The organism is Faecalibacter rhinopitheci (assembly GCF_015234135.1).
In the GTDB taxonomy this organism is placed as follows: Bacteria; Bacteroidota; Bacteroidia; order Flavobacteriales; family Weeksellaceae; genus Empedobacter; species Empedobacter rhinopitheci.
Genome location: NZ_JADGIK010000001.1, coordinates 288,357 through 346,027, shown reverse-complemented (window position 1 = coordinate 346,027; position 57,671 = coordinate 288,357). Strand labels below are relative to the sequence as shown.

The 57,671-nt window shown below is 29.9% G+C and carries 49 protein-coding genes and 6 tRNA genes (2 of these 55 cut by a window edge); 16 read left to right on the top strand and 39 right to left on the bottom strand.

Annotation, left to right across the window (positions count from 1 at the left end; genetic code table 11):
* From IM532_RS01635 to IM532_RS01620, 4 genes are all read left to right on the top strand, one after another.
* Positions 1 to 1,322, top strand: the 3' portion of a protein-coding gene (locus tag IM532_RS01635) for an MFS transporter (RefSeq protein WP_194181701.1). Its footprint begins 241 nt before the window's first position; only the last 1,322 of its 1,563 coding nucleotides appear in the window; its start codon lies off the left edge, out of view; it ends in the stop codon at positions 1,320 to 1,322.
* Positions 1,323 to 1,649: 327 nt separating this feature from the next.
* Positions 1,650 to 2,981, top strand: coding sequence for a TolC family protein (locus IM532_RS01630; protein ID WP_194181700.1), 1,332 nt, complete (start codon positions 1,650 to 1,652; stop codon positions 2,979 to 2,981).
* A gap of 4 nt (positions 2,982 to 2,985) precedes the next feature.
* Positions 2,986 to 4,032: an HlyD family secretion protein gene (locus IM532_RS01625; RefSeq protein ID WP_194181699.1), complete on the top strand. Its 1,047-nt coding sequence runs from the start codon at positions 2,986 to 2,988 to the stop codon at positions 4,030 to 4,032.
* Between the two features lie 95 nt (positions 4,033 to 4,127).
* Entirely contained in the window at positions 4,128 to 5,615 is a 1,488-nt protein-coding gene (locus IM532_RS01620) for an MFS transporter (protein WP_194181698.1), read from the top strand.
* A 99-nt stretch (positions 5,616 to 5,714) separates the two neighbouring features.
* Here the strand turns inward: IM532_RS01620 and IM532_RS01615 are convergent, their stop codons facing one another.
* The 8 genes from IM532_RS01615 to IM532_RS01580 form a co-directional block, all read right to left on the bottom strand.
* Positions 5,715 to 6,419, bottom strand: coding sequence for a formyltransferase family protein (locus IM532_RS01615; RefSeq protein ID WP_194181697.1), 705 nt, complete (start codon positions 6,417 to 6,419; stop codon positions 5,715 to 5,717).
* A gap of 10 nt (positions 6,420 to 6,429) precedes the next feature.
* Positions 6,430 to 7,287 (bottom strand): BadF/BadG/BcrA/BcrD ATPase family protein, encoded by an 858-nt coding sequence (locus IM532_RS01610; protein ID WP_194181696.1) that lies wholly within the window; start codon positions 7,285 to 7,287, stop codon positions 6,430 to 6,432.
* Positions 7,288 to 7,384: 97 nt separating this feature from the next.
* Positions 7,385 to 7,840: a DUF4625 domain-containing protein gene (locus tag IM532_RS01605; RefSeq protein ID WP_194181695.1), complete on the bottom strand. Its 456-nt coding sequence runs from the start codon at positions 7,838 to 7,840 to the stop codon at positions 7,385 to 7,387.
* Positions 7,841 to 7,861: 21 nt separating this feature from the next.
* On the bottom strand, positions 7,862 to 8,221 hold the full coding sequence (locus IM532_RS01600) for a hypothetical protein (RefSeq protein WP_194181694.1): 360 nt from the start codon (positions 8,219 to 8,221) through the stop codon (positions 7,862 to 7,864).
* Positions 8,211 to 10,595 (bottom strand): TonB-dependent receptor, encoded by a 2,385-nt coding sequence (locus IM532_RS01595; RefSeq protein WP_194181693.1) that lies wholly within the window; start codon positions 10,593 to 10,595, stop codon positions 8,211 to 8,213. The genes IM532_RS01600 and IM532_RS01595 overlap by 11 nt, the downstream gene beginning before the upstream one ends.
* Before the next feature lie 41 nt (positions 10,596 to 10,636).
* A complete protein-coding gene (locus IM532_RS01590) occupies positions 10,637 to 10,915 on the bottom strand; it encodes a hypothetical protein (protein WP_194181692.1) in 279 nt (92 codons plus the stop codon).
* Between the two features lie 52 nt (positions 10,916 to 10,967).
* Positions 10,968 to 11,600 (bottom strand): hypothetical protein, encoded by a 633-nt coding sequence (locus tag IM532_RS01585; RefSeq protein ID WP_194181691.1) that lies wholly within the window; start codon positions 11,598 to 11,600, stop codon positions 10,968 to 10,970.
* Positions 11,600 to 12,100: an RNA polymerase sigma factor gene (locus IM532_RS01580; RefSeq protein ID WP_228063629.1), complete on the bottom strand. Its 501-nt coding sequence runs from the start codon at positions 12,098 to 12,100 to the stop codon at positions 11,600 to 11,602. The genes IM532_RS01585 and IM532_RS01580 overlap by 1 nt, the downstream gene beginning before the upstream one ends.
* Positions 12,101 to 12,424: 324 nt before the next feature.
* Here IM532_RS01580 and IM532_RS01575 point away from each other — a divergent pair, with 324 nt between their 5' ends.
* From IM532_RS01575 to IM532_RS01565, 3 genes are all read left to right on the top strand, one after another.
* Positions 12,425 to 13,105: a succinate dehydrogenase cytochrome b subunit gene (locus IM532_RS01575; protein ID WP_194181689.1), complete on the top strand. Its 681-nt coding sequence runs from the start codon at positions 12,425 to 12,427 to the stop codon at positions 13,103 to 13,105.
* 11 nt (positions 13,106 to 13,116) lie between these two features.
* Entirely contained in the window at positions 13,117 to 15,129 is a 2,013-nt protein-coding gene (locus tag IM532_RS01570; RefSeq protein ID WP_194181688.1) for a fumarate reductase/succinate dehydrogenase flavoprotein subunit, read from the top strand.
* Between the two features lie 62 nt (positions 15,130 to 15,191).
* Positions 15,192 to 15,968, top strand: coding sequence for a succinate dehydrogenase/fumarate reductase iron-sulfur subunit (locus tag IM532_RS01565; protein ID WP_194181687.1), 777 nt, complete (start codon positions 15,192 to 15,194; stop codon positions 15,966 to 15,968).
* Between the two features lie 813 nt (positions 15,969 to 16,781).
* Here IM532_RS01565 and htpG read toward each other — a convergent pair.
* Positions 16,782 to 18,659, bottom strand: a complete 1,878-nt coding sequence (htpG, locus tag IM532_RS01560; protein WP_194181686.1) for a molecular chaperone HtpG — start codon at positions 18,657 to 18,659, stop codon at positions 16,782 to 16,784.
* Positions 18,660 to 18,785: 126 nt separating this feature from the next.
* Here htpG and IM532_RS01555 point away from each other — a divergent pair, with 126 nt between their 5' ends.
* The 3 genes from IM532_RS01555 (at position 18,786) to IM532_RS01545 (ending at position 21,974) form a co-directional block, all read left to right on the top strand.
* Positions 18,786 to 19,664, top strand: coding sequence for a DUF72 domain-containing protein (locus IM532_RS01555; RefSeq protein ID WP_194181685.1), 879 nt, complete (start codon positions 18,786 to 18,788; stop codon positions 19,662 to 19,664).
* An 87-nt stretch (positions 19,665 to 19,751) separates the two neighbouring features.
* Positions 19,752 to 20,723, top strand: coding sequence for an N-acetylornithine carbamoyltransferase (locus IM532_RS01550; protein ID WP_194181684.1), 972 nt, complete (start codon positions 19,752 to 19,754; stop codon positions 20,721 to 20,723).
* A 456-nt stretch (positions 20,724 to 21,179) separates the two neighbouring features.
* Complete coding sequence (locus IM532_RS01545) at positions 21,180 to 21,974, top strand: alpha/beta fold hydrolase (protein WP_194181683.1); 795 nt, start codon at positions 21,180 to 21,182, stop codon at positions 21,972 to 21,974.
* 31 nt (positions 21,975 to 22,005) lie between these two features.
* Here the strand turns inward: IM532_RS01545 and IM532_RS01540 are convergent, their stop codons facing one another.
* From IM532_RS01540 to IM532_RS01520, 5 genes are all read right to left on the bottom strand, one after another.
* Positions 22,006 to 22,977, bottom strand: coding sequence for an EamA family transporter (locus IM532_RS01540; RefSeq protein WP_194181682.1), 972 nt, complete (start codon positions 22,975 to 22,977; stop codon positions 22,006 to 22,008).
* A 75-nt stretch (positions 22,978 to 23,052) separates the two neighbouring features.
* On the bottom strand, positions 23,053 to 23,667 hold the full coding sequence (locus IM532_RS01535; RefSeq protein WP_194181681.1) for a deoxynucleoside kinase: 615 nt from the start codon (positions 23,665 to 23,667) through the stop codon (positions 23,053 to 23,055).
* Between the two features lie 5 nt (positions 23,668 to 23,672).
* On the bottom strand, positions 23,673 to 24,467 hold the full coding sequence (locus IM532_RS01530) for a hypothetical protein (protein WP_194181680.1): 795 nt from the start codon (positions 24,465 to 24,467) through the stop codon (positions 23,673 to 23,675).
* Positions 24,448 to 25,215: a sulfite exporter TauE/SafE family protein gene (locus IM532_RS01525; protein WP_194181679.1), complete on the bottom strand. Its 768-nt coding sequence runs from the start codon at positions 25,213 to 25,215 to the stop codon at positions 24,448 to 24,450. The genes IM532_RS01530 and IM532_RS01525 overlap by 20 nt, the downstream gene beginning before the upstream one ends.
* An 83-nt stretch (positions 25,216 to 25,298) precedes the next feature.
* The gene (locus IM532_RS01520) at positions 25,299 to 26,174 is read right to left on the bottom strand and encodes a YCF48-related protein (protein ID WP_194181678.1); all 876 of its coding nucleotides are present in this window, start codon (positions 26,172 to 26,174) and stop codon (positions 25,299 to 25,301) included.
* 31 nt (positions 26,175 to 26,205) lie between these two features.
* On the opposite strand from IM532_RS01520, the gene IM532_RS01515 reads away from it, so the two are divergent.
* Positions 26,206 to 26,349 (top strand): hypothetical protein, encoded by a 144-nt coding sequence (locus IM532_RS01515; protein WP_194181677.1) that lies wholly within the window; start codon positions 26,206 to 26,208, stop codon positions 26,347 to 26,349.
* 86 nt (positions 26,350 to 26,435) lie between these two features.
* Here the strand turns inward: IM532_RS01515 and IM532_RS01510 are convergent, their stop codons facing one another.
* Both IM532_RS01510 and IM532_RS01505 read right to left on the bottom strand, forming a co-directional pair.
* Complete coding sequence (locus IM532_RS01510) at positions 26,436 to 26,621, bottom strand: hypothetical protein (RefSeq protein ID WP_194181676.1); 186 nt, start codon at positions 26,619 to 26,621, stop codon at positions 26,436 to 26,438.
* Positions 26,622 to 26,684: 63 nt separating this feature from the next.
* Positions 26,685 to 26,756 (bottom strand) — tRNA-Arg (locus IM532_RS01505).
* 267 nt (positions 26,757 to 27,023) lie between these two features.
* Here IM532_RS01505 and IM532_RS01500 point away from each other — a divergent pair.
* Complete coding sequence (locus IM532_RS01500) at positions 27,024 to 27,974, top strand: DUF3667 domain-containing protein (protein ID WP_194181675.1); 951 nt, start codon at positions 27,024 to 27,026, stop codon at positions 27,972 to 27,974.
* Positions 27,975 to 28,004: 30 nt separating this feature from the next.
* Here the strand turns inward: IM532_RS01500 and IM532_RS01495 are convergent, their stop codons facing one another.
* Entirely contained in the window at positions 28,005 to 28,460 is a 456-nt protein-coding gene (locus IM532_RS01495; protein ID WP_194181674.1) for a hypothetical protein, read from the bottom strand.
* Positions 28,461 to 28,954: 494 nt separating this feature from the next.
* Between IM532_RS01495 and IM532_RS01490 the strand changes: the two genes are divergently transcribed.
* Positions 28,955 to 29,596, top strand: a complete 642-nt coding sequence (locus tag IM532_RS01490) for a 2OG-Fe(II) oxygenase (RefSeq protein WP_194181673.1) — start codon at positions 28,955 to 28,957, stop codon at positions 29,594 to 29,596.
* Between the two features lie 115 nt (positions 29,597 to 29,711).
* Here IM532_RS01490 and IM532_RS01485 read toward each other — a convergent pair whose 3' ends face one another.
* Positions 29,712 to 30,077, bottom strand: a complete 366-nt coding sequence (locus IM532_RS01485; protein ID WP_194181672.1) for a winged helix-turn-helix transcriptional regulator — start codon at positions 30,075 to 30,077, stop codon at positions 29,712 to 29,714.
* Between the two features lie 97 nt (positions 30,078 to 30,174).
* Here IM532_RS01485 and IM532_RS01480 point away from each other — a divergent pair, with 97 nt between their 5' ends.
* From IM532_RS01480 to IM532_RS01470, 3 genes are all read left to right on the top strand, one after another.
* Positions 30,175 to 31,032, top strand: coding sequence for a DUF1731 domain-containing protein (locus tag IM532_RS01480; protein WP_194181671.1), 858 nt, complete (start codon positions 30,175 to 30,177; stop codon positions 31,030 to 31,032).
* A 100-nt stretch (positions 31,033 to 31,132) separates the two neighbouring features.
* A complete protein-coding gene (locus IM532_RS01475) occupies positions 31,133 to 32,005 on the top strand; it encodes a pirin family protein (RefSeq protein ID WP_194181670.1) in 873 nt (290 codons plus the stop codon).
* Between the two features lie 81 nt (positions 32,006 to 32,086).
* The gene (locus IM532_RS01470; RefSeq protein WP_194181669.1) at positions 32,087 to 32,611 is read left to right on the top strand and encodes a GNAT family N-acetyltransferase; all 525 of its coding nucleotides are present in this window, start codon (positions 32,087 to 32,089) and stop codon (positions 32,609 to 32,611) included.
* A gap of 10 nt (positions 32,612 to 32,621) precedes the next feature.
* Here IM532_RS01470 and IM532_RS01465 read toward each other — a convergent pair whose 3' ends face one another.
* From IM532_RS01465 to ccsA, 21 genes are all read right to left on the bottom strand, one after another.
* Positions 32,622 to 33,587, bottom strand: coding sequence for an alkaline phosphatase family protein (locus IM532_RS01465; protein WP_194181668.1), 966 nt, complete (start codon positions 33,585 to 33,587; stop codon positions 32,622 to 32,624).
* A 255-nt stretch (positions 33,588 to 33,842) separates the two neighbouring features.
* Positions 33,843 to 35,486 carry a dipeptidyl-peptidase 3 family protein gene (locus IM532_RS01460; protein ID WP_194181667.1) on the bottom strand — a complete coding sequence of 548 codons (1,644 nt, stop codon included), beginning with the start codon at positions 35,484 to 35,486 and terminating at the stop codon, positions 33,843 to 33,845.
* Between the two features lie 26 nt (positions 35,487 to 35,512).
* Positions 35,513 to 36,163, bottom strand: a complete 651-nt coding sequence (pdeM, locus tag IM532_RS01455; RefSeq protein ID WP_194181666.1) for a ligase-associated DNA damage response endonuclease PdeM — start codon at positions 36,161 to 36,163, stop codon at positions 35,513 to 35,515.
* Positions 36,156 to 38,588, bottom strand: a complete 2,433-nt coding sequence (locus tag IM532_RS01450) for a ligase-associated DNA damage response DEXH box helicase (RefSeq protein ID WP_194181665.1) — start codon at positions 38,586 to 38,588, stop codon at positions 36,156 to 36,158. The genes pdeM and IM532_RS01450 overlap by 8 nt, the downstream gene beginning before the upstream one ends.
* Positions 38,588 to 40,183 (bottom strand): ATP-dependent DNA ligase, encoded by a 1,596-nt coding sequence (locus IM532_RS01445; RefSeq protein WP_194181664.1) that lies wholly within the window; start codon positions 40,181 to 40,183, stop codon positions 38,588 to 38,590. Before IM532_RS01445 ends, IM532_RS01450 begins: the two co-directional genes overlap by 1 nt.
* Positions 40,180 to 41,175 carry a ligase-associated DNA damage response exonuclease gene (locus IM532_RS01440; protein WP_194181663.1) on the bottom strand — a complete coding sequence of 332 codons (996 nt, stop codon included), beginning with the start codon at positions 41,173 to 41,175 and terminating at the stop codon, positions 40,180 to 40,182. Before IM532_RS01440 ends, IM532_RS01445 begins: the two co-directional genes overlap by 4 nt.
* Positions 41,176 to 41,415: 240 nt before the next feature.
* The gene (gene tamL / locus IM532_RS01435; protein ID WP_194181662.1) at positions 41,416 to 43,764 is read right to left on the bottom strand and encodes a translocation and assembly module lipoprotein TamL; all 2,349 of its coding nucleotides are present in this window, start codon (positions 43,762 to 43,764) and stop codon (positions 41,416 to 41,418) included.
* Entirely contained in the window at positions 43,761 to 48,974 is a 5,214-nt protein-coding gene (locus tag IM532_RS01430; RefSeq protein WP_449533544.1) for a translocation/assembly module TamB domain-containing protein, read from the bottom strand. The genes tamL and IM532_RS01430 overlap by 4 nt, the downstream gene beginning before the upstream one ends.
* Before the next feature lie 170 nt (positions 48,975 to 49,144).
* Positions 49,145 to 49,221: transfer RNA gene (locus tag IM532_RS01425), tRNA-His, on the bottom strand.
* A 46-nt stretch (positions 49,222 to 49,267) separates the two neighbouring features.
* A tRNA-His gene (locus IM532_RS01420) sits at positions 49,268 to 49,343 on the bottom strand.
* Positions 49,344 to 49,391: 48 nt separating this feature from the next.
* Positions 49,392 to 49,467, bottom strand: a tRNA-His gene (locus IM532_RS01415).
* 46 nt (positions 49,468 to 49,513) lie between these two features.
* Positions 49,514 to 49,589 (bottom strand) — tRNA-His (locus tag IM532_RS01410).
* A gap of 46 nt (positions 49,590 to 49,635) precedes the next feature.
* A tRNA-His gene (locus tag IM532_RS01405) sits at positions 49,636 to 49,711 on the bottom strand.
* A 118-nt stretch (positions 49,712 to 49,829) separates the two neighbouring features.
* The gene (gene bshB1 / locus IM532_RS01400) at positions 49,830 to 50,531 is read right to left on the bottom strand and encodes a bacillithiol biosynthesis deacetylase BshB1 (RefSeq protein WP_194181660.1); all 702 of its coding nucleotides are present in this window, start codon (positions 50,529 to 50,531) and stop codon (positions 49,830 to 49,832) included.
* 2 nt (positions 50,532 to 50,533) lie between these two features.
* Entirely contained in the window at positions 50,534 to 51,121 is a 588-nt protein-coding gene (locus IM532_RS01395; RefSeq protein ID WP_194181659.1) for a glutathione peroxidase, read from the bottom strand.
* Between the two features lie 37 nt (positions 51,122 to 51,158).
* On the bottom strand, positions 51,159 to 51,872 hold the full coding sequence (locus IM532_RS01390) for a lycopene cyclase domain-containing protein (RefSeq protein WP_194181658.1): 714 nt from the start codon (positions 51,870 to 51,872) through the stop codon (positions 51,159 to 51,161).
* Between the two features lie 3 nt (positions 51,873 to 51,875).
* A complete protein-coding gene (locus IM532_RS01385; protein WP_194181657.1) occupies positions 51,876 to 52,322 on the bottom strand; it encodes a sterol desaturase family protein in 447 nt (148 codons plus the stop codon).
* A 16-nt stretch (positions 52,323 to 52,338) separates the two neighbouring features.
* Positions 52,339 to 52,800 carry a hypothetical protein gene (locus IM532_RS01380; protein ID WP_194181656.1) on the bottom strand — a complete coding sequence of 154 codons (462 nt, stop codon included), beginning with the start codon at positions 52,798 to 52,800 and terminating at the stop codon, positions 52,339 to 52,341.
* Entirely contained in the window at positions 52,797 to 53,633 is an 837-nt protein-coding gene (locus IM532_RS01375; RefSeq protein WP_194181655.1) for a phytoene/squalene synthase family protein, read from the bottom strand. Before IM532_RS01375 ends, IM532_RS01380 begins: the two co-directional genes overlap by 4 nt.
* A gap of 9 nt (positions 53,634 to 53,642) precedes the next feature.
* Entirely contained in the window at positions 53,643 to 55,115 is a 1,473-nt protein-coding gene (locus IM532_RS01370) for a phytoene desaturase family protein (protein ID WP_194181654.1), read from the bottom strand.
* Between the two features lie 283 nt (positions 55,116 to 55,398).
* Positions 55,399 to 57,671: the 3' portion of a cytochrome c biogenesis protein gene (ccsA, locus tag IM532_RS01365; protein WP_194181653.1), read on the bottom strand. 1,006 nt of this gene lie beyond the right edge of the window; the window shows 2,273 of its 3,279 coding nt (coding positions 1,007-3,279); its start codon lies beyond the right edge, outside the window; its stop codon occupies positions 55,399 to 55,401.

The following is a 57,671-nucleotide window of genomic DNA, read 5'->3' as shown; positions in this document are numbered from 1 at the left end:
GGAACTATTTGTTATTCATGAATTTGCTCAATATTGTAGTTCTATTTTGTTTAACACTTACTACGAATACACAACTAATATTTATATTAAGACTTATACAAGGACCAGCTTGTCTTTTTGAAGGGTGTATATTGGTTCCTATTATTATGGCTAAGTTGAGAACAGAAAATTCTAAGATGATTGCATATTCATTTCTTTATGTAATATTACTTACAGGTGATAAGTTTACAACTGCATTAGTAAAATTTGCGATAGAGCATTATAACCATAATATGATTGTATATACTATTATATCTTTTCATATACTTACCCTTATTATTTACGCTTTAGTGTTTAATCATGGGAGATTATTCCCTAAAAAGCCAATGTATCAGCTGGGTTTAGGAGGGATATTTCTAATTACTATAGCACTTATTTCTGCTGTATATGTTCTTGTTTATGGTAAAAGATATTATTGGTTTGAATCTTCTAGAATAAATTTTGCATTAGGCATGTTTTTGTTCTTTTCAGGACTATTTATTTTACATCAAAGATATGCCAAAAGGGTATTATTTCACTTTAGTGTATTAAAATCAGAAAGAGTTATTTTAGGATTAATCATGTTTTTCTGTTTCTATATGTTAAGATCTTGCATGGGAAATATTTATAATGTAATGAATGTCGTATGGCATTGGCAATGGGAATATATTTTAAAAATTCAGTTTTTTAATGTTGCTGGGGTTTTAACAGGAGTTTTTACATCTTACTTATTGATGAGAAATAAAACTGATTTCAAATATATCTTTATAGTAGGATTTACATTTTTGTCTATGAGTATGTTGTGGTTTAGCTACCTATTTGTACCAGATGTAAGAGTATTAGCTGTGGTACCTGCGCTATATTTGCAAGGTTTGGGTACAGGAATGTTGATGACACCTTTGGTTATGTATATAATATCAAGAGTAGATCCATCTTTATCTGGAAGTGCAGCACATGCTGGTGTATCTATACGTTTTTGGACAAATACAATCGGTTTTTCTATCATGCAGAATTCATTATTATATTTAACAACTAAACATCAATATTATCTAACTTCTAATTTAGATCTTTCAAATACGATTTTTCAGAATGAGTGGGAACCTATTTTCAATAAATATACAGCGACACATCTTTATAATGAATCTGTACATTTAACTTCTGCTGTTATAAAGTCCAAAATATACAATCATTCATTATTGATTTCTAATATAGAAATATTCAGAACTCTATTCGTGTTTAGTGTAATTGTAATATTTTTAATTATAATTTATAGACCCGTAAGTCAATTAATAATTAAACGATAAATAAAAAAAGCTATCTCAAAAACTGAGATAGCTTTTTTTATTTTATTAATATAAATTTTAACAAATTTTGAGGTATTTAAAGAATATTTTCCTAAGTTTATAACCTACTAATTTATCAATGAATAAATTAAATGGATTTAACAGTAAAAACCTCAGATTATTCTTAAAAATATCTCATATTTTAAGTTGTTAAATAATTTATAAATTATGCCTTTTTGGCTGTAATGAACAAATTTTTTTCTTGTTTAACACACGTTCTTGTGCGTGTTTGAATGTAAGTTTGCACTATAAAAAAAGTCAATAAAATTTTCAGAATTTAATTCTAGTATGATATTTAATATTATTAGATATCAGTTACTTACAGTATTTTTTTTAATAGGTGTAATTTCGTTTGCTCAAACAGATATTGATTACCACCGATTAAAATTGAGTGAAGCAATTGATCTCGGATTACAGAACAACAAAAAGCTACAAATTCGTTCCTTACAAGTGGAAGTAGCAGAATTACACGAAAGGGATTTAATCAACGAGAAATTACCTGATATAAATTTTCATACCGGATTTCATAAACTATCAACATTAAGACAATTTGAGCATGGTATTTTAAAACCATCTACAAAATACGATGTGCCAGGTGAGCAGTATGATTTTACTTTATCAGCAGAAATTCCTATTTACCTAGGAGGAAGGTTAAAAAACGATGAGAAAAAGGCTGCTATAGAAGTAGACATTAGTAAGCTAAGAACTAAGAAGGATGAGCGTGAGCTTCGAATGGAAATAATTACTGCTTACTTAAAAGTTTTACACTTACAAGAGCAGCAAGGATTAATTGAAGATAAGATGCACGAGGATTCTTTAGTGATAAAGCAAACTAAAGCTTTAAAGAAAAATGGTGCAGTTACCTACAACGAAGTTTTAAGAACCGAATTGCAATTATCAAATCATAAAATTTCTCATTCAGAACTTAGTAAAGAGATTGATATATTAGAACATCAGGTAAAAACGATTCTTGCCATTCATCCAGAGCATGAAGTTCATATCGATACACAAGACCTTTTTACAACTACTGATCATATCGGTTTTGTTGATGAAATGATTTTACAGGCTTTTGAAAATAGTGAGAATATAAAAATTGCTGAAAAAGATATTCACCTAAAGGAAATTGATAAGAAATTAACAAGAGCCAATGTTCTTCCAACAATTACAGGTGGTGGGAAATATGGATATAATTATCCTAACTTCATGTTTTTTCCTCCAGAAGAGTTTATGTATCGATTTGGTATGATTGGAGTTAATGTTTCAATACCAATTAGTAATTTCTTTAAGAATAAACAAAAAATGCAAATTGCTGATCAAAATATATCAATTGCAAAGTTAGAACTTGAAGAAAGAGAGGAAGAAATCATTCATAATGTTTTTGCAGCAAGCAAACGTTTAGAAGATGCTATGGAAAAGATAGAAATTGCAGAAGAGGCAATTGTACAAGCAAAAGAAAATTATAGAATTGTAAAAACAAAATATATCAATAAATTGAGTTTGATTACTGAATTAATAGATGCAGATAATTCATTTTTAGAAGCACAATCAAATTTGATTTCCTTACAAATCAATAAACAATTAAAATTTTATCAACTACAATACGTACTAGGAAACTTATAATACAATGGCGAAGCAATTAACAAAGGGCGAAATACGCATGAACAAAGTCTTGACTTCTGTTGCGTGGTTATTTATTTTAATAGGTTTAGGAGCTGTAGTTTGGTTTTATGCATTTTCCAGCACACATGTTAATACAAATGATGCTCAAGTAAGACAATATATTACTCCTGTAGCTAGTAGAGTTCCGGGGTACATTACAAAAGTTAATTTTGAAGAAAATCAATTTGTTCATAAAGGAGATACTTTAGTTGTTATCGATAACCGTGAGTATAAAAATGAAATTGATATTGCACAAGCTAATTTAGAGAGTACAAGCCAATCTGTTGAAACTTACGAAAAAGCTGTAGATACACAAGAAAGTCACGCTTCTGTAATTGATGCAAATATAGAAGCAGCAAAAATAGAGGTTTGGCGAACTGAGAGAGATTATATTCGTTATAAAAATCTTGTAGAAGAGGATGCTGCTACTGTACAACAATTTGAAGAAATTGAGGCGAAGTACAAACAAGCAAAAGCAAACTTAAATGCATTAATTCAACAAAAAAATACGGTTTTCGTTGGATCTACTGGAGAGAAAACAAAAGTTGCTCCTGCTCGAACTCAAATTATGCAAAAGAAAGCAGAATTGAATAACGCGAAGTTAAACTACTCATACAGTTACGTTGTAGCTCCTTATGATGGTTGGGTAGGTGTAAAAAATATTCAGGAAGGCCAATTAATAAAAGAAGGTCAAGCATTAGTACAAGTAGTATCAAAAGAAAAATGGATAATTGCCAATTATAAAGAAACACAAATTGGAGAAATCGATATTGATAAGAATGTAGTTATTACTGCTGATGCATATCCAGATTTTGAATTTGAAGGAAAGATTGAATCGCTATCTCCAGCATCTGGATCTGAATTTGCATTGATAAAGCCTGATAATGCAACTGGAAACTTTGTTAAAATTGAACAACGTTTTCCAATCAAAATAATTTTAAAGGAATCTAAAAACAACGATAGATTACGTTCAGGGATGAATGTATTGGTATCCGCTGAGAAAGTTAAATAACCAATAAAGTGCACAACAATCATTCGATTTTTAGAAAGTGGGTGCCCGAGAAATTAATTATTCCAATATTAATTCTTTCTCTTATCCCATATATCATGATTCTTCCTTTCTTTAACATGAACAGTACTTTTACTGCGTCATTTTTAGATGTTGATGTTGATGATTTGCAATTTATCTTTACTCTTGCGTATGCAACAATTGTTTGTGGATTGTGTATAAATGAACGTTTGTTTCATTTCTTCAATATTAGATCATATATGTTAATAATGACAATTATTAATATTATTGTGATGCTATTATTGTCTATTTCTTCTAATAAAGAATTAGTCTATACATTAAGAGCTATACAAGGAACAACTTCTTATTTAGAAAGTTGTATTACAGTGCCGCTAATTATGTCTCGTATAAAGAGTCCCTATGGTCGTTTATTAGGGAACTCTTTTTTATATGCATTTATAATGACTGGTGATAAAATTTCTACTTCTGTAGTGAAATTTGCAATTGAAAATTATAATTACAACATGATGATTTACACGGTTGTATTTTTTCACGTTATTGCATTATTTATCTATGTGTTTTTATTTAGTCACGGTCGTTTATATCCTAAAAAGCCTTTGTATCAGCTGAATTTGGCAGGTTATCTATTAATGATGCTGAGTTTGGTTTCGGGAGCGTTTGTATTAATCTATGGTAAGAGATATTATTGGTTTGAGTCGTCTTATATCATATTAGCTTTTACGGGATTTTGTGTGTTCTCAGGTATATTTGTTTTACAACAATTAACTTCTAAGAAACCTATTTTCCATTTTAATATTTTACGATCAGAACGTGTAATAATAGGTATTTTAATATTTTTTGTATTATATATCTTCAAGGCTAGTATGAGTAATATTTACCAAGTAATGAGTGTTGTTTGGAAATGGCATTGGGAATATGTTTTAGAAATTCAATATTATAACTGTCTAGGTATTTATTTAGGTGCATTCTTATCTTATGTATTAATTGTAAGAGGATTGGCCTATAGATATGTATTTATTCTAGGTTTTATGTGTCTTACCACTAGTATGATGTGGTTTAGTTACTTATTTGTACCCGATGCAAAACCTGCGGAAGTTATTCCACCACTTATTGTTGAAGGTTTGGGACAAGGAATTCTTTTTTCTCCAATTCTGCAATATATGGTAGGATCTGTACATGCTAATTTTTCTATGAATACCATGCAAGCTGCTGTTGCTGCTAGGTATTGGACTTCTACGATTGGTTTCTCTTTAATGCAAAATCTTATTTTGTATCTGACAACTAAGCATCAGTTTTACATGACAGAGAATTTAGATATTACTAAATCTTATTTTCAAAATAAATGGGAAGAATTATTCAATGCTAATATTGCTACTCATATACACAATGAGTCAGTGAGTTTAACATCTACTGCATTAAAGGCAAGTTTGTATAACCAATCTTTATTGATTTCTAATATTCAAATCTTCCGTACTTTATTTGTAGTAGGAGTAATAACGGTTGTTATTATATTGCTTTATAATCCCATCAAAGTATATGTATTCCACAAAAAAGAAATTAATTAAATCTTTATACTTGTAAAATTAAGTTTAAAGTAAACCTATTTTAGATAAAAAAAGCTATTTCATGATTGAAATAGCTTTTTTGTTAGTTGATGATTTTATTTACTCAGTGAGTTGAAATTTGTTTTTATAAATTTCAAATGAATCCATTAAATCTTGCTCTATAGTTTTAGGCATTCTACGTGTAGCTTCATATTCCGTCGTAGAAAGTGATGGGAACTCTAATAAATTAGGAATTAATTCAATAGAGTTGATCAACATTTCTATTTCCATTTCATATTGTCGTGTAGCTACAGAATGAAAAGTATCATTATGATAAATAGGAACCAACTTCTGTTCTATTAAAAAGCCTGCATCAGCTTCTGTGTCTACAAAATGAGTAGTAACACCTATTTCTACACCCTTTACGATTGCCCATTTTAAAGAATCTAGTCCACGAGTTTTAGGTAAAAATCCAGGATGTGTGTTTATAATTTTATGATTAACAACTAAATCATCTGGTAATAATCCTGCGCCTGCAATAATTACAAAATCAGCTTTATCTTCAATCAATTGTTGATTCAAAGTTTCCGCTGTAGTTGTAGCAAATTGATAATTAAAATTACGCGCATAATCTTCGATCTCAATATTTATTGCTTTACTTGGACGATGCTGAAAAATAGGTTTAAAAGGATTCTCACGACGAACAAATGGTAGAGCATATATTTTTACGTACTGGTATCCTTTTGCTTTTAGTCCGTGTAAAACGTCTTGCGTTTTACGATGTGGTGTATTGTAAGTGATTACAGCAATAGTAGGTTGATTCATTGATGAAAATCTATGCGTTAATTAAATATTTTTTGTGATATTCAACCACATTATCAATCGGTTTTCTAATAATATGTCCAACTGTTAAGTGATGTTGAGCTGCTACAGATCGTATAATAGGTTCGTAAATGTGAGCAATAGAACCTATAAAATTTAATTCAGAATGGCGTGCTTCTTCGTATGGTAAAATCTGAAACTCAATAAAACCAGTCATGGCATCATATATCAGTTTTTGGATGAATGCATCGTCTTTATGTTCAACCACAAATTTATTAAATGAGGCTAAATAAGCATTTGCAAATTTATTTTGATACACGTTTTTATTTAACTCTTCTATTGATAGTTTATAATAATCATCAAAAGCTTTTGCTAAATGTGGAGGCATTTTTTTAGTGAAATAAGCGCGAAGTAATCTCTTACCTAGATCATTCCCAGAACCTTCATCTCCTAAGATATAAGCTAAGGATTTGGTCTCTTCTCGCATAGAAGTTCCGTCAAAATAGCATGAGTTAGATCCTGTCCCTAAAATGCAAACCATTGCAGGTTTCCCCATATAAGTTGCATAACAGGCTGCTAACAAATCATGATCTACAACAAATTGAGCATTCGTGAAAATTCCATTTAAGCCTACACGGACGATTTCTCTATTTTCTTCTGATGAAGTTCCTGCACCATAAAAAAATACTTTTGTAACCTCAGAAGCTATAGCACTTAGTTCTTCATTTTTAGAAATTTCGGTTGTAATATCAACGCTTGAAACGAAGTAAGGATTAAATCCAATAGAGTTTGTACGAAAAACTTCTTCATTATTATTATCTAAAACAACCCAATCTGTTTTAGTCGATCCACTATCTGCGATAATTATCATTTGAATTTTATTTGATAGTTGCTAAAGTAACAAATCTTTCATTTAATAGAAATAAAAAAGGCTTGGAATTTCATAAGTTTCCAAGCCTGATTTCTATTTAATGATCGTGTTCATTTCCATGATTTACAATATCAATTTCTATAAATGTTTGTGTCTGATTACCAGCTTTGTCAATTAAGAAAACTCCTAAATGGTAAGATCCATCTAATATACCTTCTTCAGGAATTGTAATTTGATGACTCAAAATTTCTTCTTTTTTTCCTGAAGAAATCTGAATTTCTTTCGAATATTTCCATTCAGTGTTGATTGATCTGTGTTGGTGTCCGTCGCCTGAATAATGAATATCAATTTTTCCTGATCCTAATTCTATATCATCTTTTAAGATTGCTTCAACAGTAAATGTATCTCCCAAGTGTAAATGTGCATGATCTTTTGGAGAAAGTAATGTAATTACAGGTTTTGTAATGTCTAATACTTCATCGTCACTAGAACAAGAACCTAAGATAAATAAAGGTGATACTGATAATATGATTGTTTTTAAGAATTTTTTCATTTTTGCTATTTTATAAATTATTTAATAATGCTGGTTTAAGTAGTTTATTGTTTTTAAGTACTCAGGAGGACCTCTATTATTAATATTTATAAAAAAAGTAGAAAAAGAATTAATCTGATAAAATACGTCTATAATTTGTATAAAATTTATCCAAACTGGTGGATTTATTTCTAGATCAAAGTCATTTTCAGTGTAAACTTGGTAAAGAATATAATCATCGCATTGATGCGTGATTTTATTCTTTTTGATGGAAAATATAGATAATTCGTGATCAATTAAAACAAAATGTAATGCATTAGAAAGGGGTAATAACAAAATAATGTTACTACATAATACAATAAATTTATGTTTGATAAATTGATTCACTAGTTTATTTTCCAAAAGGTATATTCAACATCACTTGTATATTTCTTGCCTGCTCAGGTAATTGCAATGCTCTGTAAAAACTTGTATGATTATAATAGTTTTTATTAAGAAGATTAGACCCTTGTACAGTTAAGGTAGCTTTGAAATTATTGATTAGTATATTCGCTTTAACACTTGCTCCTAATAAAAAGTAATCTTTTGTAATATCTTCATTCTGTGCAATATTATTTTGCTGAAAAGCATATTTTCCATTTAATCCAAAAGTTAAATTATCTATAAACGAAAGAGATTTGTCTACTGTGTAATTTAGACGGGTATAGATAGAATTAGGTGGTGTAAATGGAAGAAAATAGCTTAAATTATTATGATCATTTAATTGACGATTATAAATAAATTCATAGACCATTTGAGCCTCAAATTCTTTCGAGAATCGTTTATTTATCTCAGCTTCAAACCCAGTTAATAAAGCTTTACTCTGTGTGTATTGATAAATTTGCCCACCATGCGGTAAGATCGAAAACTGGCCAGATGGTTTTAAAAAAATATAATTTGTAAAGTAATATAAATAAGGATTTACAGAAATATCCCAATCATTTCTATGAAATGTAGTTTTAAAATCAAGAGCATAACCTTTCTCCGTATCTAAAGTGGCATCGCCTCGTTCATGGCGGAAAGATCCGTGATGTATTCCATTAGATCCAAGTTCTATTGCCGTTGGTAACCTAAAATTAGTCCCAATATTTAAATTAAAATCCCAAAAATCATTGGGTTGAAAAGTAGCTCCAACCATACCATTCAAATTAGAAAAAGAACGAGAAATATTTTCACTTCTATTGGCATAATAATTCGCAATCTCAGCTGAATAATTATTTTCAATTAAATAATCTGCCAAAGTTTGATCAAAAAAACCTTCAGATTTAAAATCAGCATAATCATAGCGTAATCCCGCAGTTACTTTCCATGTTTTATTTTTCTGGAATTCCTCTATAATAAATCCACTGTAAATATTACGATCATAGGCAGGTAACAGATAATTGTATCCCGAGATATTATTATATTGTACCTGGGTTTGGGCACCAATTATAGTTTTAAAATTCTTATTATGTGTATGTTCATATTTTGCTTGCGCATCATATGAAGTTAATGCAAATTCTAATTCTACATCAGGGTCTATTGTAGGAGCATTTTGATTACCGTAATGGGTATGAAAAGCGCTTTTCTCTTGTCTTAAATTTCTTTGGTAACCAAAATTAAATTTAAGTTGATCTTTAGTGCTTAATTTTATTTCATTTTCACTAATTACTTTAAAATGATTTACCTTTTGGTAAGGAAAATCTACATTGCGATAATCGCCATCATGACCTAAACGATCTATTGATGGAATTCCATGTGAACCTGGGAAAAATCCAGTCTTTTGATTGTAATTTGATAGGGTTAATATACTTCTAATTTTCTGATCAATATAACCAACTTGGCCTTGAAGGTTGAACTCTTCACCGGCAGTGTTTTTAACTCGATTCTTATAAATAGGCATCCAACGATCTAAGTATTTTATACGATCTGTCGTAGTTCTGTAATCAGCAAAATCGCTATAACTCCCCTTTATTTTATAAAAATATTTATCTCCACGCGCTTGATGATTTGCAGATGTTACATAATTATCATTTACGGATTGATACATTATTCCAACATTTGTCTGGGTAGAATTTTTAAAAGGGATTTGGTTATTTTTAATTTTAATAACTCCTGCAATAGCTTCATTACCATATTCTAATGTTGCTGGACCTTTAATTACTTCAACCTCCTCAATATTCAGCGCATCAATTTCTAATCCATGATCTGCTCCCCATTGTTGCCCTTCTTGTTTTAGTCCATTTTCAGAAACCAATAATCGATTAAATCCTAAACCTCTAACAATGGGTTTCGAAGCAGCTGATCCAATTCCAGAAGCGTTAACTCCAGCCATATTTTCTAAAGATTTGGCTAAAGAACCTCCATAATTATCCCTAACATATTTTTGATCGACATGTTGAGTATTGGTTGTTTTAAAATCATGTTTATGAGCTATAACGCTAACTTCATCTAGTGTATAACTGTGATCATGTATAAGAGTAAGTTTTAAATTTTGACTTTGACTTACAATGATTTTTTTTGAAAAAGGGACAAAGCCTTGTTCGTTAATATAAACTTCGTAAGATCCATTAGATATATCACTAATCGTAAATTTTCCTAATGCATCACTTTGTAAATTAACTTTATTAAATTCTATTGTAACAAAAGGTACAGGATTTAAATTTTGATCAACTATTTGAACCGAAATAGTATGTTGTGCAAATGCTGAACTACATAATAATGTAGCTACAACAGTGCCTTTAATTATATGTGACATGAATGTGTTATGGGATTAAAAACAATAAAAATAAACTGAAATTAAATCACATAAGGGGGCGCTCTAAGGCTATAAAAGAGTAGAATTGTAGAAGAAAATTCATTAATTTGATAGAAACTAAAGTTTTGTTTAATATCAGAATTATACCATGTAAAGGTTTCGTACGTAATAATAGGAATTAATGTATTCATATCAATTTGACATAAACTACATTTATGATCATTGATATGAACTAATTCTTTTTGTACATCCTCATGATTTGTAAAAACATGACTGATGATGTGTATAGACTGATAGGTAGACATCAGTATACTCAACATTAGAATTATATGTTTTAATTTGCTTATCATGTATTGGCAAAAGTATATAAAATTATTTAATGTTCTTTAAATCAATTAAATTTCGTGATAATTTTCTTAGAAAAAACCAATATAAAAAGCCATAATACATAGATGTTATAAGAATAATAAATACAAGTGCAACGACAACAGCAATCCATCCAAATGTGTTTATTTTTTCTGTATTATGCTCAATTCCAAGCTTATTGATGTAAATATTTTGTCCTAATTTATAATAATAGGGTAGTGAAACAGAAATAATAGATATTAAAATAAATAATACAAATAAATTTATAGTTTTTCTGAATTTTATAATCTGAGTAATTAAATCTGTAATAGAATTATTGATATTTATTTTACGATAAGTTTTATAAGTATATGCGATAAATATGACTGAGATTATAATTGTAAATGCTGAACCAACAATATAATTATTGGAAATAAAGTTTTCATTAGGCGAAATAATATCGCCGTTAATTAATTTTCTTTTTGCAATAGAAAGCATTGTAAAAAACAGAACTAAAGCTAATTCGAAAATGGTAAATAGGAACAACCACTTTATTGTCGAAGAAGATTTTTTCTTCAACATATCAAAAATATCTTGCTTATTATATGTTTTTTCTTCAGGAATAGAATTCCAAGCGGATTTTAAATCATCTAATTCCATTATTGATCTATTTTAGTAATAATTTCTTTCAACTTTTGTTTAACTCTATTCATTTTAACCCGTGCATTTACTTCCGATATTCCTATAGTTTCTGCGATTTCTTTATAAGGTAGATCATCCAAATACATCAATACTAACGCTCTTTCCATGTTATTTAACATTTTAATAGCGGCATAGAGGAGTTGTAGTTGCTCTTCTGTTTCAGAATTTATATCTTCTGATTTTATATTTAAAGATTGGTATTCTAAATTCGAAATTTGTATAGATTTATGTTTTTTACGGATTAAAATTATAGCTGTATTAAGGCTTACCCGATACATCCATGTAGAAAACTTTGCATCACCTTTAAAACTATCGTATGAACGCCATAATTGTAAAACGATTTCCTGAAATAAATCCTCATGAGATAGTTCATCATCTGTATATATACGACAGATTTTATGAATAATCCCTTGATTTTTTTCAATCAAATTAGTGAATATGGTGGCCTTAGTTGACAATTTAAAGTTATATTTTACTATTAGTAGACTAAAATATGAAAATGTTACAAAAAAAATAATCTCCATATCCGAAGACATGGAGATTTCCTAACTAACTTAAACCTATGAAAAAGCTATTGCTTTATCAGCAACAAATCTAATGAAAATAATATATAAACAATACTTTTTTGATTTTTTTTTATAAAAAAGTGTAAATCTTTAACTTATTAATAAGAATCGTTCTAAACTAGAGTAAGTAGTCTTTAAATGATAAAATTCATTGTGCATAGCGGCTTGTGTTGATTAAATTTGTAGAAATATCTAAAAAATTAAACGTATTGCTTTATGGCAAATGAATCATTACTAAAGTCTTCGATTGGTAAGAAGTTCGCGATGGCGCTATCAGCGTTATTTTTAATCGTGTTCTTGTTACAACATTTCGTGATTAATGCCTTATCAGTAATTTATCCTGATGGGTTTAACGAGGTTTCAGCTTTTATGAGCGCTAACCCGATTATTCAATTTGTAATGCAACCAATCTTGTTAATTGGGGTGGTTTACCACTTCGTAATGGGATTTGTATTAGAAATTCAAAACAAAAAAGCACGTGGACCAGTAGCTTATGCTAAATATAATGGTGCTGCTAACTCTACTTGGATGTCAAGAAATATGATTATCTCTGGAGCGGTTGTATTATTATTTTTATTAGTTCACTTATGGCAATTTTGGGTACCTACAATCAACGCACATTATGTGAATGTAGATCCTAACTTTGGTCAAGGTAACTTCTTTATGGATCACGTAAACCATGTATTTACTTCTGTTATTACATTAGTATTATACGTTGTTGCATTTGTATTTTTATCATTACACTTACAACATGGTTTTGCTTCTGCTTTCCAATCTATTGGAGCTAGACATGCTAAATACACACCATGTATTGTAGCTTTCGGAAAATGGTATTCAATCCTAATTCCAGCAGGTTTTATCGTTATTGCTATTTACCATTTTGTTAATAACTTATAATATCAAGAGAAATGAGTATTTTAAATTCTAAAACTCCTAAAGGAGATATCGCAAATCAATGGAGCGAGCATAAAGCTCACTTAAATTTAGTAGCTCCTAATAACCGTGATAAAATTGATGTTATTGTTGTTGGTACTGGTTTAGCTGGAGGTTCTGCAGCTGCTACATTAGCAGAGCTAGGATACAAAGTGAAAGCTTTCTGTTACCAAGATTCTCCACGTCGTGCACACTCTATTGCTGCGCAAGGTGGGGTAAATGCTGCTAAAAATTACAAAGGAGATAATGACTCTATCTACCGTTTATTCTATGACACTATAAAAGGGGGTGATTACCGCGCACGTGAGTCAAACGTTTATCGTTTAGCTGAAGTTTCTGGTAACATTATCGACCAATGTGTTATGCAAGGGGTTCCTTTTGCACGTGATTATGGTGGGTTATTAGATAACCGTTCTTTTGGTGGGGTACAGGTTTCTCGTACATTCTACGCAAAAGGTCAAACAGGACAACAATTATTATTGGGTGCTTATTCAGCAATGAATCACCAAATTCACTTAGGACATATCGAGATGTACAACCGTCACGAAATGTTAGAATTAGTAATTGTTGATGGAAAAGCTCGTGGTATTATCGCTCGTAACATGGTTACAGGTGAAATTGAAAGACATTCAGCTCACGCAGTTGTAATTGCGACAGGAGGTTACGGTAACGTATATTTCTTATCGTCTAATGCAATGGGATCTAATGTTACTGCAGCATGGAAAATTCACAAACAAGGTGCATTATTCGCTAACCCTTGTTATGTACAAATTCACCCTACTTGTATTCCAATTCACGGAACAAATCAGTCTAAGTTAACGTTAATGTCTGAATCATTACGTAACTCTGGACGTATTTGGGTTCCTAAGAAAAAAGAAGATGCTGAAGCTATCCGTGCAGGAAAGTTAAAAGCAAAAGATATCAAAGAGGAAGACAGAGATTACTACTTAGAGCGTCGTTACCCAGCATTTGGTAACTTAGTACCTCGTGACGTTGCATCTCGTGCTGCTAAAGAACGTTCTGATGCAGGTTACGGTATTGAAGCAAACGAAACAGGAGAAGGTGTATACTTAGACTTTACTCACGAAATTAAAAAGAAAGGTAAAGAAGTAGCCTTTGCAAATGGAGATCAAAATCCATCAGATGCTGAAATCGAAAGATTAGGTAAACAATGGATTGAGGAGAAATATGGTAACTTATTCCAAATGTACTGGAAAATTACAGATGAAAATCCTTATGAAAATCCAATGCGTATTTACCCAGCGATTCACTATACAATGGGTGGAGTATGGGTAGATTACAACTTAATGTCTACAATCCCTGGATGTTTCGTAGCTGGTGAAGCTAACTTCTCTGATCACGGTGCAAACCGTTTAGGAGCTTCTGCATTAATGCAAGGTTTAGCTGATGGTTATTTTGTATTACCTTATACAATCGCTGATTACTTAGCTTCTGATATTCGTACAGGTAAAATCCCTACAAATACTCCAGAATTTGATGCTGCTGAAAAAGCTGTTAAAGATCAATTAAACTTCTTCGTAAATAATAACGGTACTAAATCTGTGGATCACTTCCATAAACGTTTAGGTATCATTATGTGGAATAAAGTTGGTATGGCTCGTAATGTAAAAGGTTTACAAGAAGCTATTGCTGAAATTGCAGCTTTACGTGAAGAATTCTATCGTGATGTAAAAGTTCCAGGAAAAGTTGACGAATTAAATTCTGAATTAGAAAAAGCTGGACGTGTTGCAGATTTCTTAGAATTAGGTCAATTAATGGCGATTGATGCATTACACCGTAATGAATCTTGTGGTGGACACTTCCGTGAAGATTACCAAACACCAGAAGGAGAAGCTTTACGTGATGACGAAAACTTTGCTTATGTAGCTGCTTGGGAATATAAAGGAAAAGATATCAACCAAGAGGTTCTACACAAAGAAATGTTAGAATACAAATTTATTGAGTTAAAAGCTCGTAGTTACAAATAATTAAATCATTTAATTGAGTTTATTTTTGAACTCAACTAAATGTCAAAATATCTTAAAATAATATGGCATCATCAAAAAATATCAGTATTACACTGAAAATTTGGCGTCAAAAAAACGCTAATGACCAAGGGAAAATGGAAACATATTCTCTAAAAGATGTTTCGACTGACTCTTCTTTCTTAGAAATGCTTGATTTATTAAACGAGCAATTAATCGAAGAAGGTAAAGAACCAGTTGCTTTTGACCACGACTGTCGTGAAGGAATCTGTGGTATGTGTTCTTTATTCATTAATGGACAAGCACATGGACCTGATTCTGGAGTTACTACATGTCAATTACACATGCGTATGTTCAAAGATGGTGAGACAATTTACATCGAGCCTTGGAGATCTGCTGCATTCCCTGTAATCAAAGATTTAATGGTTGACCGTTCATCTTTTGACCGTATCCAACAAGCAGGTGCTTATGTTTCTGTAAATACTTCAGGACGTACAGTTGATGCTAACGCTATTCCAATCAACAAGAAAGCTGCTGATGACGCTTTTGATGCTGCAACATGTATTGGTTGTGGTGCTTGTGTTGCAACTTGTAAAAATGGTTCTGCGATGTTATTCGTAGGTGCTAAAGTTTCTCAATTTGCATTATTACCACAAGGTAAAGTAGAAGCTTCTCGTCGTGCACAGAAAATGGTTGCTCAAATGGACTTGGAAGGTTTCGGTAACTGTACTAATACAGGAGCTTGTGAAGTTGAATGTCCTAAAGGAATCTCTTTAGAAAATATCGCTCGTATGAACCGTGAGTTCTTATCAGCTAAAATTACTTCTGAAGAAATGGCTTAATTCGAAATCATTCGATATAATACTTAAAAAGGTGTAGATTTATTCTACACCTTTTTTTTTACAAAAAAGGATTTCAATTGCTTGAAATCCTTCCCAAAAACTTAATCCAATAATGAATTTAATTATTGTATTCGCTCTATATATAACATTAATTGATAAATTAATTGTTTATTAATTACTTCTATAATAAGAAAGTTTACTCAGGAAATTATTCTCTTAATAAAATTTATTATAATTATTTAGTTAAATACCATATCATTAACTCATCAATTTTAAAGAACTTCTTATAAAAAAGGATTTCAATTACTTGAAATCCTTTCCAAATACTATATATAATTAATATAGTAATTGTATAGGTTCTATATATAAAAATAAATTGTCATTTGATGGATTAAATGCACCTCAAATTTTAATTCTATAAAATTTTATCTTCCGAAGTAAATACACATGATTTACAGATAATCTATTTGACAATTACAAAGAACTTTCGGGTGTAAAAGGATGTCAATTACTTGACATCCTTTTAGAAATTTGATAATGAAAATAATAACATTTTAAGTTATAATCTTAATTATGCTGTAATTTCAATTAGAAATATAAATAACTTTTAAAATGTTCTGTTTTAAAACCTCCAATAATTTTAAAGAAGAGAACGATTATTTTTATTTCTATTGTAAATTTAATGACAAATATCATATATTAAAAATATTTATACATAAAATATCATAATTTAACACATCAATATAGAATTTCAGTAATAAAAAATCCTGCTTAATAATAAGCAGGATTATAGTAATTATCTGGTTTTAAACCTTATTTAATTTTATTGAAACTTTGATTGATAAAATTTGTTAATTCTTTACCTTTTAACAATCCTTGAGATAATTTTGCCAGATCTAATGCATGTGAGATTATTTCCTTGCGTTCATCATCATTTTCTTTGCTTAGAATTTGTGAAGCTAAATCTGAATTTGCATTCACTACAACATTATACATTTCAGGAAAACTTCCCATACCAAACATATTTGCACCTCCAGTAGCTTGCATATCTTTCATACGACGCATAAATTCTGATTGTGTAATAATAAATGGAGCATCAGTTGCAGATAAATCTTCTAATTGTACTGTGTAAGATTTATTATCAATTCCTTCTGTAATTTGAGTTTTTAACTTCTCTTTATCTTCGTCAGATAATTTTGAAATCTTAACTTCATCTTTATCAATTAAGTTATTAATATGATCAGCATCTACACGAGCAAACGTTACATTTTCTTTTAATCCTTCTAATTTTTGGATTAGATGAGCCGAAATAGGAGAGTCTAAGAAAATAACTTCATAACCTTTTTCATTAGCAATTTGGATATATTGATCTTGTGCATCTTTATCCGTTGAATAAAGGACTACAGTTTTACCATTTTTATCTGTTTGATTTACTTTGATTCTATCTTCTAATTCAGACCAAGTATAGTATTTACCGTCTGTTGTAGGGTATAAGGCAAACTTGTCAGATTTTTCAAAAAATTTATCTTCTGTTACCATACCATATTCTATAACAACTTTAATGTCGTTCCATTTTTGCTCATAATCTTCACGATTTTGAGTAATTAGAGAACCCATTTTATCTGCTACTTTCTTGGTAATGTGAGCCGATATTTTTTTCACTGCTCCGTCAGCTTGTAAGTATGAACGAGAAACATTTAACGGAATATCTGGTGAATCAATTACACCACGTAATAACATTAAGAAGTCAGGTACAATTCCTTTTACTTCATCTGTTACAAACACTTGGTTTTGATATAATTGAATTTTATCTTTATCAATATTAATGTTGTTACCTAATTTAGGAAAGAATAATATTCCAGTTAAATTAAACGGATAATCTACATTTAAATGAATATGGAATAATGGATCCTCAAATTGCATTGGATACAATTCACGGTAGAATTTTGAATAATCTTCTTCTGTTAAATCAGAGGGGGCTTTCGTCCAAGCTGGAGTAGGGTTATTAATGATATCATCAACTTCTATTTCTTCTGCTTTTGCATCTTCAGCTGCTCCTTCTGGTAATGGTAATGTTTCTTTACGTGTTCCAAATTTAATTGGAACAGGCATAAATTTATTATACTTTGTTAAAAGTTCACGGATTTTCCACTCATCCAAGAATTCTTTAGAATCTTCAGCGATATGTAAGATAATTTCAGTACCACGATCTGTTTTATCAGCTACATCTAATGTAAATTCTGGAGAACCATCACACGTCCAATGTGCTGCAGGTTCATCTTTGAAAGATTTAGTGATAATTTCTACTTTGTCCGCTACCATAAAAGCAGAATAAAAACCTAACCCAAAATGACCTATAATTCCATCAGCATCTTTATGCTTATTAATAAATTCTTCTGCACCAGAAAAAGCAACTTGGTTGATATATTTTTCCACCTCTTCAGCTGTCATACCAAGTCCTTGGTCAATAATATGTAAAGTTGAATTTTCTTTATTGATTTTTACCTCAATTTTTGGCTCTCCATATTCAACTTTTGCTTCTCCGATATTTGTTAAATGCTTTAATTTTAACGTAGCATCTGTTGCATTTGAAACTAATTCGCGTAAAAAGATCTCGTGATCAGAGTATAAGAATTTTTTAATTAACGGAAAGATATTTTCCACCGATACATTAATACTTCCTTTGTTCATTATATTAAGTTTTTTTATAAATAATTGATATTAATTAATACTCAAATCCGATACCATTCGGATTTATATGACATTTTGTCCCAAATCAATCGTTAAAAACTGTATTTTTATCAAAATTTAGTCAGAATGAAGTTTGGAAAAGTAGAAAGTATAAACGGAATTGATTTTAAATTGCCACCAATACCGCTAGATACATTTAAGATTTTAGAGAAATTTAAACAAAAGGATACAACTTTTGAAGTGTATGTAGGTGCAGCTCGTTGGTCAAAACAAGATTTAAAAGGATTTTTTCCTCCGAAAACAAAAGATGAATTAACCTATTATTCTACTCAATTTAATGCGATAGAAATGAATGGTACTTTTTATAGTTCTCCAAAAAAAGAACAAATTGTAACATGGAAAAATAAAACACCGGTTGACTTCAAATTTTTTCCAAAAGTACCGCAAACTATTAGCCATTACAATAGGTTACTAAATGTTAAAGAAAAATTGTGGACTTTTTTAGATGCAATAACTTTGTTCGAAGAAAAATTAGGAATAGCTTTTCTACAAATGCATGATAATTATAAGCCTAAAGATTTAGATCGATTAATCGATTTCGTAGAAAATTTTCCAAAAGGTTACCCATTTGCTATTGAAGTCAGAAATGAGGAATGGTTTCAGAATCAAAATATTTTTGATCAATATGCTCTTTTATTGGAAAATAATTTAATAACTAATGTTATCGTAGACACTCCAGGTCGTAGAGATATCTTACATATGAGATTAACCTCGCCACATCTTTTTGTACGATTCGTAAGTGCATACGATCCTATTGATTATAAGCGTTTAGATAATTGGATTGAAGTAATAAAGCAACTTAAAGAGAAAGGTTTACAATCAGTTAATTTCTTTATTCATCAAGGTCTTCAAGGAAAAGAAGAATTATATGCTACGTATTTTATAGAAAAATTAAATGATCAACTTGGTATAAATATTCGTATACCGAGTGTATATCATGAATAATTATAAAATATTTTTAAGTATAGAAGGAGAATACATCAATTGTTTAAAGTAAATTTGCTTAACGAATAATACATAACGCATATTTATATGAAACAGTTTACCTCGGTTAACGATGTGGAGAACATTGACGAATTACTGAATTCAGCTTTAAAAATTAAAGCAAATCCATTCGACCAACAAGAAATTGGAAAAAATAAAACAATAGGTTTAATTTTCTTTAATCCTAGTTTACGTACACGTTTAAGTTCTATAAAAGCAGCTTATAATCTAGGCGCTAATGTTTGGGTACTAAATGCAGGTGCAGATTCTTGGACATTAGAAATGGCAGACGGAACAGTGATGGATGGAGATTCTCAGGAACATATTACAGAGGCTATTCAAGTAATGAGTGCTTATTGTGATGTTTTAGGTGTTAGAACTTTTCCTAAGCTAGTTGATCGTGATGAAGACTATAATGAAATTATGTTTAATAAAGTGAAATCATTATCTTCAGTTCCAGTTGTTTCATTAGAAAGTGCAACTTTACATCCTTTACAATCTTTTGCTGATTTAATTACAATAGCTGAGAAAATAGGATATGATGCAATTGCTAAACCTAAGAAGAAAGTAAAAGTTGTGATGACTTGGGCTCCTCATCCACGTCGTCTACCACAAGCTGTACCCAATTCTTTCGCTGAATGGTTTTCTAAAGTAGACTGGGTAGACTTTACTATAGTGCAACCGAAAGGGATGGAACTTGATCCTAAATTTACTGAAGGTGCAACGATTATGTATGATCAAGATGAAGCTTTAAAAGATGCTGACTTTGTATACGCTAAAAACTGGTCTTCTTATGAAAATTATGGGCAAGCGAATGAAGGAGACAAAGACTGGCAAGTAACAATGGATAAAATGAATTTAACGAATAATGGAAAATTCATGCACTGTTTACCGGTACGTCGTAATGTAGTTGTTTCTGATGAAGTGCTCGATTCTGATGTTTCGATTGTAATTGACGAAGCAACGAACAGAATTTTTTCTGCTCAGACAGTATTTCATGAAATTTTAAAGAATAAGTAAAAATTTTATATAAAAATTACAAGCTGGTAGAAATACCAGCTTTTTTTTATAAACTAATTTTGATTCTGTACGCGTAACTAGAAAAAGAATGATTTATGGATTATGCATATCATTTCCAAATTATATCCTCTTATCAATATTTTTTCTAGAATGTTTAATATTAAATTTTTTATAAAAACTGTTTATTTAACGTTAAAATCAGATGTGTAATTAGCAAGTTTTATAAATTAATCCTATATTTGAGATAGAAAGTACAGAAAAAGTGAAATTTAATTCGTTATATATGTCAATTTGTAAACAGGTGTGGATGTTAAATTCAGGCGTGGAAGAGTCGTATATATTATAATAAAATTCATTTTTTATGATACTTTGGTCTCCCCGTCGAATTAAAAATCGTCGGGGATTTTTATTTAAATAAAATATAAATTATCAAAAACAATCCTAAAATTTATAACAATGCAAACTTTACAACAAATCTCAATACCTGTTTGGCCTCTCGAAGATAACTCTATAATTAATAACGTTTCGGTTACTTATCGTCATTATGGATTACCAATTGGAACGGCACCAGTTATTTTAATTAATCACTCGCTAAATAGTGATTCGGATTGTATGTTTCATTGGGATGGAGTAATAGGGAAAAATAAAGCTATTGATTTAACCGAATATACAGTTATATGTATTGATATCCCAGGAAATGAAGTAGTCAAAGAAATTAATTATAAACATTTACCGTTTGAAAAAATAACATCTAGAGATGTTGCAGTATTGTTTTGGTTGACATTATTTGAATTGGAGATAAATGAGCTGTTTGCTGTAATTGGTGCAGATTTAGGCGGAGGTATTGCATGGGAAATGGCATGTTTATTTCCAAAAAGAATTTTAAACTTGATACCAATAGCCTCTTCTCCAATTACAGAAAATTGGTTAGTAGAAGAACCAATAGGTAAAAATGAGTTTATAAAATCTTTGTTTTATAGTATTGATATTAGTAGAAATAGACAACCTATTCTAGAAATTGCTCAATTAATTAAATCGAATATTCACATTATCTATGTTAAAAATGATTCGACTTATAATAAAAGAGAATTAAGAAGATTTTACACGAAGTTAAATGAAATAAAAAGTAATGTAAAATTTTATGAACTGGATGAAATTGAAGATACGATATATCTAAAAGAAAACATAGAACAAGTAGATAGAGTAGTAGATGGAATTTTAGAAAAAGAATATATAAATAATGTAGCATAAAAAAAGCCGACTAATAGTCGGCTTTTTTATTTTAAATTTTATTCTTTTTAGGAAAAACTTGACTGTAATTCATAAATACAATAGCGAAAAGAATTATAATAATTCCTAACCATTGTACTAGTAATACTTTTTCTTGTAATAATACAAATGCCATAGTAACAGATACAGGTAACTCCACTGAAGCCACTATACTTCCTAGTCCTAATCCTGTCATAGGAAAACCTTTATTCATTAATATAGGAGGTAAAACTGTACCGAATAATGACAAAGCAATTCCCCATTTAAAAAATATTGAAATATTAAAAGGTCTATTGGCAATCATCTCATCACTTAAAAAAGAGTTAAAATTGACGTAATCTGAAAAGTAATATGGTCCAATTTGTGAAATTAAGACAAACATCAATACCATAAATCCACCACCTAAAATCATGTATAAAGATTTTTTATAAGTAGGTAAATAATTAGCTAATCTATTAGCTGTGAACATAGTTGTCGTGAATGAACAAGCAGCAATTAATCCCCAAAAAATCCCTCTCCAATCTAAATCTATCTTTTGGCCAATTAAATTGGTAGCCATTAATGTTCCTACTAACACGATAATAACAGCTAGAATCTTTTTTAAAGATGGAAAACTTTTTTGTAAAATAGATTCCACTAAGATACTAATCCAAACTGTTTGCATCAGTAAAACAATAGCAATAGAAACATTTATATATTGTACAGCGATGTAATAAAATAAACTAGTTAATCCAATTGAGCTACCCGCAACAAGTAATTTTATTCTATCATTTCCTTGAAATTTAACTTGATCTTTACCTTTAAAGAATAAATAAGCGTTGATTGTTATTAGTATTAAAATTCCTAGTACAAATTGTGATGCCGTTACTTCTGCAGTAGAATAGCCCTCATCGTAGGCTAGTTTAACAAATGTAGCAAGCATACCATAAAAACTAGATCCTAGTCCTACGAATAATACGCCTTTTAATAGTTGGTTATTTTGCATATAAAAAATTGATTTGCTTAAAAATGGCTTGTTTCTTCCGAAACAAGCCATATAAATATTTTATGTAATAAGGTATTAGAATAAACCGTTGATTTCAGCTTCTACGCTGTTAAAAATTTCTCCTAAATCTTCTTGATTCTCAACAAAATCTAAATTATCAACATCAATAATTAAAATTTTACCTTCCTTATAATTAGATGTCCATGTATTGTATTTCTCGTTTAATCTGCTTAAATAGTCAATACTAATCGAGTTTTCATAGTCTCTTCCACGTTTTTGTATTTGTTTTACTAAAGTAGGAATAGAAGCTTTTAAATAAATTAACAAATCTGGAGCTTCCACAAATGAAGTCATTAGATCGAAAACACGTAAATAATTATTATAATCTCGTGTAGACAATAAACCCATGTCGTTTAGATTACTCGCAAATATATGGGCATCTTCATAGATTGTTCGGTCTTGAATTATGTTTTGACCACTCTCTCTAATCTCTTTTACTTGATTGAAACGGCTACCTAAGAAGTATATCTGTAAGTTAAAAGCCCATTTTTCCATATCATTATAAAAATCATCTAGATAAGGATTGTGTTCTACATCCTCAAACTGTGGTGTCCAGTTATATTGCTTAGCTAAAAGTTTTGTAAGAGTAGTTTTACCTGCTCCAATATTTCCGGCGATGGCGATGTGCATTTTTCTTAATTCTTTATTCGGGTGTAAATATACATCACCTTATCCTTTATCACAAAAAGTTGATCTTCGTCCATAATAAAATCTTTTACATTAAAAAAATTATCAGTACTCGAAATAGAACTGTTTAAAAGATTAATACTTTTAATGTTTTTCTCTGTAAGTAAGTGAAGATTCTCCTTGGAAAAGTAATAATTAGTATGTTCTCCTAAATTAAATTGTGATTTTATGTTTCCAAAATAATCGAACTCATAAATCCAGTTTTTCCCTTTTAAGAAAATTCTATTTTTTACAATATGAATTTTTTCTATAACTGTGTCATCATCTTTAAAGTGAAGTATATTGGATTTGTTGATTATTGATTTTAATTGATAATTCCATTGATATAAGCGTTGTTCTATAGGATCAAAATACCATAAAAATTGACTATCTGTCACAGTAATAGCAGAAGGATAAATATTATATTGGTTGAGATTGATATGGTCTTGTATAGGGTTTAATTTATCATCTAAAATTTCCAGTTCTTGGTAGTTGTATACTATACTAGTACGTAGACTTAAGTTTGTATCAAGATGAGAAACTATTTTTTTTAACGGTTTATTAATTATTTTATGATCTTCATTAATTGTTATAAGTGTATTATTATTTGCGATGAATACGACTTCATTATTCCCATTTTTCTGTAAGTGACTTATACTTGAAAAGGGTAGAAGAATCGAATCTTTTAGTTCAAACTGAGCGTTTGCCCATTGAAATAATAAAAACAGTAAAATAGAACAATACTTATGATATAAAGACCTCATATCCAAATCTACAAATTGAAAGCAAAATAACAAACATAAAAATATATCGAATAAATTTATTTCCTTTAGCAATTGCTAATTTTGCGCCAACTAATCCTCCAATACCGTTACAAATTGCCATAGGTATAGCTATTGCCCAGATAATTTTACCACTGATAAGAAATAAGCATATGGATCCAAAATTAGTAGCAAGATTCACTAGTTTTGCTGTTCCAGAAGCTTCTAAAAAATCCATTTTTAGGAGGCTAACAAAAGCAACAATAAAGAAGGTACCTGTTGCTGGACCTATAAATCCATCATACATTCCAATCACAAAAGCACTGAGAATACCATATATTACACTTTTCTTTAAAGTAATTTTTTTAGCTTTTGCTTGTCCAAAATCTTTCTTTAGAACAGTATATATAAATAATAAGATTAAGATAATGAATAAGAGTGGCTTCATAAAGTCATTATCAATCATCGTCAATAGTTTAGAACCTACGTATGCCGATATAAATGCAACGATGGCCATTATTAAAAATAATTTCCATTTTACTTTTACTTTTTTTAAATATTGGGTTGTAGCTAATGCTGTACCAGAAAATGCAGGAACTTTTAAGGTTCCTATCACAGTTGCAACTGGTAGTTGAGGTAATAACGCTAGGGATAAGGGAGTTTGGATTAATCCTCCTCCACCAACAATAGAATCTATGAATCCTGCACTAAATGCAATCATGCAAAGATAAATGAGTAGTTCAGTTTCCAAAATTGTATAAAATTTTGGCAAAGGTAAAAATAGAAAAGGACAAAGTGTAGACTTTGTCCTTTAAAAATAAATATTTAGAGTAATTATTTAATTACAAATTTAATAGTACTATTTGATTCGTCAACATATGCTACACGTGCAAAGTATACCCCTGATTTTAATTGAGATACATTAACAAATTTAGTAGTCGAGCTTGCTAAAGTTTTAGCAGACATATCTCCCACTAAGATATCTTTAACATCTTTATTAGTAACGATATTAAGTATTCCATTATTAACAACAGCTTTTAATTCAACTTTAGTCAAGGTTTGATCATTAACAGCTAATGTACATCCAGGTATTGTACCATTTAATTTTAATATTCCTCCTTGACCTGTGGAAGTTGCGAAGTTACTTGTATATATGGTGTTACAATCTAGCGCAGATGTGTTAATACGTGCGTCAGCAAGTGTTACACCAAAATCTATATTAACCCATGTTTTACCACCATCATTTGAATAAGCTGACCCATATTCGCTCTCATAAACATTTAATCCAGTAGACACGAATGTATTTGCAGAACCTGGTATATATTTAATATCCGCAGTATAATATCCTTGTGCATCTTTTAACTCCCAGTTAGATCCACCATCCTCAGTAACCCATAACCATCCTGTATTATCTACAATCAATCCATAATTTTCACTAGAGAAACTCATTGCACCAGACGAATTTTCCCCAGCAAAATCATCGATAGGAGCAATATAACTATTCCATGTTAATCCTTTATCTGCTGTATGTAAAATACGACCTGTATTAGATGTTAACCATAAGTGATCCCCATAAGATACTTTTCCTCCTACATATCCATATTCATCACCATTTACCGGAGATGGTGCTGTAGATAAAGTATTCCATGTCGTTCCACCATCTGTGGTTTTGTACATTTCATATTTAGATCCAACCGGATCTCCAATCACTATACCTTCACTGTTGTTCCAAAAATAGATAATGTTTCCAAAAGAAGAATTGTTAAAAATTCCTGAAACTTTAGTCCAAGAAGAACCAGCATCTGATGTTTTCCATAATCCATTAGCTGTAGTACCAGAAGCTGGTGCAGAAACAATATATGCATTATTATTATCGAATGCATGAATATCAGAAATTAAAGCTGAAGATGGAAGGGAAGATACTAATTTCGCTGTCCAAGTTGTTCCTCCATTTATTGTATTGGCTACATATTAAGGGTAAGTTTGATTACCAGAACCATCATAAAATGTAATCCATGCTGTATTTGCATCTACGATAGAGAAGTCTCTTACTCCACCATCTGCTAATGGAATTCCGCTATTTTGTTGTGTCCAAGATTGTCCAAATGACAATGTCATTGCTACTAAAGCAACTAGAGATAGTATTTTTTTCTTCATAATATGTGTTAATTATTTAAAAGTACTAAAAAAAATAAATAACAATATAATATATAAAGAAAATAACAACGGAGAGAATCGAACTCTCACTTTCAGAATCGGAATCTGATATTCTATCCATTAAATTACGTTGTCTTTTAAATGTAATTAGTACAATTTTTTTAACGTATACTAATTGAACTATTTAAATATGTTTTTTTATTTAAATAAATTGTAGTGTATCCTAATCCCAAGAAAATGGTTTATTCAAACCACTTTTCATTAGACAAAATTAAGAATTATGTAATAAAACTTTAGTTTAAACGATTAAAAATATTTCGTTGTTAAAATTATGCAATTATCATTAATTTAGTATTGTGTTTTTTCATTAAATTAGTTTAACTAACTAACAAATAAACTAATATGTCTCATTCTAAATTAAGAAGTGATAAAACATGTCTTAATTGTAATGATGAGGTGACAAAAAGGTATTGCCCGAATTGTGGGCAAGAAAATACTGAACCAAAAGCACCTTATCACTATTTATTTACACATTTTATTGAGGATTTTACCCATTATGATGGGCAATTTTGGTATACATTCAAAAATCTTTTTTTAAAACCTGGTTACCTTACTAATATTTATCTCATTGGTAAAAGACAAAAATATGTATCCCCTGTTAAACTTTACATTTTTATTAGTTTTCTAACTTTTTTTATTCCTCCCTTAGTTGGCTCGTTGATAGAACATCGAGAAACATTGAGTATAAATTTTGAAAATCGACAAGGTGAGAATGAAGATTTTTCAGATTTTTTAAATAATGAGTTGTATAATTTCGAGTTAAAGAAGAACGACATGAACTTTTTAGATTTAATTATTTTTAAACCTTTAACTGAAAAATACATAGAATTATCTAATAAAGGTCTAAATAAAGATGAAATTGCAGATCGAATAATAGATTCTTTTATTCATAATCTACCACGTTCATTATTTATATTTTTGCCCATTTTTGCCTTTATAATGTGGATATTTCATAATAAAGAAAAATGGTATTATTCTGAACATGGAATTTTTACACTTCATTTTTTTTCCATGATTTTAATTATTAGTATGTTCTCTATCTTAGAAGGATATTTCAACGATTCTATTATGAAAACGGCGATAGGTGATGTATGGATGTTTGTTTTTGATATTTTTGATTATTTCGCAATTGCTTATATCATTATTTATTTTTTGATAGCTTTAAAAAGAGTATATCATGAGAAAGTCTATTTAGTTTTATTTAAAGGTTTATTAATCTTGCTAATATCATCAGCAAGTTTTTTAATATTATTATTAGCAATGACAGTATATTCCATTAAGATGGTCCATTAAAAAAAACCGAAAGGATATCCTTTCGGTTTTTTATATTAAATTAAATTGAGTAAAATGATGTTTAAAGTGTTTGTTATGAAAAATTATCCAATCTTCATATCCAATTTCATCTACAACAGGATTAATAATTAAAGCTCCCGGATTAGTTTTAAAATATTCATGAAATTTAATTAACTCAGATTCTAATTTCTCAATAGCCAGATGCATGGATTCAAATCTTAAGTCTAATAATCCATCCATTCCGCCAGCTTTTATACCTTTTTCCATGTCAATTTCAGGATTCAAAACAATTTCCTTGTATTTAGGAATCAGTTCTTTAGGAGTTCTGCAAGGAATGATAAATCCACCGTTAGACATTTTTACAGAAACGATTAAATGTTCTACCATATGCTGAGGAGTCATGATTCCCCAATTTGCTAACCTATCAGTCGGGAGATTTTTTAATTTATTTATAATATCATCTGTCTTGATAATTGAAATGCTCATTAATGTAGTTTTATAATTGAATATAAATATATACGTAAAGCATCAATATTTAATAAAAAATATTAATCCATTTTAAATTCATACACTAATCTTATTTATAATTAAGGAATTACACAAGTAAAGATATACTTATCCAATTTTAGTATTTCCTAATATGAGCTTTGTACTTTTTGGTAATTAATAATTCGTGAGAAGAACTTAAAAAACTAAAATATAAATTAAATTATTAATAATTGATTAAATTGATAATATTTTTAATGATAATTTAATTTTATAACAATAAAAAAGAGTTTTGGTTGATGGTAAAATAATTTTTTATTTAATTATATGTAAAAAATCAAATGTTATTTTAAAGATTTCATAAGTGTTTAATAATGTTGTTAACATCATTTCAATAAATAAGAAGATTTATAAATATTAGAACGATATATGTAATTTTATAATTTCATTTTTCTTAATAAAACATACATTTACTGAAGTTTTCATATTATTTAATGATAGATATTAACATTAACCCAATATATGAGAAGATTATTGATGAATTAGGCAATAATAAATTCTCTATATCCAATCACTTCTTCACATCAGAAGAAACTGCAGCTTTTAAAACTCATGTCATAAATCAAGATACTAGTCAAGATTTCCATGCAGCAGCAATTGGAAATGCCCACAATGAAAAGATTATACAATCAATTCGCGGAGATAAAATTCGCTGGATTGATGAAAATAATAAATATGAAGTTGAAGAAATATTTTTTCAGAAAGTAAACGATTTTATTCAATATCTAAACAGAACCTGTTATATGGGAATTGAGGAAAGTGAGTTTCATTATGCACTTTATCCCGAAGGAACTTTTTATCAGCGACATATTGATGCTTTTAAAAATGATGACCGACGCACATTATCTATGGTTTTCTATTTGAACGATGAAGATTGGAAAGAAGAGTATGGAGGTCAATTATCCTTATATCTACCACAAGCAAATGGTACAGAAAAAGAAATAAATATATTACCAGTTGCAGGGCGATTAGCTATTTTTGATAGTAAAACAATTCCTCATGAGGTTAAACCAGTACAAAAACCACGTTATAGTATCACAGGTTGGCTAAAAACTAGATCTATTTCTGGTTTCTAAATACAAAAAAAGGGTGTAGAACTTCTTCATCCTTTTCTATATCTTCATCCTATGTATATGATTTTTTCTTCAAAGGATTTTCATATTTAATAACTCCTCGTAAGAAAGATCAGGATTAATCCTCATTTAATATTTTAATACGATGAGTTTGTCCCCATTGCACTAATATATCAATAATTTCTTTAGTTGATTTGCCATATTCCGTAATAGAATAAGCTACAGTAATAGGTTTAGTTTTTTGTTCTTCTCGCTTAATTAATTGATTGAATTCTAATTCTTTTAATTCTTTAGATAATACTTTCGCAGATATTCCTACAATATCCCGTTCAATTTTCTTAAAAGTGTTGTTAATATCTTCACGAAGTATTAAATAGTGTAATATTAATAATTTCCATTTTCCACCTAAAATATCAAATGTATCTGTCATGGCTAATAAATTTCCTGTGCACGGAGCAGGATCTGTAAGAGGTTTTTTTATCATGGTGCTTACTTTTTGGTTACTAGTTACCTTGAGGTAATACATAGGGGATATAGCAAAATTTGAACCTAAATTTATTACAAAATAAAAAATCAACCCAATGAAAAAGAATGTCTTAATAACAGGTGCAAATAGTTTTATAGCGAAATACATCATTTCATTAATTTCTAATAAGTATACAATTAAGTTATTAACGAGAAACCCTTCTACCGAAAATGAATATAAATGGGATATTTCTAATCAATATATTGATGAAAAAGCGTTGGAGAATGTTGACTACATTATTCATTTAGCTGGTTCAAAACTAAACGATGGAACTCCATTAACTGAGGAAAGAAAAAAACTCGTATATGAAAGTAGGATAGGAGCAGCAAATTTAATTTTAGAAAAATTAAAAGAGAATAATCAAAAAATAAAAGGCTTTATTTCAGCTTCAGCAATTGGTTATTATGGATTTCAAGATAATACGTTAGAGATTGATGAGACTGGAAAAAAAGGAATCGGTTTTGCGGCAGAATTGAGTGATGATTGGGAAAAAGCTGCTGATCTCTTCAAAGAGGAAGGCATTGCGGAGCATGTTTCTAAAATAAGAGTTTCTCTAGTACTAGGGAAAGAGGCTGGAATATTTCCAATTTACAAATCTCTTGTTCAAAGAAATCCCGAAGTTGTTAATCAAAATAATTTAAGTTCTGTACCATGGAATCATGTAGAAGATATGGCAGGTATTTTTGTACATGCGATGGAAAATCATTTGGATGGTATATATAATTCTGTGGCCCCATATCCAGCGTCACAACAAGATATTTATAAAGCTATTTCTAATGAAATGGGTCTACATAAATATCAATTAATTGAACCATATAAAGGGCAACATTTAGTTGCTAAAAAAATACAAGAGAAAGGTTTCCAATTCAAATATCCAACAATAGAAGAAGCAGTAAAAGCAATTTTTTCCTAAGCAAAGGTTACTTGTAAGTAACTAGTGACTAAAAGGTAACACGGTTGATTAAGGATTATTTATGCGGTAATTTTGTATAACAATTTAAAATTATAATCAAATGAAAACAAGAAATATAGAAAAAATATTACATCCAGGATCATTTAATTGGGTTGGAGATGCATTTTATACAACATCATTTATTGGTGGTACTATATCAAGACGACGTATGGATCCATTCTTTGCATTAGGATATAATGCAGATATTGAATTTGAAGCTAAAGATATACCAAGAGGAGTTGGCGCACATCCACATAAAGGTTTTGAGACTGTTACTTTAGCATATAAAGGTAAAATAGCGCATAAAGACAGTAGAGGAAATCATGGTGTAATCGGTGAAGGTGATGTACAATGGATGACTGCTGGTGCTGGAATTTTGCATCAAGAATATCATGAAGAAGAATGGTCTAAACATGGTGGACTATTTCAGATGGTTCAGATTTGGATGAATTTGCCTGCAAAAGATCGTGAAACAACTCCACATTATCAAGATTTATTATCAAAAGAAATGGCTAATGTTGAATTAGCAGATAATAAAAGTTATATATATATTATCGCTGGAGAGTATAATGGTGTAAAAGGGAATGCAACGACTTATTCTCCTATACATATGTATAATGCATATTTACAAAAAAATGGCAAAGCCGATTTTCATTTTCCTAACGATTATAATACTGCAATATTGGTTATAGAAGGTAATGTTAAAGTTAATGGAAATGATATTTTAGAAAAAGATTCTTTCGCAATGTTCGAAAATGATAAAGGCGATACTTTTACATTAGAATCTTTAAGTGATGATACTATCATTTTAATTTTAAGCGGAGAACCATTACGAGAACCAATTGCTCATTACGGACCATTTGTAATGAATACACAAGAACAATTAGTAAAGGCTTTTGAAGAGTTTAAAGCGGGTAAATTTGGTGTATTATAAATACAATTTAATGTATTCATAAAGCAGTGTTGTAATACACTGCTTTTTAATTTTAAGTAATTTAGTTAAAAATTATATATAATGGACTTCAAATTTAGAAATGCGACTATAAATGATATAGATATTATCTGGAAACTACTTGAACAAGGAATTCAAAAGAGGAAGAAGGAAGGGAGTAATCAATGGCAAGATGGCTATCCTAATAAAGATGTGGTTAGAAATGATATAGAGAATAATTATGGATTTATAATTGAAAATGATAAAAACACTATCATAGGTTATATCGCGGCTATGGAGGAGATAGAACCTGCCTATGAAATTATAGAAGGAAATTGGCTTACAAATGATAAGTATATTGTTTTACATCGATTAGTAGTTGATACAATAAACCCAATTAAAGGATTAGCTACTTGGATTATGCATAATATAGAACAGCTTATTTTGGATAGAGAAATTTATTCAATAAAAGTAGATACCAATTTTGATAACATAGGCATGCTCCGCATTTTTGATAAGTTAAACTATCATTACTGTGGAAAGGTATTTTTTAGAGGTTCTCCAAGACTAGCTTTTCAAAAAATTTTATCAAAAAAAAATGAGCATTAAGCTCATTTTTTTATCTAATAAAATATGGGTTAATAAATATATCTTTTATCACCTTTCCGTCTGAATTTTCTAACGGGAAATTTAATAATATACCTATAGTTTTAGCAATATCTTTTTGTTCATAATTACCTAAATTAATAATAGTATTCTTTTTAAAATCAGGTCCAATAGCAAAAAATTCAATGTGTTGACATCCTTTACATTTATCTCCATGACTTTGAAATCCACCATTATCATCATCATGCCTACCATGATCATTTGTTACAATTAGTGTAGTTTTATCTTTATAGTTAGCGTCAGATTGTATAAAATCCCAAACTTCTTTTATTTGTCGATCTGTATTTTTAATTGCTTCTATATATCCATCCCAATTGTTTTCATGGCCCGCTATATCAACATCTTTTAGGTTTATCATAACTAAGTTTGGTGAACTTTTAGTTAACGTATTTTTAAAACTTTCAATCGTTAATACATCAGTTCTATTCGTATTATTAGCATTACCGGTATCTATTTTTGGAAGATATTGATCTTTCCATTTAGGGTCTGTGCAATTTGCTAATACCTTTAATTTGCTTTTAGAAGCAATTATCCAAGCTTTATCGTTGGGTAACTTCTTATCTTTTAAAAAGTATTGGAATAAGGAAGGATTTATTGGAGTTTCAGTTCCATTATTATCTAAATTTTCATAAGTACCATTCAAAATAGAACTATGACCAGATACAGTCAATGTAGTTCCTTTATTCATAAAATTACTGATAAGAACTCCTTCTTGCATTAATTTTATGCGGTCAGGAATATATTGTTTATTAGGTTCATTCCAGGTTTCAGACATTCTCGGACCGTCAATTACTAAAATAATTACATTTTCAGTTTTTAAACTAGTAGGGACATAATCATCAAAATTTTCAGTAAAATCTTCATAATCATTTGTGCAAGAAATAAGCATAAAGCTAATTAATACGAAGAATAATCTCATAGCATTTTAAGTTAGATTTTATAATTTTTTTCAAAGGTTAAATTACGACAAGATATAATTAAATATTTATATCATTTGTTAATTAAGTACTTAAGTAAAAATATTGGATAACCTATTAAAATTCAATTATAGAGATTTTGGAAAATTATTTATTCCATATATAAACTATTGATCTATTAAAGAAAAAGAATTACTGAAGATTAAATAAAAAAATAAAAGACAAATCTAAATTTGCCTTTTATTAATATGTAAGAATTAATTCAATCCTAAGACTTCTAAACCTTGTTTAAATTTAATGTCTACAGGAACATTTTCTGATTTAATTTTATCTAAATCTTTTTGTAAATCCGCACTAATTTTTCCTTTTGTCGTCATTAAAGATTTCACGCCTTCGTAATCTCCGTTTCCTTGTAACGTTAAGATTAATTCAGAAAGTCCATTCATAGCTTGTTCCATTTTTGCTACATTTACTTTATAACGTCCATTCGCTGTTTTTTCAAATGCACCATTTTCAGCAAAATAGTTGAAGCAAATCATATTGGCTTGTCCGTGCGCTGAACTTGCACCAAAACGAACCGAACGTAAAATTCCTGCTAAGAATGTCACGAAATAATCTTCTTGTGTTCCTTCTAACTCACCTTTATTCAATAATTGATTTACCATATAAAGACCAAGAATATCTGCTTTTCCTTCTTCTAATGCTGATTGAGTCTCTTTTAAAGCTTCACGTACAGAGCCTTTTCCGTTGACCGTATTTTTGATTCCTAGACCATGCGCCACTTCATGAAACATTACGTTAGAGAAAAATGCATCAAATTTGATGTTCTTTTGTTGCGATTCATCAATCATTACATTGGCAATCGGAACTAAAATTTGATCAAATTTTGCTTGCATTGCATTTTTTAATTGAAGTCGACGTGTACCTTTTTCCAATTGGACTTGTTCATCGTTTGGTAAATTGATCGCAATTGTTTTTCCACCAGCATTACAATCTCCAGCATAGTAAATTACATCATAAGCATTCAAATCAGAATCAGTTCCTGGTTTTTCGGCTTTATATTTATCATCAACCGGTAAATTTCGTTGTAATTCTGGTAAATATTGTACAAACTTAGCTAGTTTATTGGACCATTCAACATCTTTTACTAAGACATACGAAGAGTAAGATGCTTTGTAACCAAATAATTGATCTTCGTACGTTTCTATAGGTCCAATTACGATATCTAAATTAGAATTTTTCATATCCATCCACGCTAAGTCGCTAGCATAGAAATTATCATTCAATAGAGCGGCAGCACGTAATTGTAAGTATTTTTTTAAACCTGGATCCTCCGCTAATTCTGAAGCTTTAACTAAATAGCCAGCTGCATTTTGCAATTGGTTTTTATAGTTTACGTGGTAAGGGATTGTATATAATTTTCCGTCACGGTTACGTTTTACTAACGTATAGTTAGATTTTCCATCAGCTAAATTTGCAGTCTCAAATTCTTCCGCTGTCATATCCAGTGGATAGAACATTGCACCAGCTGGTTTTGGACCTACACCTTGTAAAAATGGTTTCTCATTATCCAATCTATCCCAAGGTCCGTAATTTATTTTAACATAGTCTAATTCTGCACCTTTTACAGCATCAGTTATATCTATTTTAGCTCCATATGTTTGTTGCCAAAATAAATCATCCATTATGTCAGCAGCTTTTATCATTAATTTTAAGATATCTTTTTCGTTAGATGATAAATGTGATAAATCTGTTGTTAATGTATATTCTGAATAGTATTGGGGAGTAAATTCTGATGTAGTTGTTTCAACATTTGTAGAATTTTGAGTTGATTTTTGTGATGCACAAGATGCTAATATTGATGTTATAGCAATCGAAAACAATACAATAGGTTTTTTCATTAAATGAATTTTTACTTCTTGTAAATTTAAGGATTATATTCGATGATTTCGTTTCCCAAAATAGGAAAAATAATATTTTGGTCAGAATTTTTATACATATATAATCCCGTCATTTCGCCAAATGCAGGCATAATCAATACCTTATTTTCTAGATAAAAACAAGGTAAACGATAAGATTGTCTGGCTCTGCCTCGTATAGCAATTCCTGGATGATGATGACCAATTACATTTAACTGATGTGGATCTACTTTTTGTTTTTCATGTGTGAATATGATATCGTCAATTTGAAAAAAATCAACAACTTTCAGGTTCTCTAATTCATAAAATGCTGGTGGAAGAATATCGTGATTTCCTTTAGTTAAAATAAATTCTATTTTATAATTTATTTGTAAAAATTCAACAAAATCAAACCAATCTTTATTGAGCTCACTATGGAATAAATCTCCTAATAGAATTATTCTTTTTAGCTGCAGATCATTAATTATAGCTTGAATTAAATGATATTCTTTCTCACTTGTTACGGCAGGAACAAATGCACCATTTTTTCTGAAATGTTCAATTTTACCCAAATGCCAATCGGCAAGTACCAAGGTATGATGTGTTGGTAAATGCATTAGTTTTTGAGGTAAGAAATGAATTAAAGTCGAATTGTACTGCCATTCATAAGGATTATACATTTGTTAAATCGTCTTTTAATCGTTTTAATCGAGTTTCCCAATCTTCATTAGAATATCTTTCTCGGAAAGATTCTGCAAAGATAGGAAATGCGAATGGAGTTAATTTAGAAGGTTTTCTTAAAATTATCTCATGATTTTCAATTCGTTCAAAAGCTTGTTGCATACGGCCTCTCTCTAATTGGAAATCGTATACTTCATCAAATGCTTGACGAAATAATAAATTTTCGGGTTCATAATCTTGAAAAACCCCAAAAAATAGAGATGCGTTAGCTTGTAGGTGTTTTGTTTTCATTGATTTACCGGGGTAACCATTAAAAATTAATCCAGAAATACTTGCTATATCCCTAAATCGTCGTCTAGCCATTTCATCTAAATTCACACCTTGTGTAATATCCTCACTAAGACCTTTCACTTCAAATAATTCAAAGAGATAATCTTCTATAGGAAAATCTTGATCGCTTAATAATTCAAATCCATAATCGTTAGAAGAAATACTAAAAGTCATGGGTTGTATTTGGCTAATACGATAGGCTAATATAGCAGCCATACCTTCATGTACTAATTTTCCTTCATATGGATAAACCAATAGGTGATAACCATTTTTTGTATGAATATACTCAACAAGCAATTCATTTTCTTTTGGGAGATAAGATTTTAGACGTTGTTCGTCAAATAATGGTTTAAGAAAGCGTAATTCTTCATATTTTTTTGAAATTGTTTTATCTATTTCATCAAACATATGTCTAATCGCATCGCCATAATTTTGCGAAATCCCGAAGCGTCCGCCCATCCATGAAGGGATTGTCCCTTTTCTTTTTTTTGAAGGTCTAACTATAACTTCATTATATTTTATTTGTTGTATTTCTAACGGTCTTCCGGAGAACCAAAATGCTTCGTTATCCTTTAAACGTGAAATAAAGCTTTCTTCTACAGAACCAAGATATTTTCCACCAACCATTTTTACTTTCATCAACAAATTAGAAACGATTGCGCCAATGGATATGCGATGTTGCATTGATATTTTTCTAGAAACGGGTTTATACAAATCATCCTCATCATCTTTTATCAATTTATGGAAATCATCATATGCTGTTAAAGACTTCCCTCCATGTATTAGTAGAGCTAAACATTGTGCAAATTCTTCTTCAGAAACGCTATTATATGCATGTGTTTGAAGAATTTGCTGATACAATTTTTTACCATCTAAACCTTCTCCTATTGCCATAGTCATCATATATTGTATCAACAAATCAAAACTTCTGATATAAGGTAATCGATCCTCTATAAAATGATTTTGAATAGCAAATTTGATAGAAGAACCTTCCATAATCTCAAGAGAGTGTGTTGGGAGAAAATATATTTTTGAAGTTTCATCTGGTCGATGTCCAGAACGGCCAGCGCGTTGTAAAAAACGAGCGATTCCCTTTGCCGACCCAATTTGTATGACGCAATCTACGGAACGGAAATCAACGCCCAAGTCTAAACTCGAAGTACATACCACAGCTTTCAGAATACCTTGATGTAATGCATCTTCTACCCAAAGGCGAAGTTCATCACTTAAAGATCCGTGATGTAACGCAATTTGCCCCGCAAAATCTGGATATACATCAATTAACTTCTGATACCAAATTTCGGCTTGTGAACGCGTATTAGTAAATAAAAGTGTAGAATTATGCTCTAATATTATTGGGACTACTTTATCAATCAATTTAATTCCTAAATGACCTGCAGATGGATATTTTTCCACATCTTCTGGAAAAATTGTTTTTACATCAATTTTCTTTTTTATGTTTGATTTTATGAGTGTCGAAACTTGATGAGGTATTAAAATTTCTTTCGCTTGATCTAAATTTCCTATTGTCGCAGAAATTCCCCAAATTTTTAAATTTGGATTGATTTCTCGTAAGGTTTGGATAGCCAATTCTATCATTACCCCACGTTTAGAGCCGATTAACTCATGCCATTCGTCAACTACAATAAATTCTAAATTTTCGAAAAATTTTCTCCAGTTTTTAGTTGCTAAAAGTAGATGAACACTTTCTGGAGTTGTAATAAGAGCTTCTGGTGAGTTTTTTACTTGCTTTTGTCGAACGGCAGAAGAAGTATCTCCCGTTCTAAGTTCTATCCTATAATCTAAATCTAATTCTTCAGAAACACGATTTGTAGCTAAAAAAATTTCCTTAGATAAAGCACGCAACGGTGTAATCCAAAGTGTATGTAAACCTTTGCGACTGGATTTTTCTTTTAAGCTTTGATTATAATAGTAATCTAAAATTCCAAACCAAATTGCGAAAGTCTTACCATACCCAGTAGGTGCATTGAGTAACCCGGATTCACCGTTCTTAATGGATTTCCATGTTTGCTTCTGAAAGGGATGAGGTTCCCAATTCTGATTATGATAGAAAACATCTGCAAAATTGTTCATTAATTTTTATATTTAGCTAATAGGTCATTCAAATCTTCTAAAGTGTTGGCTTCATTTACACTTTTATCCTCACGCCATCGTGCAATACGAGGAAATCTAACAGCTACTCCAGATTTATGTCGTGTACTTTCTGATATACCTTCAAAAGCAATCTCAAATACGAGTTCAGGTTTAACGCTTCGTACTGGTCCAAATTTTTCTAATGTATTCCGTTTTACCCAACGATCAACTTTATTAATTTCTACATCGGTTAAGCCAGAATATGCTTTCGCAAAAGGAACTAACTGATCATCTTGCCAAACAGCGAATGTGTAATCTGTAAATAGGTTTGAGCGTCTCCCAGAACCACTTTGTGCATATAATAAAACTGCATCAATACTGAGAGGTTGAGTTTTAAATTTATACCAATTGCCTTTTTTTCTTCCAACTTCGTACGGAGAATTACTTCGTTTAATCATTAATCCTTCGCATTGATAATCACGTGCATTATCACGAAAAAATCTTGCTTCTTCCCAATTAGAAAATTGCATTTCTTCAGATAAAAGTAATAGAGGTGAATTTAGATTTTCTAAAATTTTAATTAGTTTATTTCTTCTCTCTGTTAATGGATAAGTTCGAATATCTTTACCATTTTCTTCTAATAAATCATAACAAACCATGACTAATGGTGCTTCTTCAAGATATTTTTTTGTAACATTTTTTCTTCCAATTCTAGTTTGCATGGTACTAAAGGGCAAAGGTTCTCCATCTTTCCAAGGAATTATTTCACCGTCAATTACAGTACCATGAGGTAATAGATTTTTTAATGGATCAAATTCTGGAAATTTATCTGTTAAAAGATCTTCACCACGGGACCAGATATAAATTTGATTGTTTCTCAGAATAATTTCACCACGAATGCCATCCAATTTTTTTTCTAATATAAAATCTTGGATATTTTCTGATTCAAAAAATGATTCTTCTACTGCATACGCCAAATAGAATGGATAGGGAAGATGTTCTTTTGACTCAATTGCATTTTGATTAAATAAGGAATCAAATGTAATTTCTAGTGGATTCCATTTTCCAATAATAAGATGTGAAATGGTAGATGTTTCTTCTTGTAGAAAATGTGCCAGCGCCCGAACTACTAATGTCTTTGAAACTCCAACTCTTAAATTTCCTGTGATTAATTTATTAAAAATAAATAGATCTGTACCACTCAACATTTTCCAATTGTTTAACACATATTCTTTTTGCTGACCCAAGGACCAATCATGAGCTTCTGTTAATTCATTAAAATATACTTTTAATGTTTTTTCTTGTGAATTATTTGAATGTTTTGGTATTAGTAATGCTAGCGTTTCCGCCAAATCACCTACGATATAATAAGAATCTTCAACTAGCCATAATGGTATTTCTGCAATTTCTGCGCACCATTCGCGTAATAATGTAGTTTTAAATGCTCGTTTAGGTTTTAAACCAATCAATAATGCAATAGAAAAGAGTAGTTCTTCTTTATTAACTATTTTGAAATAGTTTACTAAAGCTTGCACCTTTACATTTGTTTTCGTGGTGCTATCTAGGGTATCAAATAATTCTGCGAATTTTCTCATTCATCTTCATCGTTATCGTTAAACAGTGTATGTAAAACTTGTCCATTTAAACCTAATTGATCGTTAATCCATTTTGTATATTGAATTTCATAACCGTGCGTTACATATATATTTTCGGCTTCTGAATTTTTAACTGCGGTATTGAGACTCTGAAAATCGCAATGATCTGAAAATACAAATCCTTTATCCACTCCACGACGACGGCGAGCTCCACGAACTTGCATCCATCCGCTACAAAAAGATTTTTTAGAGGGACCCAATTTTTTTTGCCATGCAGATCCATCTGTTGCTGGTGGACAAATAATTAAGCTTTTTTTTATTTGACTTTTGTCTGTTTCTTGATGAATTGGTAAAGCATCAAAGTTAAAACCTACATGTTGAAATGCTTGATTAATATTATATACTGCAGGGTGAACGTATATATTACCGATTGATTTATCGATAGAATTTAAAATAGATTGTGCCTTGCCTAAAGAATAGCACATTACAACTGTATTTAAATCATTGGTTTGATTCTCTATCCACCATTCTTCTATTTCTTTAAAAATGAGTAAGGGCGATTCAAACTGATAAATGGGAAGACCAAAAGTAGATTCTGTGATAAAATGATGGCATTTAACAGGTTCATAAGGCGTAGACATACCATCATCATATAATTTGTAATCTCCAGTAATTACCCAAATTTCCCCTTTGTATTCTAATCTAATTTGTGAAGATCCAATTACATGACCAGCAGGATGAAATGAAATTTTAACTCCATTAATTGTAATTTGCTGATTATAATCTATCGTTTCTACATTAATATCAGCACCCAAACGATGTCTCATGACCGGTTCTGTAAAACGATGACATAAATATTTTTTATTTCCCCATCTTGCATGATCCGCATGAGCATGGGTTATAAGTGCATTATTTACTGGTTGCCAAGGATCAATATAAAAGTCTCCTTGCGCACAGTAAATTCCGTTTTCGTTGGTTGATATTAAGGGCATTAAGTCAAGTTTAGAATCGAGGTATGCAATGCAAATATGATTCCGAAGCTATATTTATAAATGAAATTTGCGCTAAAATATTTTTATCAAACCATCTCTTGATCTGAATAGGGTTAATATCTTAGGTGGTAGATGATATTGTTTGGTTACCAGTGGCTAGATTAACTTATTATCAGTCGAGATTATTTTATTTGATTAGCGATAACAAAAAACCTCAACTATATAGTTGAGGTTTTTTTGTTAGAAAGGATATCCAATTGCGATATTAAATATTAAGTTATCTTTTCTCCACTCTTTTTCAGAAAATTTAATTTTGTCAAATGTCCAACGATCTCCTTTCTCGTAATAAGGAATACGTAAGGGCATTGCTAAATCTAATCTTAAAATTAAGATACTAAAATCTAGTCTTACACCTAATCCAGCTCCTAAAGCGATTTCATCGACAAAGTCCTTGGTGAATTTTCCTCCTGGTAGTGTAGGTTCATCATTAATAAGCCATATATTTCCTGCATCTGCAAATACTGCAAAATTTAAAAATTTATAAATGTTTGTTCTCCATTCCGCATTTAGTTCTAGTTTGATATCACCTGCTTGATCAAAAAAGAATGATGAATTTTGATTACGAGGATCATAACTTCCTGGTCCTAATGTACGAGCTCTGAACGAACGAATACTATTACTTCCTCCAACAAAAAATTGTTTTGAAAATGGTATGTATTCAGAGTTTCCATAAGGGTAAGCGATACCTCCAATAAATCGTGCTGCGATAGATGATTTATTAGATAGTTTATGATAAAATCTAACGTCATGTTCCATTTTAGCAAATTGGCTAAAAGGGATATTGAAAATTTCTTTTTGCTTACCTTTCTCTACATTAGCGCCAGTAAATAATCCTGTTAAGTTTGCGGAAAGATCAACGGAACCTTTGTAAAACATTGTGTTTGTACGTGGCAACATAGTAGTAGTATATGTATAAGAATAGCGAGGTCCAAAGATCAATTGCTTTTCTACAACACGTTTTAGAGTCGGATTTTTGATGTTTCCGAATTCATCATAAATTTGATTGAAATATTTTTCTGTTACATTCTCTGGCGTAACGAGAGTTACATCAATTACCTTTAAATCATGTTCTTTCCTAGCATTTTCCTTCCAAACATAGCCAAAGGAAGTAGAGAAATTATGTAATGTATATAATTGAGTTCTGCTTAAGTATTCATATCCTAAATTAATATTGGTACGAGGCACAAATTCGCTTGAGGAATTAAATCTAAAAGGTGCTACAATACGAGGAATTGATAATTGCGTATTAAAACCTGCTCTAAATATATTATTTGCATCTTTTGGGCCACCAAGTTGTACATCAACAGCACCAAAAAGTGAGGCTTTAAGTTGCTCTGCACCTTTCATAAAATTTCGATGAGTCCAATTTAAATTAACTTCGCCACCACCATAATTTGCCGAATTAGTACGTCCTAAAACTTCTAAACGTAATGATTGAAATTCGCGAGGTGTAAGTAAATAGTAGGCATCGAATTTATTGTTGATAGAATCTGTAATTATAAATTCATTTTTAACAAATTTAAAAACGCCTAAATTAACTAATCTATTAAGTGTTAAATTATGGTCTTTACGATTGTATAATTCGCCACTTTTAAAGTACAATGTACGGTCAAAAACTTTCGATTTGAATTTTTTATTTTTATCAATCATGTAAAATTTTCCAGTATCATATTGATCTAAAGAATCAATATTCATAGGGACTGAATAATCTCCTCTACGAGTTCCACGTAAGTTATAATCTGGAAAAACTACAACTTTATCTATCATATATTGCTCTTTAGCAATTGCTGGTGTACTTTCCTTTAGCTTAACAAATAATTCTACCTTGTGGTTATTAGATACAGTACTATCGGCTTGTACAATAATATTATCAGGATGAAAAAAATAGAATCCATTCTCTTTCATTCGATTATCAATTCTTTCTCTTTCAGCTTTTATAATATCTAAATCAAAAGGTTTATTTGGCCTCAACAAGGAGCGACGTTTTGTTTTTGAGATTTCCTTATTTACTACCGTTGTAGTATCATTTGGAAAATGCACTTGACTAATGAGATAACGCTCTTTAGGTTTTAAGATATATTCAACCTTCGCTTTCTTATTTTTAGTTATCGTATCAGCAGAAGCTTTTGCATTAAAATACCCTTTATTTTCAGAATAATTTTCAATAATATCTTTATTAAATTCAAGGTCAACGTCACTAAGCAAAACTGGTTTTTCACCAATTTTATATTTTAACCAATTACGAAGACCTTTTTCTTTTTTTGGTTCTTTGGTTATATTATAAATATATAATTTAGGTCTTAAACCTAAGATAGACGAATTAGGTTTTGGAATAATATTTTGCTCTACATTCTCTTTCAATATTTTCTTATCCGCTTTTGATAACGAATCACTTATAATTTCTAAATCTGCTCCTGTGTATAGAAATTCTCCTTCTTCTAGAAATTTTGTATTACTACACGAAGTGAAGTAAGAAAGTAGAAGGGATGCTAAAACATATTTTTTGTAGCTTAAGATCGGTTTTTTCATGGTTTTGTTTCTACTTTTGGAGTTCTTCTAAAGTTTCTATTTTTTCTTCTTTTTTCAAATATTTCTTTGAATTTATCGTAATCTAAAGTAATAATAAATCCGACACCTGTTTCTACTATTTGTCCTTGTAAAGCTACCTGATATTCATCTTTTCTATAAGCGCGCAACATGTATCTACCATCACGAGATAATGAGTATTCGGCTGTTATATCTCCTGCTATATTAGTCATGTTTTCATTTTGGCGGGCATCACCTTCTAATCCAAAATTACTTCCAATAGATACCTTTAAACGATCATCTAATAATCTTTTACTCACAGCGACATTTAGATCTGTTCTAGTGTTTTTAGATCCTGTTGTATAGTCATCTTGTGTATCAAGGCCAAAATCTATATCTACACCTTGGATTAAATCTGAAGCAAGATTATTTAATTGTTGTGATAAAATATTACTTACACTTTGCTTAGCGAGAGTTTCGGCAGAAACACCTGATTGACTTTGAAAAGGATTTTCTCCAATAAAACGATTCAATAGTAATAATGCAAATACTTGTTTATTCATTTCTGCTTCATCTGTAAGTAATTGAGTTAATTTTGCGTTAGTACTTTCAATTACTGTGGAAGATACAGATGGATTATCCTCATTTAATTTTATATCAAATGAAATTTCGGGTTTTAATAATTCACCTTTCAAAATAAGGTTTGTGTTGAATGGAATACGTTGTTTAAACATATTTGTCTCACCCGAAGAAAGTCCAGCTAATTGTTGTTCTACCAAATCAATTGGTGCTGCTTGTGTGGTGTAAACTGCTGTTATATCTAAATTTGCAGTTGTTGGTTCGCCAGTCCAAGTTATTGTACTTCCTTTTTGTATATCAAATCTTCGCTTTATTAAGCTTACAGACAATTCATAAGCTCCTTTTTCTACTTCATAAACTCCAGTTAATGATATTTTTCCTGAAGGATCCATACCTCCAGTTAATTGAGCTTCACCTTGTAATTCCACAAAATCACCATTTGCTTTATCAATTATTATTGAAGTTTTAGCTTCTCTATCAAGTTCTATATTTACACTTACATTAAAACCTTTTACTTTAGTTTCATTTGATAATTCTTCTGTTTTTATTGTCTCTTGTAAAGCAATTTGATGTTGATCAATAAATTCAACAATTCCCTCGCGATCCTGCAATGCAGGAGAAGTCTGAGGTAATACAAATGTAAAATCTGTATTTTCCGTGACTTTTAATTGACCATTTACAACAGGTAAATCTAAATCACCTCCAATTGTTAAATTTGCATTAATTGCTAATACACCATATGTAATCGCATCACTTGTTTTTTCAGAATTGATGACTTTAAAATCTCTTGCATTAACTTTTAAATCAAAAGAAAAATCTCTATATGTCTTTGTTAAAATATCTCCATCAAGGGTTAATGAATTTCCATCATTATCATTAATTTTAAAACGATTAAATTCAATTCCTTTATTCGTAAAATCTATTCCATCATTTATATTTCTAAAATTACTTCCATATTCAGCTAACGTTAATCCTACCTCATTGAACTTTATTTGTCCAATAATTTTTGGTGCATCTAGAGTACCATTTACATCTAATTTTCCCGCTAAATATCCTTCCGTATCCGTAATCATATTTTGCGTAAATCCCTGAATGGTTTTCATTTGTAAACTATTGATATCAAAATCTAAGTTAAAGGCACTTGCTTTTGTATCATAATCTCCATAAATTTTTAAATCATTATCATATCCTGTTAAAGCGATATTTGCATTAATTAATGTAGGAGACACATTTTTGGCTTTAAGTGTAAGATTACCAACTGGATTGTTAAAAGCTTGTAAATCTGTCACTTTAAAATCTGCTTCAAAAGCGAGATCTTTGGTAATATTTTTAATTTGAGCTGTTCCATTTATTACACCCGAAGCTGGTAAATCATCTTTTTTGATTAATTCTGTAATTGTCTGAATTTCAAAATTGCTGATTGTAATATTTATTGGACTAGCTACATTATTGGTTTCTGAATTAACTAAAATTTCACTTCCATTATTCGAAATTCTAAAATTATTTGCGATAAATCCATCCGATAAAATCTTAAGTTCATTATCATCAGCCACAGTCCAATTATCATAATTAAGAGTTAACCCATTCGGTTTTAAACGAACTGATGTATGGTTATCTACAATTTCTACTTCACCTGAAACTAAAAATTGTTCCTTTTGCTGTTCGTCTCTAGAAATAGCTTCTATAGCAATTATATTGTTTGCAATTGTTCCACCTAAATCTATATTTTTTAATTTAAAACTAGCGTTTTGTAATTCGTTTACACTTAGATTATAATTTATAGATTCATTAGGATTAGAAATATTTAAAACTCCATTTCTTACAATGTTTTCACCATAAATTATAAGAGGAATTTCGCCCACAATATTTAATTTTTGTGTATCAGCAGTGTAATTTCCATTCAAATTTATTGTTTCAAATTCTTTTAAATCAGGAAGGAATTTTCGAATTAAATCATCATCTTTTATTTTAGCATTAAATGTGAAGTATTGGTTTGGTTCAATTTTTTGAGTTGTTGGTGTTTTTTGAAAAGCATAATAGCCATTCATAGTTTCCATGAATGAAGCTCCAATCTGTGTCAATTTAAATTTACCTTTGATTTCTGCATCAGCAATTTGTGATTTTAAATTTATTTTATTAGAATCCGCTGTAGATATAGCAACCAAACTCATTTCCTGAATTGGGAAAATTTCTTTTTCATCGGAAAGTGCAAAGTTCTTTAAAGTTAATGCACCATTAGGTTGATCTATGTTTAAACTTTCAAAATTTCCATTGATTTCTCCTGCAATAATCATTGGATTGTTGTAAAAACCAATTTTATTTAAATCTATTTTAGTAATTTGCCCATCAATTTTTACATCCGAGAGATCATTTTTATATATACCTGAAGCAACTAAATTAAGATCAGCATTTTTATCCTCTGAATTAATTTTAGCGTTAAAGTATCCCTGATTAATACTTCCATCTAATGTTATATTTTGATAATTATAATTATTAAAATATGCTTGTTTTATCTTTCCTTTAATTGATGTGTTAGCTTGTGCTAAATCAAAACTTTGACCTTTTATATTAACATCTCCAGTAATTTTACCAAGTTGTTTATTACTAATGATTGTTCCTATATCTAAACGATCAAATTGAGCATTTAGATTATATTTTTCTGCATTCGTTTTTCTTATATCTAAATTACCTTTTATAGCAGCATTTCCTAATGAAGATGTTAAATATAAATCAGGATTTATGACTGATAATGTTCCTTTTACTTTTCCTTTGAGTGCAAGCTGAGATGGAATTCTAATATTCGTCGGAATTGTGTTTTTAGGAACTAGTTTATAAATTGTTTTAGATGATGTGGATAAATTTTTGATGTTTAAATCATATGCCAATCGATCTGTGTCCATCGCATTTTGTACACGACCAGAAGCATTAACTTTTAGATCATCCAAACCAGAAAGGGAAAGATGTTTTATGTTTAGATCGTTTACGCGTCCGTACAATTCCGTATCTACAGCTAAAGTTGCATTTGGATATTCTTTAAATGGAGTAGTTTCTCGCAAAGTCGGAACTAAAAAAAGAATATCTGCAAAACTAATTTTTGATTTATTTAAATCTGCGTTTATTGTAACATTTCCAATATTATTTGACAATTCTGAAATAGAACGATAATTGACAATAATTTCATCTCTAATAATTGTACGTGGGGTTTGTACATACAAATCTTTAAGATAAGCTTGTTGCGAACCATATAAAAAATTGGTCTTTAACTTTTGTACATGAAAACCCTTTTTTTCTTTCAGCTCTGCATTATTTACCTTACCAGCAAATTCACCATTTACCATTTTAAAATCTCTCAGATCAAGCGCTAATTTTTCAATATTTAGGTGGTTATAATCTAAGCCTTGTGATGTTTTTTCGGCTGTATTATTATAATTTATTTTAACATTTTCTATGATTCCTTTTCCTAATGCAATTTGCAATGGAGTAGAAGTAGGGGTAGATGAATTAGAATTTGACTTCAAAAATAATTTAGCATCAATTGTAGCATCTTTTAAAAGAACATCATCAATATCAAAATTTTTATTCGCTAAATCTATAGAATTGATTTTTGTTCTCAATTCATTTAAATTTAACTTAGCATAAGTTTTAGATGTATCATCGCCATAATCTATTGCAATGTTTTTAAGATTAATCTTATTAAGTGCTATTTTTAATGGTGTAGAAGTCGATTTATTTGATGACGAATTAGAAGCATCTTGAATATCCTTTACTAATTTTTGATTAAATTTTAATTTTAGACCTTCTAAATCAATATCACCAATAGCAAAATCATTTTGTTGTAGATCTATTTTTCTTATCGAAGTTGTTAGATTAGAAAATTTAAGATTAGCATACATTTGTGTATTGTCATCGCCATAATCTACATCAAAATTCTTTAAATCAATTTCACCTAATGCTAGTTGCATTGGTTTTTGTTGATTGAGTGAATCTACTTTTTCTTCAACTTTGTTTGCAATTTCTTGTACTAAATCCTGCTTTAAACGTAATTTTAAACCATCTAAAGCAATTTTATCAATTGCATAGCTGTTTTGTTGTAAATCAAATTTTTTAACTCTGGTATCGAATGTATTTATATATACATTGATATTATTACCGGCTTGTTGATCAATAAATGAAACGCCAATCTTCTGAAGCTTTATTTTATCTAAAGAAATAATAAAAGGTTTAGATTCGGTAGCTTCTTTTTCCTCTGTAACAAATGCGTTAACTATATAATCAAAGTTAAAACTACCATCTTTTCTTCGTACAACATTAGCTCGTGCAGTATTTAAATCTATAGAAGTTAAATCTGCTTTATTGTTAATAAGTTGTAATATATTTAATCCAACATCTAGTTTTTTCGCAAACAATAATGTGTCTACATCTTCACCTTGTAGATAAAGATTTTCCATAACCAAACTATTCGGAAAATCCACATAAACACGCTCTAGTTCTACATCTGTTTTAATTTTTTCCTCCAGATATATAACCAATCTGTCTTTTACAAAATTTTGTACAGCTGGTATGCGTAAGCTAAAAACAATAACAACCAATAATAAAATTATTGATACAAGAGTAATGGAAAAATACTTGAGTATTTTTTTTATGTTGAATTTCAATTGAGTGAGTTTAGATTGGTTACAATAAAGAGAGTTCGCAACTTTAATACCAAGTTTAAAAACCTTATTTATTTATAAAAACTAAAATAGTTAAAATGAAGTATATAAACATAAAAAAAACTCAATTCTTTGTAAGAATTGAGTTTTGATGGGGTGAATGATGGGTCTCGAACCCACGACCTCCGGAACCACAATCCGGCGCTCTAACCAACTGAGCTACAATCACCAAGTTATTGAATTTTTCTTTTGAAACTTAAATTCTAAAGTTATTAGGGTGAATGATGGGTCTCGAACCCACGACCTCCGGAACCACAATCCGGCGCTCTAACCAACTGAGCTACAATCACCAAGTTATTGAATTTTTCTTTTGAAACTTAAATTCTAAAAGTTAATTTAGGGTGAATGATGGGTCTCGAACCCACGACCTCCGGAACCACAATCCGGCGCTCTAACCAACTGAGCTACAATCACCAAGTTATTGAATTTTTCTTTAGAAACTTAAATTCTAAAAGTTATTAGGGTGAATGATGGGTCTCGAACCCACGACCTCCGGAACCACAATCCGGCGCTCTAACCAACTGAGCTACAATCACCAAGTTATTGAATTTTTCTTTTTAAACTTAAATTCTAAAAGTTATTAGGGTGAATGATGGGTCTCGAACCCACGACCTCCGGAACCACAATCCGGCGCTCTAACCAACTGAGCTACAATCACCATTTTCCCGTTATTAATCGACGTTTATTAGTCGTTCAATTGGATTGCAAATATAGTGTTGAATTCGTTATTTCCAAACAATTTTTAGAAAAAAAACACTGAAATTTTCAGTGTTTTTTCTAAAGTAAAGAATCTAAATTATTTACAGCAATGTAACTTCTCGAAATAAAACCTTCTCCAGCTTCAGTTCCAATTAATCTTCCTAAATCCATTGCACGATATTGTATAGAATCTGTAAAATTCTTCGTCGCAATTGGCGTTATTGGTTCTTCTGAATTTGGATTATAAAATTGCGTTTTATAAGCCATACACGATTCAATCTTTTGATCTAAAAATCCAGTGATATCTACGACAAAATTTGGTTCTAAGGGTAACCATTGAATGTAGTGGAAGTGTTTTTTAGGACGCCAAGGTTGTAATCCATTTTCAATTTTTGGTAATCCAGATAAAAATATGGCTGTATTAACCAAATCAGAACCTTTACCATGATCAGGATGACGATCTGAAGGTGCATTACTTAGAATTACATCAGGTTGATATTTACGTATCATTTCGATGATTTTATATTGTTCTTCTTTACCATTAGTAAAAAATCCGTCACCTAAATCTAAGTTTTCTCGTACGACTACACCTAAAATTTTAGCAGCTTCTGTAGCTTCTTCCTTACGTGTGATATCAGTTCCTCGAGTACCTAATTCACCTTTTGTTAAGTCGATAATACCAACTTTTTTACCTAAGCTAATTTCTTTTGCAAGTGTTCCTCCGCATCCTAATTCTACATCATCAGGATGTGCTCCAATTGCTAATATGTCTAATTTCATTATTATTTATTTTCGATCCAACTGATAATTTTTGGATCATCAGGTAATGTTGCAGAAGGATAAGATGTTTCTAAAGTTCCATCTGTATTGATTAAGAATTTTGTGAAATTCCATTTTACTTCATGATCACTTTTACCGTTTACTGCTTTTTTTGTTAAGAATTTAAATATGTCGTTTTGTTCATTTCCTTTTACATCACTCTTACTCATTAATGGAAAAGAAACGCCATAATTTAATTTACAAAAACTTGCAATTTCCTCATTATCTTCAAATTCTTGTCCACCAAAATTATCAGATGGGAAACCAACGATTACTAAATTATCATCCTTATAAGTTTGATATATTTTTTCTAAAGCATCATATTGCTTTGTGTAGCCACATTTAGATGCTGTGTTTAGAATAATTATTTTTTTACCTTTTAAATCCGCGAAGTTATACGTATCTCCATTAATGTCTTCAAAAGTGTAGTTATAAATAATTTTCATATTTTTAGTACTTTGTGTGGTTTGTGGTTTCGTTTTTTTTGGTGTTTTATCTTGTGCATTACAAGAAGCAAAAACTCCAATTAAAGCTAAAAATAAATATTTCATGACTTTTTAATTCTAATACAAATTTAAGTTTATTGTTCTATTTCAAAGTGTTTTTTCTAATTATTGAATCAGATTTATTGAATTTATTAAACAAATAGATATTCCAAATAATCATTACGTAACCATATACTGCATCTTCTATAGGAATTGTTAGTATTCTGATTGTAAGGTAGAATGGATCATTGTAATTAACGATAGGTGACTCTAATCCTGTACCTGTTAATACACCGTTTACTGGTAAAAATCCTGCCATTAATATGGTATAAATAAAGCTTGCTTTACCTAACCAATTAACCTTTACAATGTAATGAAGGATAATTAAACTTAGTGCGCAAACGCTAAATGTTAGAGTTGTGTAAAGTTTATCTTGATGAATTACAGCAACAATTATAGAAATTATTATACTTATCGGAACTAGGTATTTTTGCAACTGATTTGTCCATCCAAATTTAAAAAATTTGGTTAAACAGAAATAAGTAAATGTACATGAAAATGGAATACAAATAAAGAATAATATTTCTTCTATAGGAAGATTTAATACTCTAATTCCTAATAAATATGTGTCATTAAACCACCATACGCCAATTTTGGTAAAATAATAATCCCAGATGATAAATGGAATTGCAACTATAATACTGGATTTTAGAAAAGCTCCAAAATGTTTATTAAATTGAATTCTTTGATCAAATGAATAAATGAAACAAATAATAATCGTTAAAAAATTAATGATTATATAAGTATATGATTGCATGATTTAAGATTTGAAATACATTTTAAAATAATGAATTGGTACCCATAGAAATCCATAACATTCGCCTTTATGCTTATCCAAATATTTATGATGCTGTTTATGTGCTCTACGAATTGCTAATAAATAGGGATTTTTTGTGTTGCGTAACACTTTGATGCGTTGATGAATAAATAAATCGTGTACAAAAAAATATGCCATTCCGTAAAGTGTTATACCTAGACCGATATAAAATAAATAGTCCATATTATGGTATTTACCATAATACATCATTGCAATAGTTGGTAAAGCAAAAATCAGAAAAAAGTAGTCATTTTTTTCTAATTTATGGGAATGAGGTTGGTGATGATCTTTATGTAAATACCATAAAAATCCATGCATTATATATTTATGAATGAGCCAAGTCATTCCTTCCATTACAAAAAATGTTATAAGTACGATTAATAAATTCATAGTATCGTTTTTGTAGTTAGATGGTACAATCTTTTTTTAGAAGATTATTAATCTTATTTTTTAAATCTAAATTGGTAATATTTTTATAATTCTGACACAAGAAATTTTGATCAGTTTCAATTGATTTATGAAAGCCTAAAAACTTCGGACTTTGAGATTGAATTAAAAGTCGTAAGTATCTAACTTCGGATAGGGTTGGATCTTTTAGAACAGCAGCTTCAATCAATTTTTTGCCTTTATTAAAATTTTTCAATTTATTCGTTGGAAGAAATTGATGTTGTGCCGAAATCGCGTAGTAAGCTCCTAAATAAGCCATTTCTGTAGCGTTTTGATGGTTAGTTAATTTGTTAATCATTAAGCTACATGTTTTATCATCATCTACGGCTTTAGTTAAATTTATTCGAGCTTCTTTCAGAGCATCTTGTGCATATAAAGCGTTTCCTACAGTCATCAATATAATTAATGCAAATTTTATCATAATCGAGTCATCTTATATTGTACATAGCTGCTCATCATTAGCGATATTTTTTCTCCGTTATGGATTCTAACTCTATTATTAAGGATTTTTTTGGCACATGTACGTTTTATTTTATTAAATAGTGACCAATAATATTTGTAAGCTAAATAAACTCCAAATTTAGAATTTGAGGGTAGTTTTTTAATCCCTATTAAAGCGTATTTAAACTCTTCTTCTATTTCGTTTTCCAGTTGTTTTTTTATCTCATTGTTAAATTCTTCTAAATCTACATTAGGAAAATAACTTCTACCCAAGACTTGATAATCATCTTTTAAATCTCTTAAAAAATTGATTTTTTGAAACGCAGAACCCAAAGTTGTAGCATATGGTTTTAATCGTTCAAATTCATCTTTATTTCCATTCACAAATATCTGAAGACACATTAATCCAACCACCTCTGCAGAACCTACAATGTATTCTTTGTAATTTGCATCGGTGTATGTTATGGGTTTTAAATCCATTTCCATACTATGTAGAAATTGATTAATTAATTTATGATCTACATCGTATTTATTAACTACTTCTTGAAAAGAATTTAGAATTGGATTTATCGATATTTTATGATTAATAGCTTCATAAGTTTCAGATTTTAATTGATTCAATAATTTCTCTTTGTCAAAATGATGAAAACTATCTACAATCTCATCAGCTAATCTTACATATCCATAAATTGCATAAATAGCAGGTCTTATAGAAGGATGTAGTGCAAGAATTCCTAAAGAAAAACTTGTACTATATGTAGTTGTCACTTTTTTACTGATATCAAAAGATAGTTGGTCAAATAAATTTTTCATACAATAGATTTAGGAATTAATAATTTCGTTGGCAACAATTTTTCCAGATATTAAAGAAGGTGGAACTCCTGGTCCTGGTACAGTTAATTGACCCGTGTAATATAAATTTTTAACTTTTTTATTTTTTATAGTTGGTTTTAAGAATGCAGTTTGTTGCAAGGTATTAGCGAGCCCATATGCGTTACCTTTGTAAGCACCGTAATCGTTCGTAAAATCATCAATGCAATAACTTTTTTTATAATCAATATTTGCTTTGATATTAGATAGCCCAAATTTTTCCTCAATTCTAGTAATCATATCATTAAAATATTTTTCTCTTAGGTTTTCATCATCTTTTATTCCAGTTGCTAAAGGCATTAATAAGAAAAGGTTTTCATGTCCAATAGGAGCAACAGAATCATCTGTTTTTGAAGGGCAACACATATAAAACAATGGTTTTGTTGGCCATTTTTTATCAGTATATATTTCGTGTGTGTGTTGTTCTAGACTATTTTCGAAGAACAATGTATGATGTGGAATATGATCTAATTTTTTATTAATTCCTAAATAATAAATTAGGCAAGAAGGAGCAAATGTTTTTTTGTCCCAGTATTCTTCGTTATAGTTTCTGTATTCTTTATCTAATAATTTTGTTTCTGTAAAATGATAATCAGCAGATGAAATAATATGATCAAAATTTATCTTTTCATTATTAATGATTAATTGCTTCGCTATATTATTTTCAACAACAATTTTTTCCACATTAGCATTATAATGAAATTTGACTCCTTTTTCTTGCGCAAGCTTTACCATAGCATGTATTATTTGTCCCATTCCACCAATTGGATAAAATGTGCCTAATTTCATACCACCATAATTCATTAAGCTATACAATGCCGGTATATCTTTAGGAGCAGCGCCTAAAAATATTACAGGAAATTCCATTAAAGTGATTAAATCTGGATGGGTAAAATAGCGTCGAACGAATGTAGAAAAATTAGTAAATAAATTTAATTTAAATGAATTTTTAAGAATTTTTAATGAAGCAAATTCAGTTAAAGATAAACAAGGTTTTTGTACAAATTCGCCCATACCGATTTCGTATTTTTTTTGTGCATCTGCCATAAAATCGTCTAATCTTTCGGCAGCCCCTTTTTCTTTTGCTTCAAAAATTTCTTTTAAATTATCGTAACTTGAAGGAATACTCATTTTTGAGTTTGCAAAGATCATCTCAAATTGAGGATCTAATTTTACCAATTGGTAATAATCTTTTAAATTTTTACCAAAATCTTTAAAGTAGTTTTCGAAGATTTCTGGCATCCAATACCAGCTAGGTCCCATATCAAATGTATATCCATTATCTGTTTTTAGTTGACGTGCTCTACCGCCTGCAATCGCATGTTTTTCATATAAATGAACTTCATAACCTTTATTTGCTAAATACGTAGCTGATGCTATACCAGAAAATCCGGCTCCGATTATTGCGATTCTTTTACTTATCATTTAAAATTTATTAATAATATTTTAATTTACTAAATTTAAATTGTTTTATATCAGTAATATACACAATAAACTTTAAAATAGAATATTATTAACGGTATATAAAAGAAATAAAATCAGTGTAAATATAATATAAAAACAAACTAAAAACACATATAATAGAACTATAATATTCTTTTTTTTTTCATTGTGTATTCATGATTATAAATGCTACATCTGGTTTAAAATTTATGGAATAAAAAAAGGGTCTAGTATAGCTAGACCCTTTAAAAAATATTATTTATGATTATTTTTTGTGTAAATATTTAGGAACAAATTTAGACAGTAATGTTAATACAACCATAAAAGCTAATGCCCAATAAATCCAATCAGGGATTGGAATTGGATCTCCTGCAGCATATGAGTGTAATCCTGATAAATAATAATTTACTCCAAAGTACGTCATTACTACAGACCAACTTGCCCAAAGTGCACCTACATTAAATGCCCAATATCCACGTAAACCAGGCACTAAACGCATATGAAGTATAATTGCATACACTATAACTGAAATAAAAGCCCAAGTTTCTTTTGGATCCCAAGACCAATAACGACCCCAAGATTCATTTGCCCACATACCACCTAGAAATGTTCCTATAGTTAGTAAATATATACCAATGGTTAGTGACATTTCTGATACATAAGACATTTCTTTGATAGAAATTTCCATTTTTTTATTTTGCTTAAATAACATGATAATTAAAGCAAAGAAACCAAGAACAGCACTTAGTCCAAAAAATCCATATGAAGATACAATAATTGCTACGTGAACAATTAGCCAATATGATTTAAGAACCGGAACAAGTGGTGTAATTTGTGGATCCAACATTGATCCTCCATGTGCAAATCCCATCATAATAACAGCTACCATAGCACCTGTTGCAGGAATAAAAGCATTTCTATTCTTATGTAATATTAAACCAGCTAAAACACCAATCCAAGAGATAAATATAATGGCTTCATATCCATTAGACCATGGTGCATGACCTGTAATATACCAACGAGTTGCTAATCCAGTTGCGTGAGCTAGAAAAATAATAAATGTAATCCCTAAAAAGAAAGTTGTTATATATTTTAAAGCTTTATTTTCTTTAAATAATTGAATAAATGCTAAAATAACTAATGCACTAGCTACTAAACAATAAGCAATCATTATATAAAAGAAAATATTCGCTTTATTATAAAAAATTTCTATTTCAACTTTTTCAGGAGCTGGCACTACATTTTTCCCCCATTTCTGTTGGTATTTATCTATATAATCAATTGCATTATCAGCAGCAGTCCAATCACCAGATTTAATACCCTCTGATACCATATTCATATATACTGAAACCATTCCTAAAGCTAGTGTATCAATCTCAACTGGATTTTCATTAGATTGGTAAATCCATGAAGTCCAACGTTCCGATGGATCGTTTTGTACTGGAATAATTTTTAATTGATATCCTTTTGCTGTTTGATCTAAAATATTGAAACGTTCAGTTACCGCAATAACCTCTTCGTCAAATTTAGATCGTTCCGCAGGTTTTCTAGCAAATGCTTCGTTGTATAATTTATCTAATTTAAAACGAGTTGTTTGTGGATCTACTAAGTTCATTAACGAAGTATATCCTTCATCATTTGCATTAGTAATTTGTTTTAATTGATCACCACCTTTAGAACCTACTGTAATAATTGGCGCATTTGCCCAATAAGTTGGATCCATTTGTAATCCTATAAACCATTGATCTGAAGTTAAACCATGGAATTTATCTTTTTTATAGATTTTTCTTAAGATTTCTAAAGATTGCGTATTAACAGGTTTAATACGTCCTTCGATATCTTGGATTAATAAATGTCCAAATCTTTCAGCATGCTCAACAGGGATTTTTAAGTTTTTAACTAATTCTACAGGATCAGACATTTCTCCTGTATTTCCATGATTTGCATGTGGTGCTTTAACTTGCTCTGTTTTTGCCAACTTTCCATGTCCTTCACCAGGTGCATGGTCATGACCTGCATGATCGTCTTGAGTTTGGGCAAATGCAAATAATGAGAAAAAGAATGGAATTAATATTAATTGTTTTTTGTTATGTAAATTTTTTAATAATCCATTTAATTGAACAAAACGAGTTCCTTTCCAAAATAATGAAACAAACATCCCACCAAATAATAAGAAATAACCTAAATATGTAATGTTAGTACCCCACCAGTCTTGGTTTACAGATAAAATAGTACCATCTTCTGATGGTGAATAACCAGATTGGAAAAATCTGTACCCTTTATAATCCATCACATTATTCATATAAATGTGTTTTTTTGTTTCTTTTCCTTCATCGATTAATGAAATTTTAGATTCGAAAGAAGAAGGATTTGACGATCCTGGATAACGATCTAATATAAAATCATCTAATCGTATACTAAATGGTATTTTTATTGCTTTAGAACCATAACCCAATGAAAAGTTTATCCCATCTATTTCTACATCAGCAGAATAGTTTTGTGTTCCTTTACCACCAATAATAGTTACAGTATCACGTT

Excerpts from the sequence above, each read along its gene's own strand:
- IM532_RS01630 (WP_194181700.1), top strand. The coding sequence starts at position 1,650 with ATGATATTTAATATTATTAGATATCAGTTACTTACAGTATTTTTTTTA.
- IM532_RS01625 (WP_194181699.1), top strand. The coding sequence starts at position 2,986 with ATGGCGAAGCAATTAACAAAGGGCGAAATACGCATGAACAAAGTCTTG.
- IM532_RS01620 (WP_194181698.1), top strand. The coding sequence starts at position 4,128 with ATGATTCTTCCTTTCTTTAACATGAACAGTACTTTTACTGCGTCATTT.
- IM532_RS01615 (WP_194181697.1), bottom strand. The coding sequence starts at position 6,419 with ATGAATCAACCTACTATTGCTGTAATCACTTACAATACACCACATCGT.
- IM532_RS01610 (WP_194181696.1), bottom strand. The coding sequence starts at position 7,287 with ATGATAATTATCGCAGATAGTGGATCGACTAAAACAGATTGGGTTGTT.
- IM532_RS01605 (WP_194181695.1), bottom strand. The coding sequence starts at position 7,840 with ATGAAAAAATTCTTAAAAACAATCATATTATCAGTATCACCTTTATTT.
- IM532_RS01595 (WP_194181693.1), bottom strand. The coding sequence starts at position 10,595 with ATGTCACATATAATTAAAGGCACTGTTGTAGCTACATTATTATGTAGT.
- IM532_RS01590 (WP_194181692.1), bottom strand. The coding sequence starts at position 10,915 with ATGTTGAGTATACTGATGTCTACCTATCAGTCTATACACATCATCAGT.
- IM532_RS01585 (WP_194181691.1), bottom strand. The coding sequence starts at position 11,600 with ATGGAATTAGATGATTTAAAATCCGCTTGGAATTCTATTCCTGAAGAA.
- IM532_RS01575 (WP_194181689.1), top strand. The coding sequence starts at position 12,425 with ATGGCAAATGAATCATTACTAAAGTCTTCGATTGGTAAGAAGTTCGCG.
- IM532_RS01570 (WP_194181688.1), top strand. The coding sequence starts at position 13,117 with ATGAGTATTTTAAATTCTAAAACTCCTAAAGGAGATATCGCAAATCAA.
- IM532_RS01565 (WP_194181687.1), top strand. The coding sequence starts at position 15,192 with ATGGCATCATCAAAAAATATCAGTATTACACTGAAAATTTGGCGTCAA.
- htpG (WP_194181686.1), bottom strand. The coding sequence starts at position 18,659 with ATGAACAAAGGAAGTATTAATGTATCGGTGGAAAATATCTTTCCGTTA.
- IM532_RS01555 (WP_194181685.1), top strand. The coding sequence starts at position 18,786 with ATGAAGTTTGGAAAAGTAGAAAGTATAAACGGAATTGATTTTAAATTG.
- IM532_RS01550 (WP_194181684.1), top strand. The coding sequence starts at position 19,752 with ATGAAACAGTTTACCTCGGTTAACGATGTGGAGAACATTGACGAATTA.
- IM532_RS01545 (WP_194181683.1), top strand. The coding sequence starts at position 21,180 with ATGCAAACTTTACAACAAATCTCAATACCTGTTTGGCCTCTCGAAGAT.
- IM532_RS01540 (WP_194181682.1), bottom strand. The coding sequence starts at position 22,977 with ATGCAAAATAACCAACTATTAAAAGGCGTATTATTCGTAGGACTAGGA.
- IM532_RS01535 (WP_194181681.1), bottom strand. The coding sequence starts at position 23,667 with ATGCACATCGCCATCGCCGGAAATATTGGAGCAGGTAAAACTACTCTT.
- IM532_RS01530 (WP_194181680.1), bottom strand. The coding sequence starts at position 24,467 with ATGAGGTCTTTATATCATAAGTATTGTTCTATTTTACTGTTTTTATTA.
- IM532_RS01515 (WP_194181677.1), top strand. The coding sequence starts at position 26,206 with ATGTTTCCAAAAGAAGAATTGTTAAAAATTCCTGAAACTTTAGTCCAA.
- IM532_RS01510 (WP_194181676.1), bottom strand. The coding sequence starts at position 26,621 with ATGAAGAAAAAAATACTATCTCTAGTTGCTTTAGTAGCAATGACATTG.
- IM532_RS01500 (WP_194181675.1), top strand. The coding sequence starts at position 27,024 with ATGTCTCATTCTAAATTAAGAAGTGATAAAACATGTCTTAATTGTAAT.
- IM532_RS01495 (WP_194181674.1), bottom strand. The coding sequence starts at position 28,460 with ATGAGCATTTCAATTATCAAGACAGATGATATTATAAATAAATTAAAA.
- IM532_RS01490 (WP_194181673.1), top strand. The coding sequence starts at position 28,955 with ATGATAGATATTAACATTAACCCAATATATGAGAAGATTATTGATGAA.
- IM532_RS01485 (WP_194181672.1), bottom strand. The coding sequence starts at position 30,077 with ATGATAAAAAAACCTCTTACAGATCCTGCTCCGTGCACAGGAAATTTA.
- IM532_RS01480 (WP_194181671.1), top strand. The coding sequence starts at position 30,175 with ATGAAAAAGAATGTCTTAATAACAGGTGCAAATAGTTTTATAGCGAAA.
- IM532_RS01475 (WP_194181670.1), top strand. The coding sequence starts at position 31,133 with ATGAAAACAAGAAATATAGAAAAAATATTACATCCAGGATCATTTAAT.
- IM532_RS01470 (WP_194181669.1), top strand. The coding sequence starts at position 32,087 with ATGGACTTCAAATTTAGAAATGCGACTATAAATGATATAGATATTATC.
- IM532_RS01465 (WP_194181668.1), bottom strand. The coding sequence starts at position 33,587 with ATGAGATTATTCTTCGTATTAATTAGCTTTATGCTTATTTCTTGCACA.
- IM532_RS01460 (WP_194181667.1), bottom strand. The coding sequence starts at position 35,486 with ATGAAAAAACCTATTGTATTGTTTTCGATTGCTATAACATCAATATTA.
- pdeM (WP_194181666.1), bottom strand. The coding sequence starts at position 36,163 with ATGTATAATCCTTATGAATGGCAGTACAATTCGACTTTAATTCATTTC.
- IM532_RS01450 (WP_194181665.1), bottom strand. The coding sequence starts at position 38,588 with ATGAACAATTTTGCAGATGTTTTCTATCATAATCAGAATTGGGAACCT.
- IM532_RS01445 (WP_194181664.1), bottom strand. The coding sequence starts at position 40,183 with ATGAGAAAATTCGCAGAATTATTTGATACCCTAGATAGCACCACGAAA.
- IM532_RS01440 (WP_194181663.1), bottom strand. The coding sequence starts at position 41,175 with ATGCCCTTAATATCAACCAACGAAAACGGAATTTACTGTGCGCAAGGA.
- tamL (WP_194181662.1), bottom strand. The coding sequence starts at position 43,764 with ATGAAAAAACCGATCTTAAGCTACAAAAAATATGTTTTAGCATCCCTT.
- bshB1 (WP_194181660.1), bottom strand. The coding sequence starts at position 50,531 with ATGAAATTAGACATATTAGCAATTGGAGCACATCCTGATGATGTAGAA.
- IM532_RS01395 (WP_194181659.1), bottom strand. The coding sequence starts at position 51,121 with ATGAAATATTTATTTTTAGCTTTAATTGGAGTTTTTGCTTCTTGTAAT.
- IM532_RS01390 (WP_194181658.1), bottom strand. The coding sequence starts at position 51,872 with ATGCAATCATATACTTATATAATCATTAATTTTTTAACGATTATTATT.
- IM532_RS01385 (WP_194181657.1), bottom strand. The coding sequence starts at position 52,322 with ATGAATTTATTAATCGTACTTATAACATTTTTTGTAATGGAAGGAATG.
- IM532_RS01380 (WP_194181656.1), bottom strand. The coding sequence starts at position 52,800 with ATGATAAAATTTGCATTAATTATATTGATGACTGTAGGAAACGCTTTA.
- IM532_RS01375 (WP_194181655.1), bottom strand. The coding sequence starts at position 53,633 with ATGAAAAATTTATTTGACCAACTATCTTTTGATATCAGTAAAAAAGTG.
- IM532_RS01370 (WP_194181654.1), bottom strand. The coding sequence starts at position 55,115 with ATGATAAGTAAAAGAATCGCAATAATCGGAGCCGGATTTTCTGGTATA.